Annotated in this window: 58 protein-coding genes and 3 pseudogenes (1 of these 61 only partly in view); 25 read left to right on the top strand and 36 right to left on the bottom strand. The window is 68.6% G+C overall.

What is annotated here, in order from left to right; genetic code table 11:
• The 17 genes and pseudogenes from ACFRMN_RS34965 to ACFRMN_RS34885 all read left to right on the top strand — a co-directional run.
• Positions 1 to 182, top strand: partial view of a hypothetical protein gene (locus ACFRMN_RS34965; protein ID WP_383027601.1) — the end only. Its footprint begins 1267 nt before the window's first position; only the last 182 of its 1449 coding nucleotides appear in the window; its start codon lies off the left edge, out of view; it ends in the stop codon at positions 180 to 182.
• A 117-nt stretch (positions 183 to 299) separates the two neighbouring features.
• Positions 300 to 736, top strand: a pseudogene (locus ACFRMN_RS34960) (hypothetical protein).
• A 158-nt stretch (positions 737 to 894) separates the two neighbouring features.
• Positions 895 to 1620 carry a hypothetical protein gene (locus ACFRMN_RS34955; protein ID WP_383027598.1) on the top strand — a complete coding sequence of 242 codons (726 nt, stop codon included), beginning with the start codon at positions 895 to 897 and terminating at the stop codon, positions 1618 to 1620.
• A 91-nt stretch (positions 1621 to 1711) separates the two neighbouring features.
• Positions 1712 to 2377 (top strand): hypothetical protein, encoded by a 666-nt coding sequence (locus tag ACFRMN_RS34950; protein ID WP_383027597.1) that lies wholly within the window; start codon positions 1712 to 1714, stop codon positions 2375 to 2377.
• 95 nt (positions 2378 to 2472) lie between these two features.
• Positions 2473 to 4261 (top strand): annotated as a pseudogene (locus ACFRMN_RS34945) (type IV secretory system conjugative DNA transfer family protein).
• Positions 4258 to 4488, top strand: coding sequence for a hypothetical protein (locus ACFRMN_RS34940; protein ID WP_383027595.1), 231 nt, complete (start codon positions 4258 to 4260; stop codon positions 4486 to 4488). The pseudogene ACFRMN_RS34945 and the gene ACFRMN_RS34940 overlap by 4 nt, the downstream one beginning before the upstream one ends.
• Positions 4485 to 5657, top strand: a complete 1173-nt coding sequence (locus ACFRMN_RS34935; RefSeq protein WP_383027593.1) for a DnaB-like helicase N-terminal domain-containing protein — start codon at positions 4485 to 4487, stop codon at positions 5655 to 5657. Before ACFRMN_RS34940 ends, ACFRMN_RS34935 begins: the two co-directional genes overlap by 4 nt.
• Before the next feature lie 83 nt (positions 5658 to 5740).
• Positions 5741 to 5920 (top strand): annotated as a pseudogene (locus ACFRMN_RS34930) (DNA methyltransferase); the annotation flags it as partial.
• A 43-nt stretch (positions 5921 to 5963) separates the two neighbouring features.
• On the top strand, positions 5964 to 6938 hold the full coding sequence (locus ACFRMN_RS34925; RefSeq protein WP_383027612.1) for a DNA cytosine methyltransferase: 975 nt from the start codon (positions 5964 to 5966) through the stop codon (positions 6936 to 6938).
• Between the two features lie 93 nt (positions 6939 to 7031).
• Complete coding sequence (locus ACFRMN_RS34920) at positions 7032 to 7631, top strand: DUF4913 domain-containing protein (protein WP_382664806.1); 600 nt, start codon at positions 7032 to 7034, stop codon at positions 7629 to 7631.
• Positions 7628 to 8398, top strand: coding sequence for a glycosyl hydrolase (locus ACFRMN_RS34915; RefSeq protein ID WP_383027590.1), 771 nt, complete (start codon positions 7628 to 7630; stop codon positions 8396 to 8398). The genes ACFRMN_RS34920 and ACFRMN_RS34915 overlap by 4 nt, the downstream gene beginning before the upstream one ends.
• Positions 8395 to 8871, top strand: coding sequence for a hypothetical protein (locus ACFRMN_RS34910; RefSeq protein ID WP_383027588.1), 477 nt, complete (start codon positions 8395 to 8397; stop codon positions 8869 to 8871). Before ACFRMN_RS34915 ends, ACFRMN_RS34910 begins: the two co-directional genes overlap by 4 nt.
• Entirely contained in the window at positions 8868 to 9533 is a 666-nt protein-coding gene (locus tag ACFRMN_RS34905; RefSeq protein ID WP_383027585.1) for a hypothetical protein, read from the top strand. Before ACFRMN_RS34910 ends, ACFRMN_RS34905 begins: the two co-directional genes overlap by 4 nt.
• The gene (locus tag ACFRMN_RS34900) at positions 9530 to 10357 is read left to right on the top strand and encodes a large ATP-binding protein (RefSeq protein WP_383027582.1); all 828 of its coding nucleotides are present in this window, start codon (positions 9530 to 9532) and stop codon (positions 10355 to 10357) included. The genes ACFRMN_RS34905 and ACFRMN_RS34900 overlap by 4 nt, the downstream gene beginning before the upstream one ends.
• 24 nt (positions 10358 to 10381) lie before the next feature.
• Complete coding sequence (locus ACFRMN_RS34895) at positions 10382 to 11221, top strand: winged helix-turn-helix transcriptional regulator (protein ID WP_382664815.1); 840 nt, start codon at positions 10382 to 10384, stop codon at positions 11219 to 11221.
• A gap of 115 nt (positions 11222 to 11336) precedes the next feature.
• Positions 11337 to 12287 (top strand): DUF317 domain-containing protein, encoded by a 951-nt coding sequence (locus ACFRMN_RS34890; RefSeq protein WP_383027579.1) that lies wholly within the window; start codon positions 11337 to 11339, stop codon positions 12285 to 12287.
• Positions 12288 to 12344: 57 nt separating this feature from the next.
• Entirely contained in the window at positions 12345 to 12830 is a 486-nt protein-coding gene (locus ACFRMN_RS34885; RefSeq protein WP_383027576.1) for a hypothetical protein, read from the top strand.
• Positions 12831 to 12834: 4 nt separating this feature from the next.
• On the opposite strand, the gene ACFRMN_RS34880 is transcribed toward ACFRMN_RS34885, so the two are convergent.
• Positions 12835 to 13098 (bottom strand): hypothetical protein, encoded by a 264-nt coding sequence (locus tag ACFRMN_RS34880; protein ID WP_383027574.1) that lies wholly within the window; start codon positions 13096 to 13098, stop codon positions 12835 to 12837.
• 217 nt (positions 13099 to 13315) lie between these two features.
• On the opposite strand from ACFRMN_RS34880, the gene ACFRMN_RS34875 reads away from it, so the two are divergent.
• The 3 genes from ACFRMN_RS34875 to ACFRMN_RS34865 all read left to right on the top strand — a co-directional run bounded on the left by ACFRMN_RS34875 (position 13316) and on the right by ACFRMN_RS34865 (position 14395).
• Complete coding sequence (locus ACFRMN_RS34875) at positions 13316 to 13663, top strand: DUF317 domain-containing protein (protein ID WP_383027571.1); 348 nt, start codon at positions 13316 to 13318, stop codon at positions 13661 to 13663.
• A 100-nt stretch (positions 13664 to 13763) separates the two neighbouring features.
• On the top strand, positions 13764 to 13976 hold the full coding sequence (locus tag ACFRMN_RS34870) for a hypothetical protein (RefSeq protein ID WP_382664824.1): 213 nt from the start codon (positions 13764 to 13766) through the stop codon (positions 13974 to 13976).
• Positions 13977 to 14077: 101 nt separating this feature from the next.
• Positions 14078 to 14395 (top strand): esterase, encoded by a 318-nt coding sequence (locus tag ACFRMN_RS34865; RefSeq protein WP_382664826.1) that lies wholly within the window; start codon positions 14078 to 14080, stop codon positions 14393 to 14395.
• A gap of 379 nt (positions 14396 to 14774) precedes the next feature.
• Here ACFRMN_RS34865 and ACFRMN_RS34860 read toward each other — a convergent pair whose 3' ends face one another.
• The 12 genes from ACFRMN_RS34860 to ACFRMN_RS34805 all read right to left on the bottom strand — a co-directional run bounded on the left by ACFRMN_RS34860 (position 14775) and on the right by ACFRMN_RS34805 (position 25151).
• Positions 14775 to 15314 (bottom strand): hypothetical protein, encoded by a 540-nt coding sequence (locus ACFRMN_RS34860; protein WP_382664827.1) that lies wholly within the window; start codon positions 15312 to 15314, stop codon positions 14775 to 14777.
• A 31-nt stretch (positions 15315 to 15345) separates the two neighbouring features.
• The gene (locus tag ACFRMN_RS34855; RefSeq protein ID WP_383027568.1) at positions 15346 to 16233 is read right to left on the bottom strand and encodes a PIN domain-containing protein; all 888 of its coding nucleotides are present in this window, start codon (positions 16231 to 16233) and stop codon (positions 15346 to 15348) included.
• A 123-nt stretch (positions 16234 to 16356) separates the two neighbouring features.
• Positions 16357 to 17625: a helix-turn-helix domain-containing protein gene (locus ACFRMN_RS34850; protein WP_383027566.1), complete on the bottom strand. Its 1269-nt coding sequence runs from the start codon at positions 17623 to 17625 to the stop codon at positions 16357 to 16359.
• Positions 17626 to 18085: 460 nt separating this feature from the next.
• Positions 18086 to 18490, bottom strand: coding sequence for a hypothetical protein (locus ACFRMN_RS34845; protein WP_383027563.1), 405 nt, complete (start codon positions 18488 to 18490; stop codon positions 18086 to 18088).
• A gap of 106 nt (positions 18491 to 18596) precedes the next feature.
• Complete coding sequence (locus ACFRMN_RS34840; RefSeq protein ID WP_383027609.1) at positions 18597 to 20369, bottom strand: relaxase/mobilization nuclease domain-containing protein; 1773 nt, start codon at positions 20367 to 20369, stop codon at positions 18597 to 18599.
• Positions 20369 to 21034, bottom strand: a complete 666-nt coding sequence (locus tag ACFRMN_RS34835; protein ID WP_383027561.1) for a plasmid mobilization protein — start codon at positions 21032 to 21034, stop codon at positions 20369 to 20371. Before ACFRMN_RS34835 ends, ACFRMN_RS34840 begins: the two co-directional genes overlap by 1 nt.
• Positions 21031 to 21255: a hypothetical protein gene (locus ACFRMN_RS34830; RefSeq protein ID WP_003972986.1), complete on the bottom strand. Its 225-nt coding sequence runs from the start codon at positions 21253 to 21255 to the stop codon at positions 21031 to 21033. The genes ACFRMN_RS34835 and ACFRMN_RS34830 overlap by 4 nt, the downstream gene beginning before the upstream one ends.
• Before the next feature lie 102 nt (positions 21256 to 21357).
• A complete protein-coding gene (locus tag ACFRMN_RS34825; RefSeq protein WP_383027558.1) occupies positions 21358 to 22416 on the bottom strand; it encodes a DUF2637 domain-containing protein in 1059 nt (352 codons plus the stop codon).
• Entirely contained in the window at positions 22413 to 22979 is a 567-nt protein-coding gene (locus ACFRMN_RS34820; RefSeq protein ID WP_383027555.1) for a WhiB family transcriptional regulator, read from the bottom strand. The genes ACFRMN_RS34825 and ACFRMN_RS34820 overlap by 4 nt, the downstream gene beginning before the upstream one ends.
• Before the next feature lie 120 nt (positions 22980 to 23099).
• The gene (locus tag ACFRMN_RS34815; protein ID WP_383027553.1) at positions 23100 to 23804 is read right to left on the bottom strand and encodes an ATP-binding protein; all 705 of its coding nucleotides are present in this window, start codon (positions 23802 to 23804) and stop codon (positions 23100 to 23102) included.
• Positions 23804 to 24823, bottom strand: a complete 1020-nt coding sequence (locus ACFRMN_RS34810) for a hypothetical protein (RefSeq protein WP_383027550.1) — start codon at positions 24821 to 24823, stop codon at positions 23804 to 23806. The genes ACFRMN_RS34815 and ACFRMN_RS34810 overlap by 1 nt, the downstream gene beginning before the upstream one ends.
• Position 24824: 1 nt before the next feature.
• A complete protein-coding gene (locus tag ACFRMN_RS34805; RefSeq protein ID WP_096624711.1) occupies positions 24825 to 25151 on the bottom strand; it encodes a transcriptional regulator in 327 nt (108 codons plus the stop codon).
• Positions 25152 to 25707: 556 nt separating this feature from the next.
• On the opposite strand from ACFRMN_RS34805, the gene ACFRMN_RS34800 reads away from it, so the two are divergent.
• Positions 25708 to 26580, top strand: coding sequence for a helix-turn-helix domain-containing protein (locus tag ACFRMN_RS34800; protein WP_383027546.1), 873 nt, complete (start codon positions 25708 to 25710; stop codon positions 26578 to 26580).
• Positions 26581 to 26779: 199 nt separating this feature from the next.
• Here ACFRMN_RS34800 and ACFRMN_RS34795 read toward each other — a convergent pair whose 3' ends face one another.
• The 21 genes from ACFRMN_RS34795 to ACFRMN_RS34695 all read right to left on the bottom strand — a co-directional run bounded on the left by ACFRMN_RS34795 (position 26780) and on the right by ACFRMN_RS34695 (position 45470).
• The gene (locus ACFRMN_RS34795) at positions 26780 to 27409 is read right to left on the bottom strand and encodes an HAD-IA family hydrolase (protein WP_383027545.1); all 630 of its coding nucleotides are present in this window, start codon (positions 27407 to 27409) and stop codon (positions 26780 to 26782) included.
• A gap of 281 nt (positions 27410 to 27690) precedes the next feature.
• Positions 27691 to 28926: an MAB_1171c family putative transporter gene (locus ACFRMN_RS34790; protein ID WP_383027541.1), complete on the bottom strand. Its 1236-nt coding sequence runs from the start codon at positions 28924 to 28926 to the stop codon at positions 27691 to 27693.
• Positions 28927 to 29020: 94 nt separating this feature from the next.
• Entirely contained in the window at positions 29021 to 29365 is a 345-nt protein-coding gene (locus ACFRMN_RS34785) for a hypothetical protein (protein WP_228487106.1), read from the bottom strand.
• Positions 29366 to 29978: 613 nt separating this feature from the next.
• Entirely contained in the window at positions 29979 to 30743 is a 765-nt protein-coding gene (locus ACFRMN_RS34780) for a 3-deoxy-manno-octulosonate cytidylyltransferase (protein ID WP_383027538.1), read from the bottom strand.
• Between the two features lie 31 nt (positions 30744 to 30774).
• Positions 30775 to 31335: an NUDIX hydrolase gene (locus tag ACFRMN_RS34775; RefSeq protein WP_383027536.1), complete on the bottom strand. Its 561-nt coding sequence runs from the start codon at positions 31333 to 31335 to the stop codon at positions 30775 to 30777.
• On the bottom strand, positions 31332 to 32453 hold the full coding sequence (locus tag ACFRMN_RS34770; RefSeq protein WP_383027534.1) for an adenosylhomocysteinase: 1122 nt from the start codon (positions 32451 to 32453) through the stop codon (positions 31332 to 31334). The genes ACFRMN_RS34775 and ACFRMN_RS34770 overlap by 4 nt, the downstream gene beginning before the upstream one ends.
• 31 nt (positions 32454 to 32484) lie before the next feature.
• Positions 32485 to 33483 carry an NAD-dependent epimerase/dehydratase family protein gene (locus ACFRMN_RS34765; RefSeq protein ID WP_383027531.1) on the bottom strand — a complete coding sequence of 333 codons (999 nt, stop codon included), beginning with the start codon at positions 33481 to 33483 and terminating at the stop codon, positions 32485 to 32487.
• 35 nt (positions 33484 to 33518) lie between these two features.
• Positions 33519 to 34355, bottom strand: coding sequence for an aminoglycoside phosphotransferase (locus tag ACFRMN_RS34760; protein WP_383027528.1), 837 nt, complete (start codon positions 34353 to 34355; stop codon positions 33519 to 33521).
• Positions 34352 to 35008: a histidine phosphatase family protein gene (locus ACFRMN_RS34755; RefSeq protein ID WP_156207599.1), complete on the bottom strand. Its 657-nt coding sequence runs from the start codon at positions 35006 to 35008 to the stop codon at positions 34352 to 34354. Before ACFRMN_RS34755 ends, ACFRMN_RS34760 begins: the two co-directional genes overlap by 4 nt.
• A complete protein-coding gene (locus ACFRMN_RS34750) occupies positions 35005 to 35763 on the bottom strand; it encodes a phosphotransferase (protein WP_383027525.1) in 759 nt (252 codons plus the stop codon). Before ACFRMN_RS34750 ends, ACFRMN_RS34755 begins: the two co-directional genes overlap by 4 nt.
• A complete protein-coding gene (locus tag ACFRMN_RS34745; RefSeq protein ID WP_383027523.1) occupies positions 35760 to 36611 on the bottom strand; it encodes a class I SAM-dependent methyltransferase in 852 nt (283 codons plus the stop codon). The genes ACFRMN_RS34750 and ACFRMN_RS34745 overlap by 4 nt, the downstream gene beginning before the upstream one ends.
• A 31-nt stretch (positions 36612 to 36642) precedes the next feature.
• Positions 36643 to 37152 (bottom strand): topology modulation protein, encoded by a 510-nt coding sequence (locus ACFRMN_RS34740; protein WP_156207602.1) that lies wholly within the window; start codon positions 37150 to 37152, stop codon positions 36643 to 36645.
• A 96-nt stretch (positions 37153 to 37248) separates the two neighbouring features.
• Complete coding sequence (locus ACFRMN_RS34735; RefSeq protein ID WP_383027520.1) at positions 37249 to 38301, bottom strand: hypothetical protein; 1053 nt, start codon at positions 38299 to 38301, stop codon at positions 37249 to 37251.
• On the bottom strand, positions 38298 to 40016 hold the full coding sequence (locus ACFRMN_RS34730) for a carbamoyltransferase (protein WP_383027518.1): 1719 nt from the start codon (positions 40014 to 40016) through the stop codon (positions 38298 to 38300). The genes ACFRMN_RS34735 and ACFRMN_RS34730 overlap by 4 nt, the downstream gene beginning before the upstream one ends.
• A gap of 8 nt (positions 40017 to 40024) precedes the next feature.
• Positions 40025 to 40975 carry a thymidylate synthase gene (locus ACFRMN_RS34725; RefSeq protein ID WP_383027515.1) on the bottom strand — a complete coding sequence of 317 codons (951 nt, stop codon included), beginning with the start codon at positions 40973 to 40975 and terminating at the stop codon, positions 40025 to 40027.
• Positions 40972 to 42819, bottom strand: a complete 1848-nt coding sequence (locus ACFRMN_RS34720) for a hypothetical protein (protein ID WP_383027512.1) — start codon at positions 42817 to 42819, stop codon at positions 40972 to 40974. The genes ACFRMN_RS34725 and ACFRMN_RS34720 overlap by 4 nt, the downstream gene beginning before the upstream one ends.
• Positions 42816 to 43508, bottom strand: coding sequence for an HAD family hydrolase (locus ACFRMN_RS34715; protein ID WP_383027509.1), 693 nt, complete (start codon positions 43506 to 43508; stop codon positions 42816 to 42818). Before ACFRMN_RS34715 ends, ACFRMN_RS34720 begins: the two co-directional genes overlap by 4 nt.
• Positions 43509 to 43539: 31 nt before the next feature.
• Entirely contained in the window at positions 43540 to 44022 is a 483-nt protein-coding gene (locus ACFRMN_RS34710) for a DUF6082 family protein (RefSeq protein ID WP_383027506.1), read from the bottom strand.
• A 95-nt stretch (positions 44023 to 44117) separates the two neighbouring features.
• Positions 44118 to 44372, bottom strand: a complete 255-nt coding sequence (locus ACFRMN_RS34705) for a hypothetical protein (protein WP_383027504.1) — start codon at positions 44370 to 44372, stop codon at positions 44118 to 44120.
• Positions 44373 to 44502: 130 nt separating this feature from the next.
• The gene (locus ACFRMN_RS34700) at positions 44503 to 44934 is read right to left on the bottom strand and encodes a hypothetical protein (RefSeq protein ID WP_383027501.1); all 432 of its coding nucleotides are present in this window, start codon (positions 44932 to 44934) and stop codon (positions 44503 to 44505) included.
• Between the two features lie 134 nt (positions 44935 to 45068).
• Positions 45069 to 45470 (bottom strand): ATP-binding protein, encoded by a 402-nt coding sequence (locus ACFRMN_RS34695; RefSeq protein ID WP_383027607.1) that lies wholly within the window; start codon positions 45468 to 45470, stop codon positions 45069 to 45071.
• Between the two features lie 246 nt (positions 45471 to 45716).
• On the opposite strand from ACFRMN_RS34695, the gene ACFRMN_RS34690 reads away from it, so the two are divergent.
• Complete coding sequence (locus ACFRMN_RS34690) at positions 45717 to 46964, top strand: helix-turn-helix domain-containing protein (protein ID WP_383027499.1); 1248 nt, start codon at positions 45717 to 45719, stop codon at positions 46962 to 46964.
• Positions 46965 to 47015: 51 nt separating this feature from the next.
• Here ACFRMN_RS34690 and cutA read toward each other — a convergent pair whose 3' ends face one another.
• Positions 47016 to 47342 carry a divalent-cation tolerance protein CutA gene (cutA, locus tag ACFRMN_RS34685; RefSeq protein ID WP_383027497.1) on the bottom strand — a complete coding sequence of 109 codons (327 nt, stop codon included), beginning with the start codon at positions 47340 to 47342 and terminating at the stop codon, positions 47016 to 47018.
• A gap of 473 nt (positions 47343 to 47815) precedes the next feature.
• Between cutA and ACFRMN_RS34680 the strand changes: the two genes are divergently transcribed.
• Genes ACFRMN_RS34680 through ACFRMN_RS34670 form a run of 3 tightly spaced genes read left to right on the top strand, consistent with a single transcriptional unit; the run spans position 47816 to position 55124 of the window.
• A complete protein-coding gene (locus tag ACFRMN_RS34680; protein WP_383027495.1) occupies positions 47816 to 48994 on the top strand; it encodes a hypothetical protein in 1179 nt (392 codons plus the stop codon).
• A complete protein-coding gene (locus tag ACFRMN_RS34675; protein ID WP_383027492.1) occupies positions 48995 to 52354 on the top strand; it encodes a hypothetical protein in 3360 nt (1119 codons plus the stop codon). It abuts the gene before it with no gap.
• A gap of 7 nt (positions 52355 to 52361) precedes the next feature.
• Positions 52362 to 55124, top strand: a complete 2763-nt coding sequence (locus tag ACFRMN_RS34670) for an RNaseH domain-containing protein (RefSeq protein WP_383027489.1) — start codon at positions 52362 to 52364, stop codon at positions 55122 to 55124.
• Between the two features lie 413 nt (positions 55125 to 55537).
• Here ACFRMN_RS34670 and ACFRMN_RS34665 read toward each other — a convergent pair whose 3' ends face one another.
• Positions 55538 to 56218, bottom strand: a complete 681-nt coding sequence (locus ACFRMN_RS34665; RefSeq protein WP_383027486.1) for a hypothetical protein — start codon at positions 56216 to 56218, stop codon at positions 55538 to 55540.
• Positions 56219 to 56445: the final 227 nt, after the last annotated feature.

The following is a 56445-nucleotide window of genomic DNA, read 5'->3' as shown; positions in this document are numbered from 1 at the left end:
GGACTGCCCGAGAGGCGGAGAAGGGGATGCTGGCGCGCCTCAAGAGGGCAGGCCATCGGCCGCTGCACGGGCGGGAGTATTACCCGCAGGCTGCCCTTGGACTGATTCTGGACTCGCTGGATGGTGACCTGACCCCTGCTGCTGAAGCCGTGGACAAAGAAATCAAGGCATTGATCGGCTGACCACGCCCAGCAGCGGTAAGGCGGACCTTAAACCAGACGCCGCTTAGCCGGGAATGCTCAGGAGTGAAGACGATCTGGCCTATCGACCACACCTGCGGTCACCATGCTGACCGCGACTTGTCCGACCGCCCGGCCGACCGCCGCGCCGGCTTCGCCGAGTGGCTCGCCAGGCAGGAGTGCACGGACTGCTGGCGCGCCTCGAACGAGGGTGACGAGCAGGACAAGGCCGCCTGGCTCAAGGCGAAGCGCGCCGAGGAGCAGGCGGCGTCCGAAGCCTGGTCCGAGCAGTACCGGATGCCTCCCCTGGAGGGGACCGAGCGGGCCGTTCCCTGGGGCGTGCGCTGTCGTCACCAGATCCTGACCAACGCCTACACCGCACTGGTCACCGAAGGCACGACCAGCGAAGCGGAGTGGGCGGAGATCGAGGAGAGCGCTCGTATGGTGACACGTGCCGGGTGGTGGAAGACCAGAGGTCGTCCGAGCCCGAGGACCTCACCGAACTGCTCCGAGCCGCCACCGGGGCCGACCGGCCGACAGAGAATCCCTTCTTCTGACCGACCGGGTGCCCTGCTGCGGCGGGGCACCCGGCTGACCGCCACCGTGCGGCCTCTACCAGCGATTCTCGGCCTGACCAAAACCCGGATTTGCCGGACGCTCTGCCCACTGGCCCACCTCCAACGGGTCCTTCGCTCCCTCTGCCCCGGAGACTTCCGTGCCTACCTCGATCACCATCACGTCCGAGTTCAGCGGCAGCGTCGTTGCCAAGGGCGCTACTGATGACCTCTCCGCGCAGCTCCTCCGTCACGCCGGTTTCAAGCAGATCGACGACTGGCACGGCCGACGCCATCGCCTTCCCACCACCACTCCGCGCGCCGACCAGGTCGCCATCGCCAGCCATGCGGCCGAGATGCTTCGAGCCGCTCGCTATGACGTCACCCTTCCGCCGTCTCTGGACACGGCCCGGATGAGCCCTCCGGTGCATGTGCTGGGGCCCTACGTCGCCGGAGCCGAACTTCTCTGCATCACGGACCAGATCCGTGCGGCCGAAGACGGAGCCAGCCTTCAGCGGGCAGTTGACCACCTCCTTCACCCCGAGCACGGTGCCCTGGAGCGTGTCCGGGAGGCGCTGGAAGCAGCGGGAGAACAGGTCAACGACCTGGACGACGACGCGTATGCGCTCGCTGACCGGTTCGGCTTCGCCTCGGAGTTCGTCAGCTCGGCCCAGTCCGAACTCGTCGATTCCGAGGCCGAGCTACGCCGCGTCGGCGCTGCTTCGACGAGTTACTCGGCAGCACGGACCGTCCGTGATCACCGTGGTGCCGCTCTGGCCACTTCTCCTGCGGCGAACCAGGCCAAGGTCTCCTCGGCGTCCAGTTCCCAGACGGCGCCGCTCACTACGACGGGTCACCCGCCGCGCGCCGCAACGCCCCGACGGTGACCCCGGCGGCTCTCTTCGCCGTCGGCCACCAGTACGTCCCGCGTCCCCGCTCGACTCACCCGTCAAAGACCACTCACCCGAAGAGGCAGACGTGCCCGAGTACTACTCCAGCATCGGCGAGGCCGTCGGTGCGGCCATGCAGCACAACATCCGGCTCACCCACCGAAGCGCGGCATCGGGCTCCGACAAGCCGCTGCAGGTCAGGCGCCTGCCCAGCGCTTCCGCCGATCCGTACTCGGTCCGCGGAATGATCTCTCGCCTCCACGAGGACGCCTCGCCCGATGAGGTGGCGGGCATCATCGAGGAGGTCAACGGCGCACTGGTCGGGGCTCTGCCCGAGCTGACCGAACTCGTCGCCTCTGCCGCCGACTGGACTCGCGCCCGTCTCGACTTCGACGACCCGCATCACAATCCGACTTTCGAGACGTGGACACGACTGGCAGCCGCGTACGGGATGCTCCAGGACGTCCGTGAGCAGTTGGAAGTCGCCGAGGACGGTCTCGCTGCCTGTCCCGCAGAGCGCACGGACCCCCGGCACCACCAGATGGTCAACGTCTTGCGCAGCCGGGAGTTGCTCGACGATGTCCTCGGTGCCGAGGCTGCTCCTGTGCCGTCCGCTGCCCGGAACGTCGATTCAGACCGGCAGCGGGCGGCCCGCGCCTCCTCGCCGCGCGCCGGAACATCGCCGTCGACCGGCAGTCCGCCGGCCACCGCAGCACCTCCGCCCGCGCCTCGTTCTGCCGGCCGACCCCGCTGAAGTGTTCCGCCTCAGACGTCCAGGAGTACCCCCATGAGCTGCATGAGAGCCGAGCGCACCCCGCCCCCGCCCGCTCGCACACCCAAGGAACCGCCGTGCCTTCCCCGCGCACCAGCGCGCCCTCGACCACCACCGGGTCGGACGCGCTCCTCTACCTCCTGTTCGGCATCCTCGGCGCCGCCATGGCCTTCGGCTCCCTGGCCTGGCTGACCGGAAATCTCACCAATAACTTCGTCGGGAGCGGGACATGGGCCCCCTTCCGCGTCACGGACGCGCTGCTGCACCCGGAGGTGCTGTGGCCGACCTTGAGCACCAGCATGCTGATGGTCGGTGCCCGCGTCGTCCCCGGCTTGTTCACCGTTGCCCTGATGGTCACCGCTGCGGTGATGTGGATGCGCTGGCGTGCCGGGTCCAAGTCCGGCCTCGCCCGCAAGGCGGACCTGGCGCCGCTGCTGGACAAGGAGATCGTCGCCAAGGCGAAGAGCCTCCGCCCGAGCCTGGGCGGCCGGGAGAGTAAAAGAGGTCCTGCCCGCTGACCGCGGCATCCTGCTTGGCACCCTCGATCCCGGTCGTGCGGAGGTCCGCGCGTCCTGGGAGGACGTGATCGTCGCGATCATGGCTCCGCGTTCCGGCAAGACGTCCGGGCTGGCGATCCCCGCGATCCTCTCGGCACCGGGTCCGGCCCTACTCACCAGTAACAAAGCCGCGAACGACGCCTTCACCGCCACGGTGGACGCCCGCGCCGAGGTCGGCACGATCTGGACCCTCGATCCGCAGCAGATCGCCCACCACCCGCGCGAGATGTGGTGGGACATCCTCGCTGACGCCCGCGATCTCGCCGGGGCGAAGAGGCTGGCGGGGCACTTCGTGACGGCGAGCGTGGACGAGTCCAGCGGCTCCGACTTCTGGTCAACCGCCGCGAGCAACACCCTCGGCGCCCTCTTCCTCGCCGCCGCGTCCCACCGGCGGCCGATCACCGACGTCCTGGCCTGGCTCGCCATGCCGGCCGACCGCACCCCGGTGGACCTGCTCACCGACGCCGGCCACCACGCGGTCGCCGCCCAACTCCAGGGCACCGTCTCCGGCGCCACCGAAACGCGTGACGGCATCTATGAGACCGCGAGGCAGTACGCGAGCTGCCTACTCGACGCGGACGTCGCCGCCTGGGTCACCCCGAACGACGACCTTCCCGAGTTCCAGCCGTTCGCCTTCGCCACGTCCCGCGACACCCTGTACCTGCTGAGCAAGGACGGCGGCGGCAGTGCGTCCGCCATCATCACGGCGGCGGCCGACGCCGTCATGCGCGCGGCCGTGATCGTCGCCGAGCGCTCCGGCGGGCGACTCGACCCGCCCGCCCTGTGCGTCCTCGACGAGGCGGCGAATGTCTGCCGCATCTCGGACCTCCCTGATCTCTACAGCCACTTGGGAAGCCGAGGCGTCATCCCGATGACGATCCTGCAGTCATACCGTCAGGGCCAGCGGTGCTGGGGCGAGGCCGGTATGGACGCCCTGTACTCCGCCGCCACCATCAAGATCATCGGATCTGGCATCGACGACGCCGACTTCGCCGACCGGCTCAGCCGACAGGTCGGCGACCACGACGTCCAGACCACCTCGGTGTCGACCAGCGAGGGCGGCAAGTCCACCTCGGTGAGCATGCGCACGGAGCGGATCCTTCCGCCGGACGCCATCCGCGCCCTGCCCAAGGGCAAGGTGCTGCTGCTGGCCACCGGCATCCGGGTCGCCATGCTCAACCTCAAGCCCTGGTACAAGGAGCCCTCCGCCAAGGTGGTCGGCCCGGCTTCCGCTCGCGCCACGAAGGCCATCACCGAGCGCGCCCTCGCGAAGAGCATCGGCCAGGACGATCTTGGACTGTCGGCATGAGCGCGCCCACACCACAGCAGGGGCGGTTGGCCCACGCCCCGGTCGTCCTACGCGGTGGCCGGTGGTGGCTTGACAGCGGGGCCGGCTCGGTCCCCGCCTCCGATCCCGCCTTCACCGCCGCCCTGGACGACTTCGCCCTATCGATGGCCGCTGCCGACCAGGCAGTCGCCAACCTCCTCATCCGGCAGGACGAGGCGTCCTCCGTTGATCCCGGAGGCCGGCGGTGAACCCGCTGATGAGTGCCGAGCAGGCGGTCCTCGGCGCCGCACTCCTCAACCCCGAGCAGCTCACGCACCTGGAGTGGCTCGCTGCGGACCACTTCTATCGGCCCGTCCACCAGGCGCTGTTCGACGCCCTCCGCAAGCTGCGCAACGACGGGCACCCCGCGCTCTCGGCCGATGGTCCGTTGCCGCTGTCGTGGGTGACCGACGCGGTCGAGGAGGCCGGACAGCACGTGCGCGGGCTGACCGCGGCGTACGCCCACACCCTGATCCAGGCGTGTCCCCGAACCGAGCACGCCCCGGTGTACGGCCGCATGGTGCTGGAGGGGGCGATTCACCGCACCGTCGCCCAGCACGCGATCCGTCTCCACCAGGCGGCTCGGGCCGACGCCGTCCAGGGCGAGATCGAGGGAGCGTTGCGCACGGCAGACGTCCTGAGCGGCGTACTCACCGACCTTGCGCGACGCTGGGGAACCGATCCTCGACCGGTCCCACCCACCGCTGGGCCCTCTGCCGCCACGGACATCCCGCCTCCGGCACAGAGCGGCCAGGTCGCCGAGGACGAGCGGTTCCTCCTGGCCGTCCTCGCCGAACAGCCGGGGGCCATGGGCGAGGTGGTGGCCTGGCTGCGGCCGGGAGACTTCGCCGACCCGACCCACGGGCAGCTCTACCGGTGCCTGGGCGCGCTGCACCACCGGGGCGAACCCATCGATCGGATCACCCTGCTCTGGGAGGCCCAGCGACGCGGCCTGCTGGCCGACGGCACAGTGTCGAGCGAGCAGCTGACCGCCGTCTGCGAAGGCATGGTCCCCGGCAGCGCTGACTGGTTCGGACAGCGGGTGATGCGTTCCTCCGTCACCCGCACCGCCGCCGCCTCCGCGCGAGCCATCCGGACCCTGGCCCAGGACGAGGTTCTGGGGCCCGGCCGGCTGATCAACCACGCCCTGCACGCGCTCGGTCCGCTCGACGAGGTTCGTGCCCGCTGGGCCACCGCGACCAGCAGTCCGGCTCCGAAGGCCACGGCATCCGCGCCGCCGACGGCCGAGCCGCCGCCCGACCGAGTGAAGGCCGCCCGCGCCCGCAGCACACCCCGCCCAGGCGCGTCACCTTCAGCCCCGGCCAGCCGTCTCCCCACGCTGTCAGCAGCCCGACCACCCTCGCGCGGCCACTCGTGAAATCCCCTCCCCACCAGCCTCTTCTGCCCCTGGAACTCGCCTTGATCTACTCCATCTCCGCACCCGCGCCGGACCTACGCGCCATGGCCCCGAGCCTCGCCGCCCCGTTGATCGGGTCTCTCTGCTCGGGGTACGGCGGCCTCGACCTGGGCGTGCAGTCCGCGCTCGGCGGCACGCTGGCCTGGCACGCCGAGGTCGACCCGAACGCCTCACGCATCCTGGCCCGCCACTGGCCCGGCGTCCCGAACTTGGGCGATATCACCGCCGTTGACTGGTGCACCGTCTCCCGGGTGTGCGTCCTGACGGCTGGCTTCCCCTGTCAAAGACGTCTCGGTCGCCGGCCGCCGGGCCGGACTCAACGCCCAGACCCGCTCCGGGCTCTGGCTGCACGTCGCCCGTGCGGTCTCAGCCCTCCGACCCTGCCTGGTTGTGATCGAGAATGTGCGCGGCCTCCTCACCTCCCCCGCCGGTTCCCCTGGCGACGTGGAACCCTGCCCGTGGTGTCTGGGAGACACCGCAGGTCAGCCTGCTCTGCGGGCACTCGGTGCCGTACTCGGATCCCTGGCCGACCTCGGGTACGACGCGAAGTGGCTCGTGCTTCGCGCCTCCGACGTCGGGGCCCCGCACCGCCGCGAGCGGACCTTCCTCGCCGCATGGCCCGCCGGGCACCCTGCTGAAGACGCCGACCAGCAACATCGGGAAGAACGGCGGCAGCCAGCATCCATCGAAGCGGAAGAGCGGGGGGCACGGTCCGAACCTGGCCGACGAGGTCGAGTGGCTGCTGCTGCCGACCCCGAAGGCGTCGGACGGGATCAAGGGCTCGCCGAACCAGCGGCACGGCAATGGCGACATGACCCTGCCCAGTGCCGCTGCGTCTCTGTTGCCGACCCCGAGGGCCAGCGACACGGGCACCCCGGGCCGCCGCCCCGGGAAGGGATGGCGGCCTCCCTTGTCGGTGGTGGTCCTGCCTCTCTGGGCGGAGGAGACGCCGGAGGCGGGGGCGCGGACCGGCGATGGGGAGCGTACGGATCCGCCATCACCCGATGGGAGAGCCTCACCCGACCGGCCCCCGCCCCCACGGACGCGGCCGGTCGGCTCCGCGCGGACTTCGTGGAGTGGATGCAGGGCCTCGACGCCGGCTGGGTCACCGCGACTCCGGGGCTCGGCCGTCCAGCGCAGCTCACCGCGCTCGGCAACGGCGTCGTCCCACAACAGGCTGCGCGCGCCTTGCAGTTGCTGACACCACCCTTCCCCCGCTGTCCCCGCTGCGCCGACCGATAGCGCTCCACTACCGCGTTCTTCCGGCCGGACCAAACCGCTGATTCTCCGGATCCTCTCGGGCATGTCGCCGTCTCACAGATGGAGCACACCCCCATGGCCGACACCAGCCCGACCTCCCCCGGCCCCGAGCCGTACCGCGTCCCCGACGCAGATCTCGACGACCTCGCCAGCACCCTCGCCAAGACCATGGCCGAGGTCAGGCAGCACGGCGTCATCCTCGACCGCCTCGGCTCCGAGCCCGAATCCGGCGCCATCCAGCCGCCGGACGGCACTCCAGAAGCCGAGGCGGCTGACGGCAAGAAGCCCGACGGCCCCGCCTCGGTGTTCATCCTCGCCCTGGGCGGCAAGGAATATGCCGTCGAACTCGCTGCCCTCAGCGACTGGGTGAACTACCTCTTCCTGCCGGTGTACGGCCGGGAGATCAGCACGAGCCGTCCCTGGTGCGCGCACTGGCACGAACACCCCGAGGCCGTCGCCCGGCTCCACGCACTCTGGCTCGCCTGGCAGCAGTTCACCGACACGGAGGCCGGCCTGTCCGGCCCCTCGACCTGGCACCGCGACCACCTGGACCAAACCCTGGCGCACCTGCGTGCGCCCGACGGACCGTTCGCGGCCTGCACGACCAGCGCAACTCGCCCCAATCACCGGGTGCTGGCCACCCCGGCGCCCGAGCAGGCGGGGGTGGCGGCGTGAACGACATTCTCGACTTCGGCCTCGACGATCTCTCGCCGGTCGACGACGACTCCGAGGAAGCGATGGAGGCTCTCTGGGCTGGCGACTTGACGGTGCTGTCCCAGCACCACACCACGCCCAACGGTTCGCACAGCTTCGTCCTCGCCCACGACCGATCGGTCACCTGGGGGATACCCGGCGAGCCACAGCTCGTTGCGATCGCGGTCGCTCGGGATCTGCGGCAGTCCACGTTCACGTTCGAGACGAGTCACCACGCCACGGCGTCCTTCGCACAGAACTGGCTGGCAGAACGCGGCTGCCCGCTCGAACGGATCGCGCTGCGCGGTGGCGACTACATCGCGCCCGCCGACGACCTCACCCTCCAGGTGGAACAGCAGATCCAGAAGTCGGGCACCCGCTACGAGGTCCTCGACACCTACACCTCTGACGACAACCCCAGCGAGGCGTGGACACTCGTCAACGACTCCCAGGCCACCCAGGCACCGGTTCGCCTCTTCTACGAGGAGTGGAACCACGATGCCGGCACGTACACGATGCGCGAGGGCGCCTTCCCCGACGTCGGCGTCGCCCAGACCTGGCTGGACGAGCGCAGCGAACCGCTGCCCGAGCCTCCGGAGTACAGCGACCACACCGGTGCTGTCATCCGGGCCCGCATCGCCCTTTCCCGGTCCGCCGGAACCTCTCCGACACCGCAGACCGGGCTCGACGCGCCCCACGCTTCAGCGGCGGTACCGGTCCAGCGCGCGGTCCAGGGGAGGCTGCTGTGAGCCGCGCCCGCTTCGCCTTCGCCGCGCACCCTGACGCCATCGCCGACCTGCGGGAACTCCTGTCTGAGATGCGCGATTTGGCCTTGCTGGAGCTGCAGAACCTGGTCCACGGAAGCGACGACTGCTTGCCGTTGAAGGGCCGTCTCGCCGGCTTCCACAAGGTGTACGTCGACCCGGAGGTCTCTTACCGGCTGGTCATCCAGTTCCGCCAAGCGCCACCGACCTCGACCCACAAGCGCGAGATCTACCTCGTGGCGGCTGGCAGCCGGAAGGACTACGCGGTCTACCGCGCGGCCCACCTGCGGACCGAGCCCCAGCAAGGGGTCGGCCCGGACTCTGCCACGGAGGCCCGCGTGCAGGCCGCCCGGTCTCGCTCGACGCTCACCACCGAACGGCCGACAACGGGCCGCGCGACTGCCCCGTCACCAGCGCCGCCCTCGGCCACTGCTCCTCGAAAGGCCGCCCAGCGATGATCAACGACCGTACTGCGCTGACCCGTTCAGAGCTGGCGGATCTCCTCACCGCGGCCGCTCAGAACGTCGGCGGCATCCCTGCCGCCGAGTACCCGACGGCTGCCGCCCGCTCCTACCTGCATCCCGTCTTGGGTCCGCTGGCCGCTGGGCCCCGCGTGATCACCGAGCTGAACGACCGGTTCGAGGGCTTCGTGGCCACCGAGCCACGCCCCGCTGGTTCGGCGGGCCTGTTCGCTCTGGCCTCCTACGCCTCCGCGCTGGGGTGGCTCACCGAGTCGTTCGCCGAGCTGACCTCCTCGGTCGACGAGATCTGTACCCGTGTGGGCATCCCTACGGAGCCTTGCGCCCCGATCGTCGCCGCGTCCAGTGGTACGGAGCGGGACGACGAGTTCAACTTCGCCTTCAGCGCGCTTGAGTTGGAGGCGGTCCGCAGCGCAGCCGAGGCCGCCGACCTCGCGCCGGACGACTACGTCGAGGTTCTCTCCCAGTCGCTGCTCGCCGCGGCCCGGATCACCGACGCCTGCATGGAGATCTCCAGTGGTCTGCTCGATGACGCTGATCTCCTCCGCGAAGTGAGCGACCGCCCTCGGCTCGGTAACGATCCCGGGAGCCTGCCCGCTCTGGTCCGCTCCCTGCTCGGCCGGATGGAGACGACGGAGTGAACCCGTACAACGCAGACACACACCCTGGGCCTTATCTCGTCGTCGAAGTGCTCGGTGTCGGGGATGCCAGCGTGCACGCCCTCGCACATGGTCCGGAGGAGCCGCTGCACCAGGCCGCTACACGCGTCATCGAAGCCGCAGCGGCTTTGGACGAGCGACACGAGAGCGTGCTCGACGCGGTCCAGCGGGCTCAGCGGCTGCTCGAAGGCACTGGTCGCGGTGAAGTCGGCCGCGCGCAGGTGTCGTACGCGCTGCTGCGGACAGCACTCCCCGAACTCGGAGACGGCCTGGCCCAGCAGGACCGGGCATACAGCCAGCTCGTCGAGTCCCTGTCCGCCTACCGCCGGCTTCTTTCCTCGCCCGAGCCTGCTCAGCGGTCGATTAACAAGAACCACGGGCAGGGCCAGAAGACGAGGCCCCACCGGGACGACGACTGGGCCGTCGCCGGGGAGTGCGGGCTGGTAGCCCTCGAAGCGGTTGCGGCCGGAGGTGTTCGCTTTCGTCGCAACGCGATCGGCGAGGACCCGTACATCTCGCGGGAGAAAGCCCAGCGGCAGGACCCGGCGTTCTTCCCGCAGACCGTGCAGCGGCTGGTCGCCGACGGGCTACTGCATCAGGACACCACCGAGAACGTGTACCGGCCCGGCCAGCTCCTCTCGCTCACTGCGCAGAGTGAAGCCGCCCTGCGTGATGGTCGCGCGACGACCTCACGGGCGTCCGCCGCCCTCGGCCGCACCACCACGCGGACCACGTCAGGCGCGCTCTCCGACTCGGCCGCCGCGCCCGTCGCCAGGACCTCCCTCGCGACCCCCCGCTCACGCTGACCTCATCCCGATAAGGACCCCACCGTGCCTACCCCCGGCCTGCCTCCCAACTTCTCCATCGCTTCCATCGACGCCCAGCGCGTCGAGGAGGCTCTCGCCCGGATCGGGCCCAAGTGGACCACCTGGACCGCGATGACCCTGGCCCAGGTGAACGGCCCCGTGCGCGTCCGCGACGTTGCTGCGCAGCTCCCCTTCGTCAGTGAGCAGTTCGTCGGCAAACGGCTGGCCACGATGCACGCTGACGGACTGGTGATCCGCGATGACGACCGGCGGGGCGCGCCGTACCGACTCAGCGCGCTGGGCACATCTCTGGCCCCCGTCCTCCGCACGGTCTCGGACTGGTCCCGCACCCACCTGACACAGGAACCGATGGCCGAAGCCGAGCGTGTCGAAGACGCGCTGCGCCGCTTGCATCTACGGCATTCGACTGCCGTGATTCAGGCCCTCGACTCGGCTGACGGCCAGATGCGGTTCGTTCACATCGCCGAGGCGGCCGGTCTCGACAACGGCCTCGCACGGCAGCGACTTGTCCGGCTTCAGGCCGATGGCCTGGTCACGCGGACGGGCTCCCGGCACGGAGACCCGTACGTGCTCACCGATGCTGGCCAGGCGTTGGGGGCCGTCTACGCGAGTGTCGAGCACTGGAGCCAACCCTTCGCGCTGCGCAGTGGAACAGCGCCAGTGGCAGCAACGCGCACCCACGTTGGTATTCCGCTGGGGGCGGGAGCCGACAGCGCCCGGACCGCGGCGGCCCTACGACGGAGCGCCGCCGCGTCGAACGTCATGTTCAGCCACGCGCCTCAGCCGGAACCGCGGGTGCCGGCGGCCGTGACCGCTCAGTCGGCACCGGGCCGGGGCCGGTGACGGGGGTGAGAACTAGAGGCCACTCGCCACCACTACGGCATCCGCGTGCGCTCCGGCGGCTCCCGCCGCTGCATACGCGGGTCCGTTCTCCTCCTTCGCTTCCGGAGACTCGACCATGTACGCCCCTGATGACCCGACCCGGTACCAAGAGGTACTGGTCAGCCCCATGTATCTGGCTGGTTCCAACGGGACCGGCGAGGCTGGCTTCGCGCCCGTCGCCCACTGGCCCCATCAGTACCTCGATGAGGGCCCCTGCCAGCTCCTCGTGACCTCTCCCGACCAACGGATTCGGATCGGCTGGTTCGGCGACGACTTCGAACTGTGGAAGATCAGCGCAGCCGAGGACGCCTTCTCGGCGCCTCGCTGGACGGCGACGTTCAACCACGTCACCCCGGCCGAGATGGTCGCCGGCCTCACCGCCGCACTGGTCCAGGACTACGACGAAGCCATCGCCTCCGACACCCCCGGCCGCTTCTTGACAGGGCCAACCGTCCCCTGGAGGGACACCGTCCGGCCGCTGACCGATGCCGGCTGGAACCTTGACGGAGCTGCTGAACTCGGCACCGTCGAGATCATCGCTCCTGACGACCAAGCGGGCATCCTTATCGATCGGCGCGGCTACGGCTCCGACCGCACGACCGTCGAGCTGTGGGCTGGCCCGCCGGGCTGGGGCACTCGTGCCGAAGCGACTTTCACGGCCCGCACCCCATCGCATTTGATCGCCGCAACCGCCGCTGTGATGGCGAAGTCGACCCCGGTGGTCCGTGAACGCCACCAAGTCGACCGGCGGATGCAGCACCTTGTCACGATGACCCCTGTCGCTTCGGCCACGCCGATCGCCGAGGCTCAGGTTTCGCGCGCTCCGACTCCGCTGGACGTACGCCGCACCGCGGTCACCCAGGCCGTACACCGTGCCGCGCGGGCACCACGCACAGCAGCCGACCTCCGGGTGATGGCCGCGCAGAGCCGCTCCACGGGGGCGGCGCAGAAACGGACGGGACACCCCCCGCCCGCGACCTCTGCCCGGCTGCCGGCCAGCTCGCCGACGCCCCGGCGCGGACGCTGACTTCCACCCCAGGCCGCACTCCACCCGCGACCGTCCCCGCCCAACAGGAGTTCCACCATGCCCACCACCATGCTCGACCAGGCCACGGCCATGATCGAGAACGCCTGGGGCCAGCCCATCGAAGCTCTTGAGGTCCTAGGGGTCCGCCGCTCCAGCGAGGACCCGCTCCTGCGCTGCGCCATGCACACCCGCGCGGCCCTGGCCATCACGGACAGCGCGGTAACCGCTCACCAGGACCGTCTTCACACCCTGTCCCGGCATGGGTACGTGCCTGACTTCTACGAACTCGACCGGATCACCGAAACGGCGGTCAGCCTCCGCGTCGCCCACGCGGAGAGCCGTGCGTACCTCCAGGCGATCCGGCGCGTGGTGGAGGCTCGGGAGGTCGCCGCACCCGAGGTTGAACCACCGGCGGTTCGGCTGGCTCAGGCCGCTGTCGCCCGCTCCGGGCAGACGCAGCACGCCCCGGGGGCCGTGCCCGAGCCGTCCTCTCCGGCGGCTGTCGTCGGGCCGTCGGCGCCCACAACGGGGCCCCGGCGTTGAACGCTTAGCTCCGATTCTCGTCGCGGTGGCCCTCTTCGGCCCGGGGGCCCACCGCGCGGGCCAGCTCCTCCATCGTCAGCTCCACGCGCCGGCCTTCCGCGACCCGGCGCTCCACCGTCTCCTCGTCCGGCCACCGGTCGGGCTGTGCGCCGACTCCCCACTGGCCGTCGGCGACCATCGCGATGTCGCCCACGGTCCACGGCCGCCCGGCCGCCCGGATCTTGCGCTCCAGCCCGGCGCCGTCCCAGTGTCTGCTCGCCTCGGCCATCGTTGTCCCCCTTCTCTCGCCTGCGGCCCGTCACCGCAACCCATGTAGGACAACCGCGGTGGCCTGTCCATTCCCCGGTCTCCCGTCACCTGCCGACGACCCCGCGTTCGCCCGCGGCAGACGTCCTTGCCGGGAAACGACTACGCACTTCGGCATGCTGCATGCCAACGTACGGGTGTCGGGAAAACCGCAGGTCAACGAAGGGATCCATCTAACCGTGAGCACCTCTTCCACCCTCCTTCCGGCCGTTGTCCGCCCCACGGCGGATACTCTCCACTGGCTCTCCGCCGACCACGATGCGGGGCCGGTGCTCGATCTCCTGGACGCACTCGGGTGGGCGATCGGCGACACCCCCGAGGCCAACGTCCACGCGACCAGCCCCGACGGCTGTGTCTACGTCGGCTGGCTCCCCGAGGACCCGTCGGCCTGGCAGCGCAACATCGTCTGGCACGTCCGGGTGCAGCCCGCCGATGGCGACGCATGGGTCCAAGAGTTCGGTCTCCACACCCCCACCGAGGCCGTTGCCGGATTCCTCGCCGCCCTGGTCACCAACTCCTCGTGCTGACTGCCGATCAGGCTCCGCTCATACATCCACCGACGGCGCGACGACTCCCCCTCGTCGAGCCGACCAGCCCCCTCAATGTCCACCGTTCACGGAGACTCCCTTGCCCCAGTACCTGACCGTCGGCCACCTGCTCCGCCAGCTCCAGGAACTCGACCCCAACCTGCCGGTCCGTCTCGCCGTCAACCCCGACTTCCCCTTCGCTCACTTCGTAGGGGTCGAGGTCGTCGTCGGCGACGGCAAGGCGTACATCGCCGACGACGGCCAGGAGGACTACCTCCCGGTGGGGGCGCGCGACGCCCTCACCTGGGCCTGATCGCTTCCCTACCATCACGGAGGCTTCCCATCTCGTCACTCTCGCGCCCCGCACCCCGCCTCGCACTGCACACTGTCGCGGCGCGCCCCATGCCGCACGGCGTGCACAGCGCGCTTCTCCTGCGCATCTCCACCCGCCCCGACGGCCCCCTCGACATCACCTGGCTCGCCGCCGAGACTTCCAGACTCCCCCTCGGGCGCATTCGACTGCGCTGGGAGCCCGCATCGCTCAGCGGCTGGGACGTCACGACGTACCTGGGGCTGACCACTGCCGAGGTGCTCCTCGGTTCCTGGCCCGCCGCCCCGGACGACTGGCCGCGCCTAGTCCGTCCAACCCTGTACGAGGTGACCGGCCTGTGCGCCGCCCTCTCCTTCGCGACCGACGCCCTCGACCTCTCCAACCGGCTCTCCGGAGTCTGACCGAGGACCGCCGAAGGCCGCCCCGCGACGCTTAGGCAGGGGCGGCCTCGTCATGCGTCCCCCCGTTCGTTGCGTACGCTCGACCCGACGAAGGCCGACGTTGTCTTATGGGGTCGGTGCGGATGTCGATCCGCACCATCCATTTCGCAGCACTTCGCCCGCCGGCCAAACGATCGACGGGGCGAAGTAGGCAAGCACCGGATTAACCAACGGCATCCGCAGATGCCCGGGGCCTCTTGCTGTCTCGCCACGGCGAGCGAGGTGTGGTGGGGCGGGTCAGCGCCGTTCCATGGCCTGTCCCCTGTTCTCCGCTCTGTTGCGCGCGGGCTCGCCTTCGTTCCTCTTCTCCGTGCCCACAAGAGCCGGATTATTCAGGGAGTCAGTGAGGCTGGGCGGGGGCGGTGGAGGAGGTGGGGGCGGGTTCCCCTGGTTCTGTGCGTTTGTCATGCCCGTCAGTGTGCAGTACGAGACTGACAGTCGAGAGGAAGATTCCTGCGGCGACAGCGGCCAGAGTGACCGTCCAACGTCTTGTCTTCCGCTGGTGCAGGGCGTCGTTCTTCTCGAACATGCCCACCCTCGTTCCGGCAAGAGCCCCCAGCGCCGCGCCCTTCGCCGATCGCCCATAGGTGTCCAGGACATCCCGCGGCTTGATGTCCTCGTACGCGGCGAGGTTGAACACCGAGATACCGAAGCCAATGGCAACCGCATACGCCACGAAGGCCGCAGTGCCGGTAAACGGCTCGAAGCCCCGGGAGGCCAGGAACTGGGCGGCTGTGGCAGCGAACCCCACCAGGAAGATGGCCTTGGTGTCCACCTTCGCCCCCGACTCCGACTGTCGCGCCAGCCGCGCCGCAAGTTCGCTGTTGATCAGCTCCAAGGTCTCCTTCTGATCCTCGAACTCCTGCGGCGTCATCGTCATGTCCTGAGCGTACGAAACGCCCGGGGTCCGGTCATGGTGCCTGGATAAATGGCAGTCCGACGGCGGCGAGCTTCGTCTGGAGGTTGATGTCGTCGCTCGCAACGTAGACGGAAGATCCCGGATGCCGGGACTGCAGTAGGAGGGTGGAGGCCACCAGGCGGTCATCAGGCACGGTCAGGTCCAGCCAGTTCGGCAGCCCGTCGCCCTTGGGTTCAATGTGCTCGAAGACGGCGTGCACCTCACCCGCGACACGGACGCCGCGCCGCATGTCGCCGTTGGTCCGCAACCCCTTCAGACGACGGTCGGCTTTCTGCGCCGCGTCCCGGATATCGGGGTTACGTCCGGCGCGCTTGTGGTCGTCCAGTTCCCGCAGCACAGCGGGCATCAGATGGACCATGTACCGCTTCCCCAGCAGCGGTGTGTAGATCGCTACGTCGGGGTCGTCCAGCAAGACGTTCGTGTCGACCACCAAACGTACTGCCCAGGGGTCAGGGGGCAGCAGCTCGCCCAATTGCCGGAGGGTGGTCACGGCGTGACGCACGTAGTCGGTGGCCTTGTCGGTGGTGGAAGGCACCGTCGTATCACGAGGGCGCTCAAGCCAGCGCATCAACAGGCCGAGGCTCTGCTCAAGACGCTTGGTGACCTCTGGCGTCGGATGCGGGAACAGGAGCCGGAACAAGGGCTCCCATTCCCTTACGCGGCCCAGCAGCTCCATGCGACGCGCCTCGAGTTCTGGGCTGCTGGGCACCCAGCCCCACTTCGGAGCACCAATGTGCATCACGTAGCCGCGTCCGCGGTTGGGGTCGGTATTCCGGATCTGCGAGTCCGCCAGGATCTGCACGAAGCCTGCTTCGATCAGGTCCAGGTCCGACCGCAGCCGATCCAGGTAGGTCGGCGGGGGCGCTTGCTTGGAGGCCATCTCCTGATAATGCCGTGTGCCTGTGACAGTCCTCCGTGCCGGGCGGGGGCACTCATCGATCGATCAGCGGAGAGCCGGCCAGGCAGTGCCGAGAATGGCACAGCCGATGGCCTCCGGTCTGGACTACAGCCCGAATTGGTTCATCAGATCCATGCACAGTTCGTCGGCACTGCCGCGTCCCTCCTCCTCTGCCGACACCGGGGAGAGTGATGTGTGCGCGGGTTGGATGTAGTGGGGGCGGCGGGCGTAAGGGGGCGTGCTTTCCCGCCCTTGGAGATCACCCCATTGCGAGGTGAGCGGTGCCAAAGCTCTGGGCTTGTCCGGTGAGATGATCACCGCTGTGAGTTGCAGCGCGCTGTCCAGGCGCAGCTTCCTCTGCTGCTCCTGCGCGGTGGCGACGAAGTCGTAACAGCATGCCGTCACCAGGCGCTCGGATACGAGGAGGTCATCGTCCTGGCCGGGAGGCTCCTCGCTCTCCCGGATAAAGGACAGGTTGGCCGCCATCACCACGGTGCCGTCGTAGTGCAGCTCGGTGATGATCTCCCGGTTGATGGGCGACTCCAGATTGCTGCACACCCAGCGGCGCAGGCCGGAGCGCGGGTTGAGCAGCGTGTCCGGCCCCATACCGACCAGAGGCCCTGGCACCAACGGTTTCCCGTGCAGAGCGCGGGCTCGCCTCTCGGCGGACTTGAGGACCTCCCGCGCCTCTCCCCGGCTCATCGTGTAGGCACCGCGCGGCAGGGGCCGCTGCGGTCGGGAGACCGCGATGAACCATGCCGAAGGCGCGGAAGCATGCGCGGTGATGGTCCTGGTCGTGAAGTCGATGTGGCGCTGAAGTTGTTCCTCTGCCAGACCGACACGGGCGAAGCGGTCGCGGTAGGCGCGCTCGACCTGATGCTCCGCCATCCAGGCGGTATGGTCGTTGTCCCGATAGGGGACAACCGCGGCCTGCTGATCCTTGTCCTTGGCGGCGGTGCCGTACACCAGGTGCGGTGCCATCTCGCTGGCCGGCACATCGACGACCAAGACGGACTTCGTTCCATCGGTCAGCTCGAACATGTCCAGGTCCGGCAGGTATGGGTGGACGTGGTTGCGGATCCACTGCGCGTACTGCTGCAGGTTGGCTTCCTGGGGGTCTATGCCCAACAAGCGGGTCGTCTTGTCCTCTACGCCGTAGATGATCAGACCACCACGGGTGTTCGCCATGGCCGCGACGTCCTTGGCGAACTCATTCCAACGGCCATCCCTGGGCGGTTGAGGGAGCGGCTCCTTCCAGTCCAGGTCGTCGAACTCGTCCAGGTTGTCGTCCGTGGCCCGGCGGACCATGTCGAAGGTGAGAGGCCCGGGTGGGCATCCGAGATGCTCGTGAATTCTTGTCCATGTGCGTGCCATGAGGGCAGCGTAGAACGGCTGACTACCGACGCGACCCGAGGCTGAGCATGGATTAGGGCGAGGCCGCCCCGGCGCCCGCCGCTGTGCCGCTGACGTCACCGGCACAGCGGAACCACCACGACGTATTCAACAAGGCCTCCTACACGGGCGGGACGTACACCTGTGACCTCATCGAGGAGTACGGGCCGCACTCCGAACGAGCCGACTACTAACCACCACCGCACGGGCCGGGCATCTGCGAATGCCGTTGGTTAATCCGGTGCTTGCCTACTTCGCCCCGTCGATCGTTTGGTCGGCGGGGCAAAGCGCTGCTCAGTGGATGGTGCGGATCGCCCCATACGACATTGTCGGCCTTCAAGACCACAACTGGGTCTTTAAGGTCGACGTCACGCAGAGCCCCGATAGACCAACAGTGTGCGATATGCCGGTGGCGCCCCTCGGCGTTCGGTCTGGTGCTCGCCTACTCCAGGTAGATGCCGGCGAATACGCCGTCGAACCCGAGCGCGGCCAGACCCGCCTCAACACTCGGGTACGTCGTCCCGTGCGGGCCGCCGACCAGGGCGTCGAAGTCGGCGCGGCCGATCTCGGGCTCGAGCCACTGGTTGCCGCACCGGCAGCGGACCCAGACGTTGCGCCCGTGGTTGATGAGCAGCCAGTCGCGTCGGGCACGGCAGGCGGAGCACATCACGGGGATACCCCCGAGAGCGAGTTCGCGTGAGTGGCCGACGCAGCGAATCGCCCCCGGCCCGTCGGCCCGCCGCGTCTCGGCCTGGAGCTGCAGCAGGGGGTCGGTACCAGTGGGGAGGACGGGCAGCGCGGGTGCCGGCTCCGTGGTGCGGGTGGTGGTTCTGAGCACGAGCGTCATCTCCCGGTTGTCGGTCCTGTCTTCATCCGTGACAGCCGGTGGAACCGGCTGTCCATACATTTTGCAGCGCCCGCTCGGCAGGTGGTCGACTACCGGTTCGACCTAGTCAACGACGTGGCGAGCGGCGGTTGGGGTCTTGAGTAGTCCCGAGCGGTACGGCTGCCGTCGCGTTTCGTTCACTGGTGCGGCTGCTCGGCGTGGTGGCCTGGCGGGTGGCGGCCTGCGGACGACGGGCACCGTCACCCGGGTGTGCCGGGAGCTGGGCGATGCGACGCAGACGCCAGACCAGGACGTCGCTCACGTCATCAGCGCTTTCGAGTTCGCGCATGTCGATGGCCTGGCGCAGGAGGGCTTCGGAGTCGTGGCCCGCCTGCTCGGCCTGGGCGAGGGTGGCGACCAAGGCGTCGGTCCTCGCTTCCATGCCCCCTGCCCGTACGACCTTCTCCGGCAAAGCGGCACGAAGGGTGGCTTCGTGCGCGCGGCGCTGGGCTTCTGGAAGAGCCCGACCTTGGTCGTGCAGCACTCGCATCGGGGTGGCAGCGGCCTGCCGGTAGGCGGTGCGCAGGTGCGCGGCGGCTTGTCGGGAGGCGTGGGCCTGCTGGGCGTGTCCGCGGGCGGAGTGCCAGCGGGCGGCGGCGAGGGTGACGAGGACGAGGGTGGAGACGAGCATGGCGGTGGTGCCGCCGTCCTCGCCTCGGCCGAGCGCCCCGCCGGCCTGGACAATGCCTCGGGCGGCTGAGCGGAGGGCCCGGGTGTCGGCGCGTTCGGCGCGGACATGACTGCGGGTTGCCCGTTCGAAGGCGCGGGCTGCGGCGGCCAGCTCGGTGCGGGTGGTGGCCGGTGAGGTCTGGGCCACTGCGTCGAGGAGTTCTCCGACGCCGACGAGCTGGGGGGCGGCCTCGCCGTCCTCGTCGCGTTCCAGGAGCGTGGCCGAGCGCTCTGCGATGACGGTGGCGTTGCGTCGTTGACGGGCGGGCGGTGACCAGTTCGTCCGGTCAGCGCCGACCGCGGGCGCGCTCGGCTCGGCGGCCCCGTCGGTGAGGCGTAGACGGATCTTCGGAAGGGAGAGGTCGGGGGCCAGTTTGGAGCCGGGGTACCAGACCGGGTCTCCGTCGCGGTTGCGGTCGCCGGGCAGGGCCACGTTGTAGCCGAGCGCGTCACCGGACGGTGCGTGCCGCAGCTTCACCCGTACCCCCGCCTCTCGGAGCCGCGTGAAGAACTCCTCTTCCGAATCCGCTCCCGCCACGGCTCGACGAACGGCCTCGCGGAGCGTCTCGCGCGAGGTCCCCGGGCGGCCGGTGCGCTCGGCCTTGAACTTCTCGGCGCTGCTGGGATTCTTCGCTGCGGTTCCGTCACCGGCGTTCAGGCGCCGCAGGCCCATCTCCTTCTCGATGCGTCGGCATTCGGCCTGGGCCTTGTTGAAGTCGTAGTTCAGGCGCGGGTTGCGCAGGTCGCCGCGTACGAGGGTGGCGACGATGTGGATGTGGTCTTCCGCGTGGCGGACGGCGATCCACCGGCAGCCGTCGGAGTCTCCAGCCGGGGCGATGCCGGTGGCGTGGACGATGCGCTGGGCGACGGCGTTCCACTCCTCGTCGTCCAGCCGCCGGTCCCCGGGGGCGGTGCGGACCGAGCAGTGCCAGACGTGCTTGGCGGGTGCGCGGTCGCCGGCCTGCTTGACCCGCAGGTCCAGGGCGGCGGTGAGCCGGGCGAGGGTGACCTTCGGGTCGGGGTCGAGGCCGGTGTCGCGGCCGGGGTCGGGGGCGAAGCCGTCCCAGGAGCCGACGAGGTGTGCGTCGGTGTGCTCCTCGCGCCGTCCGGGGCCGTACAGGTAGACGAGGAGGCCGTGGGTGCGGGAGCCGCGTCCGATGTCGGGAACCATCACAGCCGCCGGGTCACCAGGTCGTTCGCCGCGTCATCGACGCGGGCGAGAAGTCCGGTCAGCGCGCCCAGCGCGTGTTCGAGTTCACCGGCGCACGGCTGGCCACCGCTGTTGAGGGCGAAGGCGATCTGGTTGATGTTGTTGCCGATCCGGGCCAGCGCGGTGCGCAGAGCGGCGAGTTCGTCGATGGCGGTGTCGAGCTGGTCGTTGCTGTGCACGGGGGCGCATCCGCGGGCGGCGCTCAGGCCGGAGACGGCGAGGAAGCGGGCGACGGTGACGCCGCGCTTGGTGGCGGCCTCGGCGATCTCGGTCTTCTCGGTGTCGGAGAGGCGGGTGGTCGTCTTGCGGGTGCGCTCGCTGGGGTTGCGGGTGCGGCGGCGCGGTTTGCGGTCGGGGTAGGCGGGCGTGCTCGGGCTCGGCTGCTCGCGGTGGTCGTCGCGGTCGGCTTCTCCCCCGGTGACCGGCGCCCCCTGGTGCCGGTTGCCCGGCTGGTCCCCGTGCGCCCTCGCTCGGGGACCAGCCGGGCTTCCCCCGCCCTCCTGGGCGGGGGCAAGTGCGTACGTCGGGCCGTAGGACCGTCGTACGCGATAGCTTGCTCCGCCAGGAGCCGTGGTGGGGTCACGCTGCTGTCCAGCGGAGGTGGCCACCGGGTCGTTGGTGTTCACCGGCTCGTCTCCGGGTCCTGCTGCTGGATTTCGCGGACGAGTTCCTCGATCCAGTCCATGGCCAGGACGGGGTGGTGCAGGGTCCAGGGCCGGTCGTGCTGCTCGCGTTGCACGATCCAGGTGGTGTCGGGGCCGGACTGGGCGCGGTGAAGGTGTCCGTGCTGGTGCAGGACGGTCAGCCAGGAGTCGACTTCGGCGGGCGTGGCCGGGTGAGTGCGCATCGGGTGCTCTCCGCTTCTGCTGTGGCGGGGTGTGTCGGTGACATGCGGAGTGGGTGACCGGCCGGGGTGACCGGCTCGGCCACCCACTCCGTGCAGGTTCGGTCAGGGCCGGGAGGAAGTGACCGGCTGGCGGTGCTGCTCGCGCAGCTGGGCCATCAGCGCGGTCAGGGTGTCGCTGGACAGCGGGATCTGCTGACCTCGGATCGCCTGGGCGACCACCTTGCGGGTCAGTTTGTCCTCGGCCCTGACCGCCGACCGGGCGATCGCCAGCAGCTCCTCGGTGTCCGGGTCAGGACGCCGGTCACCAGTCGGCCGAGCGGCCCGGTCAGTGACCGGCGGCGAGGTGACCGGCGGGGCACTGACCGCCGCCGGGCTGCCCTGGTCATCACCAACCTGGGCCGCACTGCCGGGGCGGTCAGTGACCGTCCGACCCTTGTCCGCCTGTCCCGGCAGGTCAGGGGCACCGTGGTGGTGGTCGGTGACCGACTGGCCGCTGGTCGCCGGGGTCGAGTCTCCGGTCACTGACCGGGCGGCGGTGTCCTCGTCGGTCGGGGACAGCGGCAGCCGGTCGGTCAGAGCGGTGACCGACTGACCGGACTTGACCTGACCGGCCGCTGACCACTGCTGACCGGCTCGGTCGGTCCGGGTGACCTCGATAGCGTCGCCCCGGTCGGTCTCACCGAGGTGACCGAGCTGACCGAGGTTCTGCTGGCCAGAGTCCTCGACCGGGCCCCGGGCAATGAGGATGTAGAGGTGGACCGCTCCGGCCAGTGCGAGCGGGGCGATGGTGGAGAGCACCGCGACCACCGCGTCACCGAGCTGGAGGCCGGTGCCCGCGACCGTGTCCTGGTTGATGCGCACCGCGTGGAGTGCGTTGGCCCAGATGCTGGCGGCGGTGGCCGTGCCGAAGAGCGTCCAGACGTAGAGCCGGGCGCGCAGGGGTGCGTTGCGCAGGACCAGGAGGGCTCGGATGCCGTAGGCGATGAACCCGTCGATCACCAGGGGGAACAGGTAGGTAAGGAAGCCTCGGATGTGGATGGCCACGGCCATCTGCTGCAGGGCGTCGTACGACAGCGCGCACCCCGCGCCCCCGAGCGCCACGACAGCCGCGCGGTCCCACCCGGATATGTGCGCCGTCTTCGACGCGCTTGCGATGTTCATGCCGCCGTCCCGAAGTCGTCGCGGATCAGGCGCTCGCCGCTGGTCTCGGGGGGTGTGGTGTTCGTGGTGGGCTGGTTCAGGGTTCGGTTGCGCTCGGCCCGGCGGATCTCGCGGTACCGCTTCTTGGCGTGCTCCTCGGTGACCTTCAGAAGCCAGGCCAGGCGCTGCTCGCTCACCCCGTGGCGGTAGGCCGCGTACTCGACCGCGCGGCGCTCCGTATGGGTGAGGTGCACGTCGCGTCCGGCGATGGTGGCATTGACGCGGCTGTAGTCGAGGCGGCTGGCGAGCTTGTCGTGCAGCGGCCCGCGCTCCTCTTCCGTCAGGCCGCCACGGATCCCGTCGGTGTCACCCCCTTCGAGAGCGGCGTCCAGGCAGGTGCGGCGGACCGGGCACTGGCCGCACAGGGCCTTGGCCGTGGCGATCTTGGCGGTCTCGTCGGGTTCGGGGAAGAAGACTTCGGGGTCCACCGGGTTGTACTCGGTGCTCTGGCAGACGGCGTCGGCCTGCCAGGTCTGGTCGCCGAGCTGACGGTGGTGGGCGGGGCCGTTCATCGTGCTGGTCATGCAGGGTGCTCCGATCGCTCTCCGCGCGCAGGGGCGTCGGCGGAGAGGTGCGCTGGCGGTAGGTGCCCCGGGGGGGACGGCGCTGCGAGGGCGCGGTCCGGCGGGGTGGCCTGTGGAGGGTCAGGCGGCGGCGCTGTGGCGTCTGCGGTCGACGGCCTCGAACTCGACTCGGGTGGTCATCTGCGCGAGCCTGCTGGCGACTCGGTCCCCGAGGTAGGAACGCAGGTCCTTGATCGCCAGGTTGGTCGTGATCAGCGTGGGGAGTTCGTAGTTGTACCGCCGGTTGATCAGCCGATACGTGATCTCCTCGACCCATTCGCTCGCCTTGGCCGCGCCGAGGTCGTCGATGATCAGCAGCGGGCACCGACTGACGGCCGCCAGCTCCCGCTCACTGTCCACCCCGGGCCGGGGGCGGAGATCGGCGTAGAGGTCGGCGGCGGTGGTTGCCCGCCAGCGCGCGCCGATCCCGCTCTGCACCAGCGCTCGGACCGCGCCATACGCCTGGTGCGTCTTGCCCGCGCCGACGACCCCAGCCATCAGCAAGCTAGGTCCGGTGGTGACCTGTCGTCGGGCTCCACAGCTGGGGGCGGCGGCCGCGTCGGTGACCTTCCGCACCCACTCCAGGACCGTGGGGTGGTCGGCGACAGCCGCTTGATAGCGCGGGGGCATCCCGGCGAGCAGAGCGTCCAGCGGCGAGAAGGGCTCGGCGTCGTCCGGCAGCGCGGCGTCGGCCGGGTCGATGTTGCGGGCGGCCAGGATCCGGGCCATGCGCTCCAGCGTGGCTTCGTTGCCGAGGAGCTGCGGTTCGCGGTGACGGGTGTGCATCACAGCTCCTCGGCGTAGGCGGCAGAAGCGTTGGCCGGGTTGGTCCACGCCTGGTGGGCGGGCACGTTAGGCCGGATTCCCGGCCGCGCCAAACCGCCGGGGCGAGCATTCATCGCCTCGTTGACCATGCTGGTCAGCACGCTCGGGTGCTTGGGGTTGGCCGTGAAGTTCGCCAGCCCGGCTCGGATGTGCCCCGGTGCGATGCCCTCGTCCAGGAGCTTCTTGATGATCCGTCCGAGGTGCCCGATCACGTCGCTCGGGGGGCGCTGGTCGCACCCGGCGACGTACTCCCCGACGAGGTCCTTGGCGGAGATGCCGGCTGCGGGCGCTGTGCGCCCCGTAGGGACAAGAGATCCAGGATCCAAGATCCTAGATCCAGGCGCCGAGCCTTCGGGGAGGCTTCGGGGAAGGTTCGGGGAGCCGCCGGAGGCAACCCTCTGACCTGCACTTTTAACTCCGTTCCGCCCGGGTGCGCTGCTGGCTCCATCGGCGGCCTCCTGCCGGTCGGCGGCTGGCCCGTCTGCCTGTTCCGACACCGTCGAGGAGGGTGCGGCAGGCAGATCGAGGGCTCGGGGTGCCCTCGCCGAGGTCTCAGCGAGTCCTCGGGGAGTGGTGGGCGAGCCCTTCCCCCTCCGGGAGCAGGAGCCCTTGCAGGGGGCGCACCGGTCGGCAGCCTGGTGCTGCGGGCACGAGGGCAGGCGCGACTGGCTCGGCTTGTCGATCTTCTGGTGCTCGGACCAGGTCACGATGTGGAGGTAGAGGCGGCCGTCGCATCCGGTGTATCGGCAGATCAGTCCGGCGTTCGCGAGCTGGTGGAGGTCGTCTTCGACGTGGACCGAGGTGTGCTCGGCGCGCAGGGGCCAGAGGAGCCCCGCGATGATCGCGGCGTTGTCCCGGTGGCGACCATGGTCGTCGGCCTGGGTGAGCAGGCCGAAGAAGGTCCGCTCGGCCGCCACGGTCACTTCGGCGAGCGACTCGGACGTGAACGCCTCCGGCTTGACGGTTCGGATCCGGGCCATCTCAGCGGCCCCGCTCAGCGGCGACCAGGTCGCTGCGGGTCAGGGTGGCGTCGGCAAGGCAGAAGGTGTGGGGGCGCATCCAGTCCACCTCCGGCCAGACCCGCAGGATCCAGCGTGCCGCGACCCTGGCGGTCGGGCGGCCCAGCTCAAGGGTCCTTCCGGCCTCGTCCTTGACGACGGCGTGCAGATGAGGCCACGTCTGTGTCGGGTCGGTGAGGCTGACCCGGATCGTGGCCGCCCCCGGGATCATGTCGGCGAGCTGTGCGGCGAGGCGGCGCGGACGGCCGTCGTCTGCGCAGGCCGGGCTTCCGCTCGGCGTGGCGAGCATGCGATACTCCGTTGTTCGAAGGAGCGCGGTGCGGCGGTCTCGTGCAAGAAGTTCTGCCGCCCGCGTGATGTGTAATTGGCGCCCCTCGGGGTGCCAGCCCGGCGCTTGGGAGTTGGTAGCTCCTCGGCGCCGGTTTCAGTTTCGGGGTCAGATCACGGGTCGTATGCCGGCATCCGTCCCGCCTCCTTTTCGCTGGTCATCGGCCCCTTTCCGGAGCGCCGCCCGGCGTGGGACGACGAACATACGTAGAGCCCGCGGACAAGTCCATCCCGTTGTCCGAAAGATCGTTTGCGGTCGCCTTACTCCGTGTCGGCCGCTCTCAGGAGCGTGATGCCGACGTAGATCCGCGCCGCCCGGCAAGCGCTGCAAGCGCTTGTCGCGTGAGCGGTTATGGCATACGAATATGCACAGAGGTCCCCCAGGGCTCGGCACCGTAGAATCGGGCCTGATCAACAGGTGCGATACGGAAACGTACGTCAGTTTCGAAAATGCATCAACCCTGGCTTACAGTTGACCCCGACACCGAGCCCATCGCCACCTCGCACCAGGAGTCCCAGTGCCCCCTCGTCAGTTCGACGGCAGCCTCGTGCGTGCTGTCCGCCGACGCAGGGACATGCACCAGAGGCAGCTGGGCGAACTGGTGGGCGTCAGCGGCGCCACCGTCGCACGATGGGAATCCGGGAAGGATTTCCCCAAGGGCGAGAAGCTGCCAGCGATCGCCACGGCGCTCAACGAACCACTGGACGAACTGTTCCCTCACGAGGGACCGCCGGACCTACAGCTCCTGCGATGTGACGCCGGTCTCAGCGTGGCGGAGGCCACCGAGATCATCGGGGCAAGCCGGGGACCGGTGGGCAACGCCGAGTCCGGGCGGCGCAGGCTCAACGCCAGCTATGTGAAGCCGCTGGCGGCGGCGTACGGGGTGGCCGAGGAGGAGCTGCTCGCGGCGCAGGATCGCTCGTTCGGCATTCGCACCACCGCCCCACATGGCGATCAAGAGGCCGCGCCTCGCACGATCGGAGAAAAGATCAACTTTCTCCTGCAGTACGGTTCCACCGGCGAGGAGGCGCTCTCCGATGCGGAGATCGCGCGACTCGTCAACGAGCATGCGCCGACCGCAGCCGTCACCGCCGAGGGCATCGGCGAGCTGCGCGACGGAACCGAAACCGCGGCATCGGATGAAGTGCGCGCCGGCCTGGCGCACGCCTTCCAGGTCCCCTCCTGGCTGTTCGGCGATGACGCCGAACTGAGCCCCATGGTCCAGGAGTTCCTGGAGGCTGTTCGCTTCATCGGCTCGATTCACCAAGGGCACATCCTCGGCCTGGCCGCACGCGGCAGCGAGATCCTCTCCCGGAGATCGATGGCCGACATCAACAGGCTCGTAGGAGAGCTGCGGCACGCTCTGTCCGAGGTTCAGGACAAGGAGTAGCCCCGCTAGTAGCGGGCGGGTGTAGATCAGTTGCGGTACCGCCGCCTTGCGGGCGCGTCCGAGGACCCCTGACCGCCTATCGCTCCTCGGCTCTGGCCGGGCCAGCCCATTTCTCGGACCGGATGCACGAAGGGACTACGGCTCGGCCTCCGGGGAGGCCGAGCCGTAGTCCCTTCATACGGACGGAATCGACGCCGATCTATGAAGCGGCCAGGTCGACGTCGAGCAGCTCGGACAGGGCTGCGACCGTCTGCTTCGGGTCCTGGTTGTGCACTCCCGCGAGGCCGAGCTGCTCCGCCGCCTGGACGTACGCCTCGGTGTCATCGACGAAGACGCACTCTTCGGCAGGCAGGCCCATGAGCTTCAGCGTGGTCTCGAAGAGCTGGACGTCGGGCTTGCGCATCATGTGGTGCTCGCTGATGACGACGACGTCGTACAGCTTCTCCAGCTCGTAGCCGGCATACAGGTCCCACGGCGCCAGGCCCACGGAATTGGACAGGATGCCGACCGTGATCCCGGCCCGGCGTGCTGCGGCGGCTGCGTCGATCAGCAGCGGCTCAGGACGGAGGTCGCCGAAGATCCTCCCCATCAGCCCGTCCGCCGACACATTCAGCATCCTGCCGGCGAACTCGTTCCACTCGCGCTGGGACACCACTCCGCGTTCCAGATCGCTGGTGATCCGGACGCCCTCCGGGTCCTTGTACAGGGCAGTGAGGCAGGCCCCCTGGGGAAGCCCTTCACGCTGCTCGAACGCCAACACAGCGGGCAGCAGGGGGGTGGTGAGAACGCCTCCGAAATCAAGAATGAGGCCGGTACGGCGGTTGGACATGCGGGGAACTCCATTGCTGAGATTTCGGACGCCTATCCAGACCGGACAGCGTCGCGGACCCGGCGCACATGGCGGTCGCAGAAGCTGCGCATCGCAGGCCAGGAAGTGCACTTGCAGGGCGGGGCAAAACCTCTTTGTCCGCCTTGCCCACGGTACCAGTCGCGACCGCACGCCCGATGGTGCCGAATCTCACGCAGCCCTACAAGATCGCATCTCTGAGTGACAGGGCGTATACGCCGAAAACACGGATAAGGCAACCCGACGCACACTGTGCTCCAGAACTACTGCCGAGATTCCGATTCCAACTTCTCGGAGTCATGAAGAACTTCTCGCGCTTGGTCACCGGTGATCTGCGTGTAGACCGTGCTGACTCGCACGTACCACGCAGCTTCACTTTCGGTGTCCACGAACGGCTTGTCTCTCATCAGGGTGGCCGACGACGGCCTGACGGATTCTGCGTTAGCGGCAAGAAGGCCAGCCTTTATCCAGTAAGCCTCCGCAGCAGGCTCGGGATCGGAGTGCGGGGACGCCTTGTCCTCCGCAGCAAAAATCAAGTCGCACGGCACGTAGTAGCGCAGTTTCTCGCAGGCGTCGGAGATATCTTGCGTCCATCGGTCCAAGCGAACATCGATGGGGACGCGAAACTGCAAGAGTTCCGTGATCCGTCGGCCGGGCGGGTACAGGCTTGTTCCGGGAAAAGCCTCGACTAGATCGAACCAGAGCGGATAGATCAAGTTCAGGGTTCGGAACGTCTTCCATCGCGCAGCAGCCGCGCGGGTCGTCGGAATGCTTGCCCCTACTGCGACGATGACGAAAAGGAGATTCATCCAGATCGCTGTGGCATCGACCAGGAATCGCACCGTCGATTGACCGAGAGGGAATATTACGGCACTCCACAATATGGCAATTCTGGCTATCGTGTGAACGAGCCCCATCCACATCGCGAAACCCATCAAACCGAGCCCGATGCGCATGCTCGTGCTCTCAGCTCGGCGTGCCGCCCTCGTCCACTGATAGCCGCATACGGCGGTGGTGACTAGCGGAAAGAAGTAGAACATGGTCATGTAGACCGCGACGCCCCATTCTCCCGCATGGTCAACGAGGAAGTCCTCGCTCGGCCGATCTCGTTGGACAACGGTGAAGAAGAGGATCGCGAGCAGCACCACGCCGACGGCTCCGGCCTTGTACGACGCTCGGGCGATCCACCGCGAGAACTCCACATGCCTGGGCACGACCGCCTCAGCGGTCTTGCCGTAGCTGGTGGCGACGTAGGTCAGGGCCGCCATGATCGCCGCCGTGCTGGCAAAGTGCCGGAGCAGGGCGCTGAGATCGACCACCGGAATGCGATCGACCGCGTCCATTGCTGCTGGGGTGTATAGACACAGGGCCACCGCAAATCCGGCGTAGCCGCCCCAGAGCGCCCTACGATGCGCATCGCCATATCTGACAGCCGGGAAACGCCAGATGGAGATCAGCGTCATAACTGCCGCAGTGAAGTATTTGAAGAAGTTGAACACGGAATCAGTCGATCTATAGGTGCCACACCTGTCGCCGCTCACGGGCCCTGCAGAGTGCAGACTTGGTCAGTGCGAGATTGCGGATCGTGCGGAGCTACCGCCGACGCCGCGGCGGGGCAACCGGATGCGCCAACGAATACTCCAACAGGCTGATCACATCGTCTCCGGTAGCGGACTGGCGACGTGCCAGGCGCTTGATCAATGACGCTGAAAGCTCAGCCTGCTTCTCCTCGTGGCTGTCGAAATCGACGCGCGCTTGAATGAGGGCTGATGGGTAGCGCCGAAGCACTTCTTGCCGGATGCGCTCAGGGACGTAGCGCTCGATTTCGACGGCCGTCAGAGAGGTGCCGTGGTCCATCCACTCGTGTGCGATCTCATGGAGGATTATGTGTTCTGTTTGATTTCTGCTTGAGCGGCGACGATAGAGAATGATGGTCACCTCGGGAGTTTTCACCCGAAGGCCGCACGCTGTCCCCAGGCCCCCGTCGGGGTCGTCCAGTGGGACCAACTGGATCTGACGCCCCAGCGCGCTTTCCATATTGCTCACCAGCGCCTCGACACTGAAGGGGGTTGGTATAGGGAGATCAGCGAGTTTCCTCTCGCATTCCCTCACAAGGGCGCGACGTGAAGGATCCCTACGCCAACGCATAGTCGCTCCATTCTCACTGCAGACCCCATACCTCAACGCGCGTACGCGAGGCGCTGGCAGGCTGGAGCCCGTATTCGATGCGCACGGCGCTAGACCGGCACGCACTGTCCGCACCTAAGCGTACAAGGGGGATTAAGTGATCATGAGAGAAGAACGTGTTGCAAAGGTCACCCGGGTGTGACGGATCACTAGAGCAAGGCAAGATCAAAAGCAGCCGGTAGACTCTCCTATTGATCTTGAAATGCCTTTGGAGTGCGCTCTCGGGAGGCACTCTGTTTCTCACCAAGTACCGTTGCCAAGAAAGTCCGAGAACCTTCGCTAACCCGTCGCCTAAATAACCTAGTTGACGGCCGAGAAATGCAACGAGTCGTCCAACAGGAAGGGTTGCGTTCGTGCGGATGCCTCAGTGACGCTGGTCGAGGAGGCGTTCGGCTCGCGCCAGATCCTCGGGGGTGTCTACTGCCACCCCGTCGTCCAGGACGGGCACCATCCGCACGGCGTGGCCGTGTTCGACGAAGCGCAGCATCTCCACTCCCTCGGCACGCTCCAAGGGCCCCTGCTGGAGCCACCGGAAGTGCTGGAGAGCCTCGCCGGTGAAGCCGTAGAGGCCCAGTTGGCGCAGGTACTTCGGCCGGTCGCCCCTGGGGTACGGGATGGGCTGGCGGGAGAACATGAGGGCCTCGCTGCGGGCCGTGACCACGACCTTGACGACGTTGTGGTCCAGGACGGCGCCGACGTCGACCAGCTCGGTGTAGGCGTTCACGGCGAAGGTGCCGGGCGGAGTAAATTCCAGGGCCTCGGAGACGTCGTTGATGGCGGTCGGCGAGATGAACGGCTCGTCGCCCTGGACGTTGATGTACCCGTCGGCTGGCAGGCGTTCTGCGACCTCCGCGACGCGGTCGGTTCCGGTGAGGTGCTCCCCGGTACGGATGCTGTCGATGCCGAGTTCACGGCACGCTGCTTCGATGCGTTCGTCGTCTGTCGCGACGATGGCTCCGTCGAGGCGTTTGGCCTCCAGGCAGCGCTGGTGGACGTGCCAGAGCAGCGGCTTGTCGCCGAGGAGGGCCAGTGGTTTGCCGGGGAAGCGGGAGGCACCCCAGCGGCACGGTATGACGGCGATGTGCCGGCGCCGTTCGGCGTCGGTCTGTCGGGCTGTGGTGGCGGCCACGGCGTCCTCCTGGTGGTCGGGTTCGGGGGCTTCAACTGAGCTGGGCGAGCTTGGCGCGGACGGTGGGTGAGGAAGTGGTCGCGAACGGCCGCCACTGGTAGCCGTCGGCCTCCTCCTCTTGCAGCATCACCGCGTGATCGGTCGCGAGGTGGAAGGCCCAGCGGAAGTCCACGTGGTGGTGGGCCGGCTCGTTCTTCGACGGGTTCGCGTCGATCGCGTGCACGTCGATGTCGAGGGGGATGTCCTCGTGGCCGGCGAGGGGAACGACGGCGCTCGGCGGGATGCCGGCCTCCTCGTGCAGTTCGCGCAGGGCGGCGTCGCGCAGGCGCTGGTCGGACGGTTCGTTGTGCCCACCGGGCACCAGAAGTTTCCCGGACGCCTTGTGCAGGATGTGGAGCACGTGCCGTTCACCGTTGATGACGATGGCGCTGCAGGTCACGTGGGCGGGGAAGGTCTTGCGGCTGGTGGGATCGCCCGCGCCCGCGAGTACGTCGAACAGCATCGTCAGGGAGGCGCGCTCGTCCGGGTGGCGGGCTAGGTACGCCTCGGTGACGGCGCGGACGTGTCCGGTGGAGGGTGGCAACGAAGTCACCTTTCGAAGTGGCGGAGCCAGGTTCTGGCGATGGTGTCGCGGTCGGCCGCCGGCATCTCGTGCAGTCCGGGCTGGAATCGCGCGTGGCTGAGTGCGGCGGTGGCCGCGAGTATCTCGGCCTGGACGAGGTGGATGTAGGTGCCGACAGCGGCGCCGTGCACGAAGTTGACTGCACCGCCGTCGGCGAGCACGTAGAAGTAGTGGCCGGTGACCTCGTACCGGGTCAACTGGGGTCCGACGAGCTGGCGTTCGTAGAGGTCATCGAGGCTGCTGAGTTCGAGTTCGTCCTCGGAGGAGGTCACCGATCCGAGGTATGCCCCGTTGCGCAGGGCGGCGAAATCCTCGTGCCGTAGGGCGAGATTGCCAGTGGCGCAGAGGACGAGTTCCGCGTCGTGGACGGCCTCGGTAGTGGACGAGCTGGTGCGGAAGCCGAGAGCGTGTGCCTGTACCCGCTTGACCGCGTCGTTGTCGTACACGGTGACGCGCAGGTCCTGGGCGCGCAGGGTCTGCGCAATCGAGCGGCCGATCTTTCCGAAGCCGATGACACAGGCGCTGCGGCTCGTGAGGATGTCCCCTCGGGCGCGGACGAGGGCGTCGGTGGAGAACACGATGGACCGGCCGACGAGGTGGTCCTCGCAGTCCTTGAGCGGGGAGCGGGCCACGGACACGACCGGGCACGGCAGCGAGCCGAGTGCTGCGTACCGCTGGTGTCCGTTCTCGGTGTCCTCGACGACGCCGAGGATGCGGCCGGAGAACTTGTTCACGAGGGTGTCGAGGCTGGGCGCGAAGTACCCGCCGATGTCGACCAAGACGACGTCTTGGCCGCCGGCCGTGTCCTCCAGATAGTGCAGGGCCTGGGTCTCGTCGGTGAACCGCTCCCGGGTCAGGTCGTGAACCGGCAGGGTGTGGCGGACAGTGTCGAGGGTCTGCTGGTGGATCGACCGGGGCTTGGGTAGTACGGCGCCGATCGTGGACACCGCGGTCATAGCGCGCAAGAACGCGGGGCGCTCCGGGAGCAGGTGGGTGATGACCAACGTCGTGATCGCCTGCCCGGCGGGGAACTGCGCGGTGATCCTCCGGAAGAAGGCGTCCAGCCGTGCTCGCTCGGGGGTCTCCATGGGCACTCCTCTCGGGTTCCCAGGCGCAGGGCTACGCGGCCCGGCTGTAGTCCGGTACTGGGGCGGCCAAAGCCTGCATGTGGGCGCGCAGCCCGCTGTGGAGGTCGACGCGCGGCTGCCAGCCGAGGACCTCTCCCGCGCGGCCGGGGTCGGCACGCGTGAGGAGGACGTCCCCGCTGCGCGCGTGGTCCTGGTGGAGCTGGATCTCGCGGCCGGTGAGGCTGTTGGCGATGTTGATCACGTCCAGCAGGGACGCGTTCGAGCCGCCGCCGACGTTGATGGTGCCGTGCGCGTTCGGGACGGTACCGGCGGCGATCGTGGCGGCGACCACGTCGTCGATGTAGGTGAAGTCGCGACGCTGGTGGCCGTCTCCGTAAAGGCGCAGGGGTTGTCCGGTCAGGGCGGCGTACAGGGCGCGGTGGGTGAACATGTCGGCGCGCTGCCGGGGGCCGTAGACGGTGAAATACCGCAGGGCGACCACGCTGGGGCCGACGGGGCGCTCGGCGTAGGCGAGGCAGAGCTGCTCCTCGGCCAGCTTGGTCACGGCGTACGGGGAGGCGGGGTTGGGGCAGTCGGTCTCGCGGCTCGCGTCGCCGTCGGTCGGGCCGTAGACGCTGGAGGAGGAGGCTACGACCAATCGGGATACGCCGATCCGGGTGGAGGCTTCGAGGACGCGGTGGGTGGCCAGCACGTTGGACGCGAGGTAGTCACCGAACTGCGGTCCCCAGGAGGGCCGTACACCGGGGATGCCGGCGAGGTGGAAGACCACGTCGGCGTCGATCACGAGCGGGTCGATCGCGCAGTGGAGGAGATCGGCAGTGACGTGGTGGTATCCCGGGCGGCCCCGCAGCGCGGCAAGGTTGGCAGCGGCCGTCGGGTCGGTGGACGGGTCTCGGCGGTCCACGCCAATCACGGTGGTGCCGGCCTGGACGAGGGCGTGGGCGAGGTGGAAGCCGATGAATCCGGCGGAGCCGGTCACCACGGCCCGTCGGGGGGAAGCGTTGGTCGGGGGCTGCTCGTGCTGTGGCACGGAGATCTCCAGAGTGGTGTCGTCTAAGGGGCTGGTCAGGTGAGCCGGGACAGGACGGTTCTGCCGTGCGCGCTGAGGGCGGCGTCGTTCTCCTGGTGGCCCTTGACCAGGGCTGTGGCCGCCTCGATGGCGCCGAAGGACTCCAGGAGGCGTCGTTCGAGGTCGTTGGGTGAGCGTCCGTAGCCGTCGAAGAAGGCGGTGCGGAGGTGGGGGGCGGCCTGCCAGCGTCGGAATTCGAGCCGGGCAAAGTCGCGGACCCGGGCGTCGCGTCGCATGTGCTCGAAGTCGTAGATGCCGAAGGTGTCGCCGAGCAGCCAGTTGCGCGGCTGATAGTCGAGGTGGCAGATCGCGCTGTCCATGTGGCTGGTGCCCAGGATCACCGCGTGGTGCTTCAGCAGGTTCTCCTCGGCCGCGTCGAGCAGGTCGGCGTGGACGGCCCGGTCGATCCACCCCTGGAACCGCTCGGCGAGCGAGGCGCCGACGGCACCGCCCTGGGGCATGGCCGTGGCTCGGTGCAGCTTGCCCAGCACGTGCCCGGCCTCGTGGTGGGCCAGCTCCTCCTCGGGCGAGCCCGGAGCGAAGGTGTCCGCGCGGTCGCCTGCGAGTGCGGTGAGCAGCAGGGTGTGGGTGGCATCATCCCGGCCGACCAACACCGGTGCATGGCCGGTCAGATGGGTGACCCACGCCCCGTAGGCGTGGAGTTCTCCGGCGTACCGGTCTCGCTCCGCGTGCTGCTTCGCGATGAACTGACGCCCGTCGCCAGCCACCAGGCGTACGACGCGGGGCGGGAGCGCGGGGTCCGCTGCGATGTCGACTGTGCCGAGGAGGAGGTGCGCCAGTTGTATCCGGGGGTCGCGCGAGGTCGCGATCACGGGGTCGGCTCCGGCGTGAGGAGGCTGAGGTGCTCGGTGTCGTTGTGCCGGTCGAGCATCCAGCGGGTCTGGCCCAGGCGGTTGCGGTGGTGCTGCCAGCGGGTGATGGAGGCGTGGTTGTGGGTGAATCCGGCGGGCGAGCCGATCGGGATGCCCAGCAGCAGGGTGTGTGCGGTGATCACCGTCTCCCCGTGGGCGGCGAAGACGACGCGCTTGCCGTGGTTCTCCTTGATGAGCTGGCTCAGGTTCCTGCTGGCGCGCTCCAGGAACCCGTTCCAGGTGTCGGAGCCCTTGGCCCAGGGCGTGTCGGGGTGGGCGTGCGGGCCGCCGTCGGCGGCCGTCTTCACCGCGTCCCAGGGCCGGCCGTCGGCGTCGCCGTGGACCGGTCCGTCGAGTCGCTCGTCGTGGTGCACGGGGATCTGGAGCGTCTGGGCGATGATCTCGCCGGTCTGGACAAGTCGGATCCGCGGGCCGGTGTAGATGACGTCGAAGGGCTTCTTCAGGTGCTCGGTGGCCAGGCGGCGTGCGGCTTGTTCGGCTTGGGCGTAACCGAGGTTGGTCAGGCCGGTGCAGGTGCGCGGGCCCCCGACGAGGCCGTCGGCGTTGCACTGGGCCTGGCCGTGCCGGACGAAGACGAGTTCGGTGGTGATCATGAGGCTCCTCGGTGCGTGAAACGGAGGGGCAGGGTGTAGTGGTAGCCGTTGCGGCCGACGTACGGGGCGGTGAGCACGGCGTGCAGGCCCAGGAAGCTGTCGAGCTGGCCCCGGTCCGTCGTGCCCAGCCGGGCGTCGTAGCGTCGGGCTGCCGCGTTGTACGCGAGCAGGGCGGTAGTGACGGCTTGGTCCGTGAGCGGCCCGTAGGTCAGGTGGAGCGTTGCGACGAGCTTGGCGAGGTCGTAGCCCAGCGGGGCGAGAGACAGGTCGTCGGTGTCGACGGCGACGATGTCTTGCGCGGTGATGATGAAGTTCCGCGGGTTGCTGTCCTTGTAGAAGGCGCACGGGCCCTCGGCGGTCGCCTGCAGCAGGCCGAGCATCGCGTGCAGGGCCGTCTTGTTGGGCAGGTAGCCCTGCTCGTGGCGTCGCCGTAGAGCGACCTTCCGGGGACCGAGGTAGTCGTCAAACAGCGTGCCGTCCTCGAAGTGGTGCGGGGTGTCCAGCGACGCGGAGTGCAGGTCGCTGGCCCAGGCGGCACCGTGGGCGTGGCCGAGCAGTTCCGCCACGCGCGGGAGGTCCTCGGGACGTACGGGGCGGCCCTCGATCCGTTCGAACGTCAGGAACCGCGGTCCGGCAGTGTGGAGGGCCGGCTGCCGCAGCGGCTTGGCGTGCGCGGTGAGCCACCGGTAGTGGCGCACCGCCCCCGCCGCGCGCTCCGGTTCCGCGTAGTGCTTGGTGAACGAGGCGTGGCTCATGCCGGCTCTCCTCCTTCCTTCGGCTGGGCAACGACGAAGGTGATCCGGGACCGGGTGGTCAGCGGCTGGTCGGGAAGGAACTCGTGCAGGGTCGCCGCCAGGGCACCGGGGTTGCCGTACAGGCCGGGCGCCAGGTCGTACTTGGGGTTGGTGGCCAGGTACTGCGCCGTGTGGTCGTGGCCGTCGAAGGTGAAGACGTGCTCCTCGTCCAGGACGGCGATCACGTCGAGCGAGGAGGCGGCCACGTCGGCGAGGTTGCCGCTGTGGGCTGCGGTGTAGAGGCTCTCGTGCTGGGCGGCATGCGGATCGAGGCCGGCGGCGGCGACCAGCTGGTCCATCTCCCGGTAGCTGTCGAGGCCCTTGGTGACGAGCACGGCCACACCACCGGGGGCGAGGACCCTGGCGATCTGTCCGACGACGTCCTGGGGGCGCGGCGAGTGGTAGAGGCAGAACGCCGCGACGACGATGTCGCTCGACCCGTCGGGCAGAGGGAGGTCGTGGAAGTCGCCTTCGACGAAGTCCACCGTGCTGTCGGGCAGGTCCTTGGCGCGCTCGCGGGCCTGGGCGAGCAGGGAGGGGGCGGCGTCCAGACCCACGAGGCGCTCGGGCCGGAGCTGCTCGGCGATGACGCGACTGCTCGTGCCACGACCGCAGCCGATGTCGAGCACCACGCCGAGCCGGTCGGGCCGGGCGTGATGGGTCTGCACCAGGCTGACGATCGTCTCGGGCACCGGGTGGCCGGCGGTCTTGGCGCGCATCAGGGCGCTGGTGCGCCCGGCCAGCCGAGAGGCGTGTCCGTACAGCTCCGACTGTCGGGCGGGGTCCAGGAACGGGTTGGGCTCGTTCATGCCGCACCCCCTGGCCGGGGGCGCGGGCCGGTCAGGACTGCTCGGCGGCGACCTTCCGCAGCCAGCGGCGCGTCTGACGCCGGTTGGCCAGCAGCACCACGTCGGTGCCGGAGCCGAACTCCTCGATCTTCGCCATCACGCGGGGCCGCATCTTGCGCCGGTACGTGGCGACGTACTTGATCACGCCCCAGTGGATGCGGTTGTGCACCCCGTTGCCCTTGTGCCCGGCCCCGTGCCGGATCTGCCGGGAGAAGATCCCGTACAGCGCCGCCACGGTCGACACGTCCATCAGGACCACCGTGTCGCAGGCTTCGAGTCGTACCTGCAGCGTCGAGTTGTAGTTGCCGTCGATCACCCACCGCGGCTGCGCGACCAGCTCGCGCTGGACGTCGGTGAACTTGTCCATGGGCAACGCGTTCCACTCGTCGTCGTAGAACGCGGCGTCCAGGTGCGTCACCGGGGCGTCGAGGATCCTGCCCAGTTCGCGGGCCACGTGGGATTTGCCGCTGCCTCCGCAGCCGACGATGGCGACCTTTTTCATGGTGCTCCAGCGTAGAGAGGTTCGGGTGTCCGGCGGACCCATCCTCCGGGACGCGCCCGGAGGATCCGCGCGCCATGGTCGATCGAGCGGTCTGCATCAGGCAGCTCCCCGCTCGGTCGCCGTGGTCTGGAGGAGGCCGTGCAGGACGGACTCCAGGGTGTTGACCTGCTTGCACAGGCCGAACAGGCGCAGGCGGTCCACACATGCGGCGATCAGGGCGGCGTGCTGCTCAGTGCCGGCGATTTCGCTCAGGTAGGAGAGGCGTTCGAGGACGTCGTCGCCGGAGCGCACGACCAGTTCCTTCGGGACGAACCGGTCGGCGAAGCGGATGTCCGCCGGGGCCAGCGGCAGGCAGCCGGCGAGCACGGCCTCGAAGATGCGCTGGGTCATCTGCCCGACGGCGGCGTACCGCTCGGGCAGCATGAGCACCGTGGCCAGGGACCGGCCGTAGACGCCAGCGGCGTCCTCGAACGGGATCCGGCCCGCGAACCGGACGTGCGGCCAGCGGCCGGTCTTGGTCCACTTCCCGGCGACCAGGTGCTCGACGCGAGCGGCTGCCGGGGCGAAGAAGCGGTCGAAGGACTCGTCGCGGTCGTACTGATTGCCCACGTAGCCGAGCCCGAGATCCCGGGGCCGCGCCGCCAGGGTGAGGGGATCAGCCTGGGCGAGGAGGTCCTCGGCGACGGGGAAGAGCAGCGAGTGCGCGCCGAGCGTCGGGGCGAGCGCGGCCTCGCAGACGCGGGTGTGGTCCGTACGGCGCCACACGCTCTCGGCGCGCAGGGTGCGGTCCTTGTCCCAGATGACGGTGGGCGTCCGGTGCCGGGCCGTGTAGTGGTTGATGAGCTGGGCCTGCCGGTGGAGGTCGCAGGTGTGCCCCTCGCTGCCACACACAGTGGTGTTGCGGCCGGGGATCGCCCAGCGCCACTCCAGGAACAGAGCGTCGATGCCGGGCAGGCCGTCGTCGAAGGTGTACGCGCCGCCGAGGTCGTCATCGGCTTCGAGGCGGTCACGGTCGGGCTGGAGGAAGACGATCTCGTGACCGCGGGCAAGGAGGGCGTCGATGAAGGGGCGGCGGTGGCTGCGGCCTCCGTCGGGGGTGTCGGTGACGCCGTTGCCGAGGAAGCCCCAGAAGCTGTATCCGATCTTCATTTGGTGATCCACCGCCCTTCGAGGAGCAGGGCGTCGAGGCCGGAGTTGGCCAGGCAGTCCAGGGCCATCTCGGGTGTCCCGCAGATCGGCTTGCCCTTGACGTTGAGGGAGGTGTTGATCAGCACGGGGATGCCGGTTCGGCGGCCGAAGGCGGTCAGCACCGCGTGCATGAACGGGTTCTGCGACCGGGTGACGGTCTGCAGGCGGGAGGTGCCGTTGGCGTGCACGATGGCCGGCACCCGCTCGTGCGTCAGGTCCGTCACCCCGGAGGCCATGGACATGTACGGGGCCTGCTGGCCGAGGGTGAAGAACTCGGCGGCGCGCTCGGCCGGGACCATGGGGGCGAAGGGCCGGAACGGCTCACGGAACTTCACGGTGGCGTTGAGCCGCTCGACGACGCCGGGCTCCAGCGGGGAGGCGAGGATCGAGCGGTTACCCAGGGCACGCGGCCCGGCTTCAACCCCTCCCTGGAAGAGTCCGGCGATCATGCCGTGGGCGAGCTGGTCGGCGAGGAACTCAGCGGTCTCGATGCCGAGGGTCTTCTGGCGGAGGCCGGGCCAGGGGGTCAGGTCGAGGGACTGGTCCTCGTAGGAGGGGCCGAGGTAACAGTGGCGGGCGATGCCGGCGACAGGGCGAGGCGTGCGCGCGTCGACGTGCACGGCGAGGGCGGCCCCGATCGCAGTTCCGGCGTCCCCCGGTGCCGGCGGGACGAACACCTCGTCGAAGATGCCGGCTTCGATGATCTTCCCGATGCTCACGCAGTTCGTGGCGACGCCGCCGCCCACGCACAGGCGCCGGGAGCCGGTGAGCACTCTGGCGCGGCGGGCCAGGTGGACCATCACCTGCTCGGTCCGCTCCTGGAGGGCAGCCGCCAGGTCTCGGTGGACGTCAGTGAGCGGTTCGCTCGGGTGCCGCTCAGGGCAGGTCTCGGCGACGAACCGCCGGGATGTCCTCGGGTACCCCGAGGTGAGGGTGCGCGCCGGGAAGTAGCCGGGGTGGATGCGGAAGCCCGTGGCCGTCGTGCGGACGGCCGTGCTGAACAGGTGGCGGAAGCGGGCGGGGGCACCGAGGGCGGCCAGCGCCATGACGGTGCCTTCTTCGTCGCCCCGGCGCCAGCCCAGGTGCTCGGTGACGGCGCCGTACACGTAACCGAGGGAGGCCGGGTCGTTGATCGCTTCCAGGGTCTGGACGCGGGGGTGCTGAACGCCATGGCCGTGGGCGATCGTGGTGGTCTGCCGCTCGCCTAGGCTGTCGACGACGAGTACGGCCGCTTCGTCCCAGCCGGAGGCGGCGTAGGCCGTGAGCTGGTGGGCGCGGTGGTGCAGGACCGGTGTGACGCGGGCCGAGGGGAACTGGCTGCCGAGGACGCGTAGCCGCCGCCGGGTGCGCAGGGCGACCTTGGCGAACCCGTGGGCGCGGGCCAGGCTCCGGTCGCGTGTCATTGGCGAGAGCGCCATGCGCAGGGCGGCGGGCGACTCGGCGAGGTAGCGAGTGGGCTGGAAGTTGTAGGCGACGGCGTCCACGTCGGTGGCGCTCAGCTTGGCCTGGTCGAGGAGCCATCCCACGGCGCGGGCCGGGTAGAGCTTGGTGTGCTTCTGCTCGGAGAGGCGTTCCTCCTCGACGAAGCCGACGAGTTCACCGTCCACGAGAAGGGCGGCCGACGAGTCGTGGGTGTACGAGCACAGGCCGAGGATCACGGAGAGGGTGCGCTTCATGGCGGCGGTCACCTTGCCCCGGCCGTCGCGGCGCGATTGGTCGAGCGCCGCTCCAGCTCTCCGTACCAGGCGGTGAGGGCTTGGCCGAGGGGCCCGTCGATCGTGTCGGCCGCCCGCCACGCCTGCTCTCGCTTGCCGTCCTTCCACAGCCGGTAGCTGCGCAGCGTCTCGGCCATCGCGTCCCAGCCGGGGTGGCCGGTCACGTCACGGGCCTCGACCTGGTCGAGCAGGCCGCCGAAGCCGTTCCAGGGTGTTCGCAGGTCGGACATGATCTCGCTCGCCGGGAGCGAGGTGAGCATGTCGGCCTGCTCGATGTGCTCGTCGTAGATGTGCAGCGAGCCGATGTGCAGGTGAAACTCGCCGAGTTCCGCATCGAGCCATCCGGCGACCAGCTCGTGCAACACGGTGTAGAAGAACACGTCGTACGGCATGCCGATCCATACGTCCTGGCCGCGCATCATGGTCGCCATGTGCAGGCGGCCGGCGCGCAGGTGGAACCGGAACCCAAGGGTGCACGGCACGTCCTTGTGCCCTGCGGCGTCCTGGGCCGGGTCGTAGAGCTGGATCAGGGCTCGCCGGGAGTCGGGGTCGGCTTGGAGGATCTCGACGACGCGGGCGAGCTGGTCGACCTTGCCGGCCCAGTTCCGCATCCTGGGGCCGTACGCCCCCAGGAGGACGCCTTCGTCGGCGAACTGCCGCAGCCGGTTGTTGTAGTCGAAGATCCACGGGGCGTCGGAGCCGGACAGGTGCCAGACCGTCTCGGCCACGGCGAAGGCCGGATTCACGATGCGGGCGGGCGGGGCGTAGAGCAGGCGGGCACGCGGCTGGGTGAGCAGCAGGTGCACATCGCGGACTTCGTGGGTGGCCATGCCCCGGGGGCTGATCTTCTCGCCGGACTTGGCCAGCGTGACGGCGCCGGAGAACAGCTCGGCGATGCTGTCGGCTGTGAGGGATGTCATCGGACGGATGCTCCTTCGTCCTTGGGCGACGCAGCGGCGCCCGGGTGATGGTGGGTGGAGTCGTCGGCCCTCGGGCCGGAGGGGGCGCGGTCGGTGATGAGCCGGGCGATCCGAGCGGCGCTGTCGCCGCGCCACCGGCAGACCGCGTCCAAGGCCGCCCGCGGGATCGGCGCAGGGCCCGCGCGCAAGCCGGAGAGTGCTTCGGCGACCTCACCGGCGGCCTCGCACCGGGTCGCCAGTCCGTGACTGGTCAGGCCCAGGGTGCGTTCGCCCGGCGGGCCGATTTCGAGGACCGGGATGCCGAGCAGCGCGGCTTCGATCCCGCACGTCGAGTACGCGCTCGCCAGGACGTCCGCGCCAGCGAGGCAGCCTCGGGCTCCGACTCGGGGATCGGCCACCGCGATGGGCGGCCCGGCGTCCCGCTTCACCAGAGCGGTGAAGGCGTCAGCTCCCTGCGCCGGGTGTGGAGCGATGACGAGCCCCCAGTCGCCGTCCGCCTCGGCGAGCCCGTCCAGGAGGAGGTCCGCGTGGGACTTGAGGTGATCGGGGTTGAAGGGCTGGCAGGCCCACACCGCGATCCGGGTCGGCGCGCGTCGGCCCCCCGGAGCGAGCAGGTTCTCCAGGTACCGCCGTTGTGCCTGGCGGCTCAGGCTGTTGAGGACGTCGAAGCGGGGCTGCCCGAGGACGTGCACCTCGGCCTCGGGGTGGCGCGCCCACCCTCGGCCCAGGGCAAGGTCCCGCTCGCCCATGACGATGATGTCGCGGCTGTGCAGGGCCGGCCAGGCGACCGATTCCGGCGTCCACGCCCCGTGCTGGACGTGCACCGAGTTCGCTCCGTGCCGCTCGGCGGCGTGCGCGGCCAGCACGCCCAGTGGGCTGGTGTCGTTGCTCAGCAGGACGGTGTGCGGCCGGGTGGTCGACAGGATGTCGTCGAGCCAGCTCTCCGCCCGCACCACCGTCCGCCACGACGGTTGGGTGCAGCCCCCGCTGGTCTCCAAGAGAACGGACAAGAGCCTTACGAGCCGGGCAAGTTGGATGCCGTGGCCTTCCACTTGGACGACGTGCTCGTCGTCGGGGCGGTGGAGGCCCTCGGCGGTGCCGGAGACGGTGAAGAGGTCGCTCGGAGCCGCGCGCAGCTCGAAACCCATTGCCGGTCCCGCGCTGCATCGTTCGGCGGCATCAGTGGCGAGATCGAGCAGGAGGCTCCTCTGCCCGCCTCGCGCCAGCTCGGCGAGAACGGGGGTCAGCGTGGCGGCATGGCGGGAGGTCCACGACAGCGCCAGAACGTCCTGCCGTCCGAGATCCGAGGGGAAGGGACTCGGCTCCGTGTTCGCCGTACTCGTCCGGGCGCGGTTCCGGAGCTGGGCGGAGTGGGTCGGGTTGTGCGGTGCCGCAGCACCGAGCACGTACGCGACGCCGGACCATGTCACGGTGTAGGCCAGGTACTCCCGCGAGCTGCTCGAACGCAGTCCCACGAGACCTTCGTAGGGGGCCAGGATCAGGGGCCCTGGGGCGGAGGCGAACGGTGCCCAGGAGTTCAGGGCCAGGAGCTTGCGCACGATCTCGGCGACGAAGCGTCGCACGGGGACGTGCTGAACGTAGAGCCAGTCGGCTCCGCCCGGGGTGGCGGCCCACTTGGCGCTGTAGCGGTCGACGGCCTCCATGACGTCTTCGACGCCGGAGCGCAGTAACTGCTTGTCGACGGCCGTCGCATCAAGGTCCGTCGTGTGGATGTGGTCGGTTCGCGCGTGCGCCAGGGCGCCGGTTCTGACGAGAGTCCACGTCGGCTTCCCGACGTTGGAGGAGCGGACCAGGCCGAGGCCACCAGTGGTGCGGGGGCTCACACCGTGCTCCCCTCGACGAGCTGCTTGGCGGGGAGGAGGCTCAGCATTTCCCTGGGGGACGAGACCGTCTCCGGGGCGGGAGCCGTCGGCTGCCCGTAGCCCCACCCAGCGTGCACATAAGGGACGCCGGCGCGTGCGGCCGACTCCTGGTCGACCGCCATGTCACCCACGTAGACGGCGGAGGCGGGGTCGACTCCCAGGTCGACCAGCGCCAGGAGGAGCGGGTCCGGGGCCGGCTTCGTCCGGCCCGCGCCGGCGGGCGTGCGGATGGTCGCGAAGGGACACCCGAGGCGCGCGAGGAGCGGGGCCGCCCGGTCGACGTGCTTGGACGTCACGACGCCCAGCCGCCAGTCGGCGGCCACGAAGGCGTGGAGCGTCTCGACGATGCCGGCGAACTCCTCCGCGAGGTGCGCGGTGGCCACGGACTCCGCCTCGTACGTCCGGCGAACCGCCTCGGCATCGGTCACACCCAGCCGCTGCATGATGTCGCCGAACTCCCGGCCCAGGTGGCGCTCGTAGTCACGGAAGGGGAGCGCGACGCCATGGATCTCCTGGACCCTCTGCCACGCCTTCCGCATCACGGGACGCGTATCGAGCAGGACCCCGTCGAGGTCGAGGAGAAGAGCGCGCGACCTCTGGTCGTTCGGCGCGGCCGGAGCCGGTGGCAAGTCGTGAGCGGGAACGGTCATGATCATCCTCTCGTCAGGGTGTCGTCGTGCCTCAGAGGGCCGAGGCCGGGGCAAGTTCCAACTCGGGGTACTGGGACGGACCGCCGGCCTCCTCGAACGCCGCGTCGAGCAACGCCACGTGCATGCGGTCCCACCGCCCCCGGGACTGCAGAGCACGCCCATGGCGGGTCAGGGCCCACGCCTTGAGAGCCGTCGGGTCCTGCATGAAGTTCCGCGCGTTCTGCCACAGGACGGCGGGGGTGAACACCCTGAGATTGAGGCCGGTGCGCCAGAACTCAAGCCGCCACTGACACATCAGGAGCGGACCCGATTCGTCGTCCTTGACGTGATCGGGATGGTTGCGCACCCAGATCGGGGCCAAGTCCGGGTGCGTTGTGGCGACTTCGAGCATGCGGCCGTGGGCCTGGTGCACCGCCAACTCCATGGACTGGCGGTGCTGCAGGTGACGCTGGGCGATGTGTACCGCGGACGCGAGGGCGATGGTGGTGGCCAGAGTGAGAACGGGACGGTTCATCTGCGACCTTTACTCGAGGATGGATGGGACGGTGTAGGCAACCGGTGACGGCATCCGGGGCAGCGGTGGGCGCCGTCGTGCTCGCTTGAGGAAAGTCAAGCCGCGTCCGGCGGGCCGTCAGCCGAAGGCGAGACCGATCCGTTCGGCGCGGCCGGCAGGCGCGAGAGCCGGTGAAAGCGCGAGAGGTTGAAGCCACGCCCCTGAACCTCACCGGCGGGCACGGCGAAGAGGTCGATGCCCTCTTCGCTGGGTGCCGACGGGGCGGCCTCCCTGATGGCGAGGAGCGCTTCGCCCTGCTCGCGATGCGGCAGGAGGCGCGGTGCACGATCGGTGTGTCCCTCGAAAGTCATGGTCAGCCCTCGATCAGGTGTATTTGAAGGTGAAGGCGAGCACGACGCTCACGGTGGCGATCAGGGCGATCTGGGCGCTGATCTGCCGCCAGCCCCAGCCCTTCCTGTCCATCCAGCGCACTGGACGCCTTCAAGTCGGCGCGACGGGCTCCTCGGAGATCACGAGGTGGAGAAACGCCCGGCAGTGCTCGCCCAGGTGTTTGATCACGGCGTGGTACTCGTCGTCATCGGAGCTGATGGTGTGCCGGTCGAGGACGAGCACGCCGTCGGCCAAGCCCGCTCGGAGCTGCCGCTGGGCTTCCCGCCAACCAGGACGATCCCAAGGCGGCGTGTAGACGCCCTGGCTCGCACTGGATGCCGGGAAGTACGTCGTGGTCACCGGGACCGCCACATCGTGGAGCCGGGCGGCGATCGCGTAACCGAGCTGGTCGGCCTCAGCCTGCAGCGTCCCCCAGTCCTCGTCAGGTCGGGCCCTCGGACTCGGTACCAAGCTGTACGCCAGCACGCGCAGCGGCTGATCGGCCTGCGCGTCGACGACCTGTCGGTAGAAGTGCTCACGCAAGCCTCGGAGTTGGCCAGCTCGGGACTGACGCTTCACTCGGGGAGAGGTGCGAGCCCATCTCGGGCGGTCATGGCCAGCAGTCGGCGCCCCACCGCCCGTGTGCTTCTCTCGCCCCCGGTCAAAGGCAACGAGGCTCAACACGTCGGCTCCGTGCTTGACTGCGTTGTGCGGCGACATGGGGGTGCCTCCGTGAGAGTGGGGATGACCGCGTATGTCGTTCGGCCGCCGTCCGCGACACCCCACCGAAGCGACAGGCAGGCGACGAGGTGCAGCCCTCGACCACCGAGGCTGGCGGCACTTGCACGTCGTCGCCTCGCCGGTGCGGTGCTGTCGTCGGTGACTCGGATTCGAAGCTCGTGGTCGTCGTGTCGCAGTCGCAATCGGACATCCCCGGAACCGTGGATGATCGCGTTGGACACCAACTCCGAGACGACGAGCCGGGCGTCCTCTGCCGGCGTCTCCGGCAACGACCAGTGCCTCAGCACGGTGGCCGTGGTTCTTCGTGCTTGAGCGACGTGCACATCTACCGGCTCCATGGCCATCTCGAAGACTTGAGAGGCCAGCGGACACCGAGCGGTCGCGGCGCCGACGACGTGGGCGCCACCGTCGTCGCCCCCAGGTCGGGGTGGCGTTGCTGTCCGGTGCGTGGTCATGCCCATATCGCACCGTGGCTGCGCGATTCGGAACAGGGGAAACCGGAGGGGGGAAATCTTTGTCAAGGGGGAAAATCAGGGGGGAGTTGAAGGAGTATTGGCTTTCTCCCACGGATAGGGGTCAGACTCATGGCAGTGGATCCATTTGCCGAGCTGCTCCGTCACCTGCGGCGTAACGCGAATCGGACGCAGGACGAGCAGGCCGGTGCGATCAACGCCGCTTCCGGCCGGGCAACGATGACCCGCCGAGAGGTGAACCGGTACGAGAACGGTGCCAACGTTCCGACGGACCACACCCTGGGGAACATCGCTTTGGCCTGTGGCGTCCCGCTGGAGCCGCTGCTGCGCGAGGCGAAAGCCGCCCGCGCCAGGCGGCAAGAGAAGAACAAGGCCGAGGCGGAGGACCTGGACGACGTGAAACGCCGAACGCTGTTGGGAGGCGCAGTCATCGGTGCGGCTGCGGCGGCCGAGCCGTGGGGCCGGCTGGCCTACGCACTCAGCAAGGGTTCCAAGATCGACCCTGAGTCCGCGGGGGTGCTTATCGATCATGCGGCCCGGTTGCACGTGGACGAGCTGAACGAGAGCGCGCTCAGCCTGCAGTCTCGGGTCGAGGCGCACTTGGACGCGATCACCGCAGCCCTTCCCCGCGCCGGATCCCACGAGCGAGCCCTGACCATCGCGGCGGGGGAGACCGCTGCTCTTGCTGGATGGGTTGCCTGGGACCTCGGCGAGCACGACAAGGCCACTTCCTATTACGAAGTGACCTCGGAGTGCGCGAAGAAGGCTGGACACCCCCCGCTGCGCGCCCTCGCTCTGGGCTACGCGAGCTACGGTGCCCCCAGCCCTGCGAAGGCGCTGGAGATGCTTTCGCAGGCAGCTCAAGACGTACGCGGACGTGGCAATGCAACCGCCGCAGCGTGGGCCCTGGGCCGGTACGCAGAGGAGGCCGCTCAATCAGGCGATGACGCCGGCGCCCTTCGTGCTCTCGACCAGGCCAAGTTCGCCTATGACTTCGCCGACCATACGAGCGAGCAGGCGTGGGTCCGCTTCGTGACGCCGTACCGCATGGACTCGTTAACCCTCTCGGTCTACGGCGAACTCAAGCGTCAGGAGCTGACCGCCACGGCCGACTCCGCAGTCGAGCGCCTCGGCGGTGAACTACCCGAGTCCGGTGTGGTCGTCCTGGGTGACCTGGCGTCCGCCCTTCTGCGCGGCGGTGACGTAGATCGCGGGGCCTACGTAGCGCACCAGTTCGCCGCAGCGGCGGAGTCGAAGCCCAACACCATGGGCCGGCAGCGGGCTCAGGCCATCGCTGCCGGGCTCCCCGACACTGACCATGACCTGGCCAGCCACCTGCTGACGTTCGCGACGCTGTGAAGCGTCGAAGCGCACAGGCTCGGTGAGAGCGAGGCGCCGTAGTGAGGGCCTTTACCCTGGGCGCGTCTCGTCGACGACCCAGGACAGGTACGCCTCCGACCCTCCGGTTACAGGCAGCGTGACCCACTGGGGGACGTCGTACGGGTGCCTCTCGTGCAGCCATGCCTCTAGCGCGGGGAGGCGATCCGACGACGTCATGTAGGAGATCCGCCACTCCTGAGCCGCCTCGACCTTCCCCTGCCACCAGTAGAAGGCGGTGATGGGCGCATCAATGTGGACGCCCGCCGCCAGTTTGCTCTCAACAGCGCCTCTGGCGAGGGTCTTCGCCTGCTCCTCGTCGTCACTCGTCGTCTGCGCGATCACGATCTCGGCGTCCATGCGGCTACCTCTCCAGCTCGGGTACCGCGACCCTACCCAGATGTCCGACGCAGCTCGCGGGTTGGCTTCGCTCATGAGTGGTTCTGCTCCCCCTGCAGGTAGCAGTACGTGGACGGCGGCTCGGGGGCATGGCGAGCCCGTTGGTAGCTGAGGCCTCGGGAGTCCGACTACCACTCCGGACTCGCCGACGCAGGAAGTCCACGGAGCTCATGATGACGCGCTGCTGTGTGGCGTAGTCACGAATGTGCTACGTCAACGTCGGCAATCGGCTGAGCGCACCGTTCGGGTGATGAGCGAAGGCTAGTCGTGACATTCACGTGGGGCACGGGAGTGCTCGCCCATGGGGGGGGGTTCGGCACTGCGAACCGGGGAGGAGTTCGTCCTCCACGTGGTCGGAGGTGTCGATCACAGTGGCTACTATCCGTCGCGACAAAAGGTCACCGAGGGGACAGATCATGCCTGTTAGGAGCGTAGTGACGGACGTGTCGCGTGCGGCGCGCTTGACGCAGGTGTCGGCTGATCTGCCGGACGACTACATGACGGTGCAGCTGCTCGCAGCTGGACTCGCGCGAATTCAGACGGACCAGCTCGGCGCGATGTGGAGTACGCCGTCACTGAGCACTCAGTCTGTGGGGCTTCCTGTGGCGTGGAATGCCGGGGTGAAACGGCTGTGGTGGCGCGCGCTGGAGAGCGGCATGGCTCAACCAATCACCCATATGGAGGTGTTCGCCTGGTGCACGCGACCGCTCGGGCAGTGGCCACTCGCTCTCGACATCACCGAAAGCGATAGAGGCCTCCTGCTGGTGGACGACGGCAGGCCCTCCGCCTTCGCGGACGAGGCCGCCCGGTTGGCCATGTCCAAGGACCCCGAGGCCGAACTGGTCGAGAACCGCTCCTTCGACCTGCTCATGACCACAGCGGACCGCAACGCCAATTGCGAAGAGCAGGTCCAGAAGAACTATGTCGAGCTGCGCGGCTTCCTGATCGACAAGCCGATTGCGTCCGACCTCGACCTGGCCTCCCTCATCCGGCGCTTCCCCGCCAAGAACACTCATGGTCAGCCGTGGGTGAAGGAGTGGTTCCTGCACGGCTATCAACATCGCCCCGCGTCAGGGCCGACAGTGCTGGATGTGTGCGACAAGTGCGGTAACCCGCTGCCCAGCAGGCGAGGGCGTTGCGGCACTCCGGGGTGCAGGGGATCGGCCACGCAGTGGACCGTCGAGGCGATGTCCGAGCTGTATGTCCAGCGGCAGGCCGTACGCCGCTTCTTCCATGACCCAGGCTTGGCGGAACGCCGGGTCCTCGACGCAACAGGGTCCGCGCTGGGGCAGCGCATGCACCCGTGGTGGGGCATGGACGCCGTGGACGTGGCCTACGACTTCGATGGCACGGACCACATGGGCACGGGAGAGTGGTGGGCCGCTGACGTGAAGGATCACGCGAGCGCCACGCTGCTGGGAAGGTATTTCCGCTGGGATCCGCGTGCTGACGCGCGTCGCCGGTTCCTGGTGATCGCCCAGCACCGGTTCGAGACACGGGGCTACGTCGATGACCTGAGAGATGCCATGGACGGACGTGTTCGTGGTGTCGAGGTCGTCGGCGAGGACAACTTCATCGCTGCGGTACTTCGGCACGCGTCGGAGCGTGACTGAATGGCTCGTGACATCACGGCGTGGAACGACCCGCTGGTGAAGGAGGCCGACGACACGGGGCTGACCCCGTTGATGCAGCCGCTTACAGCCCTTGAGTTCTTCCGTGTGGAATTGGGCCTGCACTTCCTGACCAAGTACATGCCCGGCCAGTCGGCAACGGTGTTGCGCAAGGTCCTGGACGGCTATCTCAGCGCGGGCCCAGACACCGCCCCGCTCGTGCGCAACCTCCGCCGCCGAATGGGACCCACAGCTCGGGGCGGCGAGTGGAAGGTGCGCCTGAACGACTACTGCAAACTGCCCGCTCACTTGCGGAAGTTCGAGCTGGATAACCCGGACTCGCGCCGAGTAGTACACGGCAGCGCCTTCCGCCCACGCGGCAGCGCCGTGCTGCCCGGCAGGGTCAAGGCATATCAGGACGCACTGCATGATCCCGTGCCGTACGAGATGCGGCCAGCGCGTGAGCCGGCTCGGGCCGGCTCGGCCCTTTGGTTCAAGCGTCACAACGACAAGAAGGAGCGCCTGCGGGTACCCGACTGGGTGGCCGTAGCGACAAAGCCGCCGCTCTTGCAGCCCAAGGAGCGACGTACCCGGACCCCCTTCCTTCCGGTGACCGACGATGACATGAAGCAGGCGGCCAAGGAGATGGACCGCCTGCTGGAAGACGATCCGCGCTATCGAGGCGAGAACTTCTCCGGTCGCCTGGAGAACATGGTCTTCGCGAGTACGGATCCGGAGGCTGGTGAACTCCGCGACGGGCTCGGGGTGTTCGGAATCGACGGCGTTGCACATGTCGTCGGCCTAATGAACTCCGGCAAGACCACCTTCAACGACATCCTCGTGAAGATCTCCGTCGACCGGGGCCTGAAAGTGGGCTACCTCGTCTCATCGGTCGGCGACGCGCTGGCAAAGGTGCGCTTCTTCCGCGCCCTCGGGATCCGGGCGGTCCCGCTCATCGGCAGCTCCACACGCGATGAACACCTGGCGCGTTACTGGGATGACGTGCTGTACGTCAGCGAGGGAGGAGACGTCGCCCCATTGCCGTCGCAGACGGACGCTACCTCGCCGTTCACCACGGACCTGTGCCCCCTGGAGATGCTTCTGGAGTCCTCCGGTCCTGTTGCCGAACCGCTGGCACTGGAAGACCGGCCGTGCCGGAACTCGCTGCGTGTCGTCGGCGCGACGAAGCGAAAGGAGCGAGTGGACTGCCCGCTGCTGTCGGTGTGTCCCTCGCAGATCGCTTCGTGCGAAGTGCCCGACGCCCAGGTGTGGGTCACCACGCCCGCCGCCCTGCTGGCCAGCGGAGCGGAGCCCTCGGCGTATGCCGCCCGCTGGATCACTGCGGCTCAGCACGAACTCGACCTTCTGGTGGTTGACGAGGCCGACCGGGTCATGACGCAGTTCGACAAAAAGTTCCTGCATCACGAACCGCTGACTCAGCCGGACGGATGGAGCAGTCGCATCGCCGTGGCCTGGCACGAGGGGCTCGCCACCACCTGGTACAGGCCCATGGCACACAAGCATGGGCAGCGGTTTCAGCAATACGCGACCTATCACTCTCAAGCCCTTGCGGGCCTGCTGCCCTTGCTGATGCTGCCCGCCGGGGACACGCCGGAGGCCAAAAGGGCTGCTGAGGAGGCCCTGGCTCAGACCGTCGACGACGGTCCGTTCAGCGGACACACTCTGCTGACCCGACTGGCCCGCCTCCTGCACGGCATCGCGGACCGTGCCGAGCGCGAGGAGGACGCCGACAGGTGGGAAGCCGCCGAGCAGTACTTCGACAAGTACTTCGTCGCGCTGACCGCAGGACCGTTCGACGCCCCACCCAGCCATATCGCTGAACTGATCGACACCATGACGGCCGGGTACGCCGCCGAGCGGACAGCCCAGGAAGTTGCCGAAGAGTGGCTCACACGGCACGCACCGCCTCCGATTCCCGACAGACCATCTTCCTGCCGAACCGAACTGGCGCACCTGCTCATCGCCGGCATCTGGGCCGCGCGCGTGACCACCTCGTATTTCGAGCTCTCCGCCATGCAGGAAACCTTGCGAGAGGTGATGCCACTCGCCATGGGCGGAAGTGCCCTGACGCATCAGCCACACGCCGAACTACGCGCCCTTGTGCCAGAGTTGCCGATGGGCAACATGATGGCGTTGCAGTGGACCCCCAGCCGCAAAGGCAGCGGCGGCTCCCTGGACGTACTGTGGCTGCGCGGTGTGGGCCGCTGGCTGCTATACCACCTGCACGACATGCTCGCCTGCGAAGGAGTCGAAGGCCCCCATGTCCTGCTCACGTCCGCGACCAGCTATGACCCGTACTCGGCGCGCTATCACATCGACATCCTCCCCTCACTGATCCTGCGCGAGCCCGAGCAGTGCGCAGAGGCACTGAGAACCAGCCGACTGCTGTATCGGCCGCGCCGGCGTCCCGGCCACGAAAGAGGCGTGCGCGTCTCGGGAGCAGGGGGGCGCGAAGCTCGGCAGAACGCGGTGCGGACGATGACCGACGCAGTCTGCACCCCGGACCCCGGTGCCACCCTTTCGCTTCTTGAGCAGGCGCTCCAGAGTGCTGATGAAGACCGACGCAAGGCGCTGTTCGTGGTCCTCAGCACGCAGGACGCCGAAACCAGCGCCCACTACATGAACACCCGCACCAGCGTGACCGCCTGCCATGTGGTCCCGGACAGCCGTGCACCGGGCCCCTACGGCCTCGCCCACCGACGCATCGCCGAATTCCCCACCCTCCAGGCCACCGTGATGGCGGCGGCCGAAGGCTCCGTGGGCCGTGCACACAACATGCTCAACGCCCGCGGCGTCGCTGCCGTCTCCGTCATCTTCTACCTCGCCCGCCTGCACCCGCCGCCAGACGACCTGTCCTTCCCCCTGGCCGTGCTCAATTCCCAGGCTATGGCCCGTCTGCTCGACCCCATCTGCTGCGACGTACCCGGCACCGACCCGACCCAGGAAGTCCGCACGCTCACCCGCCGGGCCTACGCGACCTGGGGCGGAATGATGGGCCGCCCTCTGACCTTCCGCACCATGCCCACCGAAGAACTGCGCCAGGCCTTCGTCGCGGACCAGTTCCACTCCTTCTACCAGACCACCGGCCGCGGCATCCGCGGCAACGTACCCGTCCGCGTTTACCTGCTGGACGCCGCTTTCGCACCCCGCGCTGCTGACCCCCGCGACTCGGCCCTCGATACCGACCGCACCAGCATCCTGATCGCAGGCCGGGCATTGGTACGCGAGCTTCTCGCTGACCCGGGCCCCAGGGCGGACGCCCAGACCCGCGTCAAGCACGCGATCCACACCACCGTGTGGGGGCTGCTCGGAAACCTCCTTGAGAACATCGACTGGGGATGAAAAACCTGTGACCAGCACCGGCAACGAGTCCAAGAAGCCGTCACCACCACCCCGCTACAACAACACCATTCCTCCGGTCTTCTCGGCCCTCCCCGGGCAGAAGCTCGCACTCGACTTCTACACGGCCGCCTTCCCCCGCGAAATCCTCCCCCGCCTCCAGCGCGCCTGGGACAGTAACCCCAAGTCTCGCTCGCGCTACCTTCCGACGCGTGGGTTGCGTGAACTCGTGGAGTGCGTCGGCGCGGGCATCCTCGCAGTCGGCGACGACCTGAGCGCTGACGCCTGGCTCTACGCCCTGTGTCCGCCCCAGAACCAACTGGCTCTGCAAATCGCCCTGGAGACCTGGATCACCACCGAGGTCGCACCCCACCAAAGCGACGTCGACTGGCCCTCCTGCATCAAAGCGGCCTTCCCTCTGGAATGGTCCCCCACGACACTCGACCTGCTGGGACACGGCAAAGCACCCAACGACACAGCGCGGCCCCGCCCCCATGTCTACCGACTCCTCGCGTCCTACCTGGCCACCCGATGGATCGAGAAGAAGTGGGTGCTCCCCGGGCACAAGCAGAACGAGACCACCGTCCTTGGCACCATCGGAGACCGCGGTCAACGCAGTGTCTACCTCTGGCCACCCCGCGAACTGACCGATGACGGTGCGTTCGGCCTGTGGACCCACCAGACCACGTTCCGCGTCACAACGATGCCGCACGACGACCGGCTCCTCATCCGGGCAACCCCGCACATCACCCGCTTCGGCGGCACCATGCCCGTCTACCTACCGCGACGCAGTCCCGACAAACCACCCACCGCCACCGTGCTGCTCCACGTACCCGGTGGCGTACTCAGCGGCCTGGAGTACCCCCAATTCCTCCGGGCACCTGTCGTGGCCACCGGCCGCGCAGATGAGATGACATGGCGCTGGACCCCCGGGATCGCCCGGATGCTGCCCTCCCTCCCCACCTCCCACCTCTACCCGGACCCGAACGCCGTCCGAGAAGACCCGCGGGCCTACAACGGCCTCGGCCGCGATGACAGGACGAAGAGGGATCCCGTCGCCCTTCTCCTGCACACCACGGGCTACACCTATCTTCTGGACGAACCGGACGGCGAAACCGGACGTAAGTCCGCCGGCCACCCCGCCGAGACGGGCCTCCAGCCGATCGACCACCTCCTCCTGTTCGAACAACTGAAGGAAACCCTGCCCGGACTGCACCTTGAACCGGTCGATTCCATCGGTAAGATCCCGCAGCGCCGTGCACCTCGGCTCGAACCCGCCGCCCCCGGCGCCGTGTACCGCCTGGAGCTGGGACACACCGCCCCCGGTACGTACGAAGCCGTACATCTGGCCCTGACCGGCCTGCTCGGCTACACCCATGCTGACCACCGGAGTGAGACCGGACGCGACGTTCACGTCTATCGCGGTGCCACCGAAGTCCATCTGCGCCTGTACAACCCTGACACTCTGGTATCCGGAACACCCTGGCCGACCGAAAAATCGTCGGAAGAACGCAGCGAGGCCCGGCGTCAGCACCGCGCGGAAAGGATTCGCGCACTGCGCGAGGCACTCCCCGACGAGGCACAACTGATCGGTGCGCTCATGGAGATCGGTAAACCGGCCTCGTTCTCAGCGGCACACCAAGACGACCCCAAGCCTCTGCTCAAGAAGGTCCTTCCAACGCTTGGCCGGCACGTCCAATGTCTGCACCCCGTCACCCGGACGGCCAACCCGGACGCGAAGAAGGACGGGGGCAAGCCCTTCCAGAACTCCCAGATCCGCCGTGACGACGTCGAGCGCGCCGCCTCCGCCGTGCGCGACATCCTCCGGTCCGTCGGACACTTGCCGCAACTACCTCGCCCACGAGGCGTCACCGGCTCCTTCGAACTCACCGCCGTGCACCTGGCCCGATCACGCGGAGGCCTCGTACCCCTCCTGCTCCGCGCAAACACAGACGGCATGGTTACCGCCCAACTGGTTCCCACCATCAGCCATCTGAACGAAGCCCCCATGCCACTGGTCGACTTGCCCAAGGCCTTGGTCGAGGGACGAGGCCGCGTCCGCGCTCGGGACCGAGCCCAACTGGCTGATTTCCTCACCCAAGCCCTCGCGCTCGACAGCACCGCGGACCGACTCCTGATTGCACGCGCTCAGACCCTGCGCAACAGAGAGATCTGGTCGTGGCTGCAGAACGACCACATCGCCCCGGATGCCCTCGTCCTCCCGGGTATCGACTGCAGCTCGGCAGAATCAGTCAGTCGGCGCACGCCGACGGATCTGCCAGGCTTGCGCATTGTCCGCATCAACGACGACTCCGATGAGATCCCTCTCATCTTCGGAATGAATCCGTTGGAGAATTCGGATGCCGAGAGCGCTGACGCCCCCGCTCAAGGCGCTGTCGTCTCCGGCGAGAACCCGCCGGACCAGCCTGAGACGCCGAGCCCGGACAACGTGCTCCCATATGAATGGGGCCGATACTCCGGATTGATCCCCTGGAACGATCGCACCTATCTCGCCGTCAACCCCCGCCCGGACACCCACCAGCTGTCCAAATCCGTCTCCAAATACCTCGGAGACGACCGCGACGTCACCCGCCACGGAGCCAACCCAAGGTCGTTGGAAATCCATATCTCCTTCCAGCAGCCCACCGACAACACCGCCGACCTGGCCGCCTACGTGAACGGGCTGCGCCGTTGCCACCTGCACACCGCAACACCAACCCGGCTGCCCTACCTGCTGCACTTGGCGCGGCTCATGGAGGAGTACATCGAGTGACCGCGTAGAGCTTCGAGGCCGCTCGGGGCCTCCAGAATGTTGCGGAGTAACCCCGGGGGGTGTCGCTCTCCACATCGACCTCTAGGTCAGCAGTCAGAACGGCGTGCTTAAGGCGAACGACGGGGCTCAAATCCTGGTTGAGAAGGGGGCGCCGTCGACCAGGACGGCGTAGGGGTAGATGCGAGTGATGCGCCTCTTTCGGCGGAATCGGCCCACAGCGTTTGGGCCGCCATATCGCGAAAACGCCGAGCGCGCGAACCTATTCCAGATTTGTGGGATTCAGCGCCCCTGACGGACGTCCCCTCAAGAGCTGTCGAAGTGCCGCCGCCTGTGGCGGCCACACTGAGCCCAGTTGGTGCCGAGCGAGGGGACCCCTCCACCCGAGCAAGAGCGAGCGCTATGCGCCCGCGCCTTCACTCTTCGTACAAGTCCTCCCAGCGAAGCTCTTCTGAGCCAGCGGCCTCCGCCTCGGCCATCTGGTCGGCGACTTCCCTGCGGATCGCCAACGTGTCCGCAAGCGACCAGGCCGAGCCGCTTCCAAAGGGCAGCACCCGGTCGTGGGGCTGGTGCAATTCCTCGCCTTCCAAGCTACGGCGACAAGCTCGGCACTGCCAGGGGCGGCGCAGAGTGATCCACTGTCTGAGCCCGCACCAGGGGCACAACGCGAAGTACGCGCTGGGCCCGTGCGCGGCGGCCCAACTGGCGTAGCCCGACCGGCTGCGTGCCACGTTGATGTCGCCGTGGGTGCGCTCCGAGACCCAGCCGAGAAGGACCATCTCGCCACCGGGCCACGCGCAGACGCAGGGACCGTCGCACCGGCAGGCGCGCGCCTTGCCCAGTTCGACAGCCTTTTCCCTGCGGGGAGTGGCCGGCCCCTTGACCTCAAGCCATGTGCCGATCTCGGGCAGCCAGAAATCCGGCAGGTAATGCACCCCTGACGGCAAGGTGATTTGCTCGGGTTCGTACTGCCAGAGGATGCTTTGGGCGTCGAGGGTGTGGGCCCAGTCGGCTTCGAGACGAGAACGGAAGGTAGTACCGCTGTACACCGTCGGTACGGCTTCGATGGGCTGGCCCTCTTCAGGGAGGTCCGTCACGGCGTCTCCGTTCTGGGTCAGTTCTGCGCTGCCCCGCAGTTTGACCGCTAACCTAGCGCTTTCATGAAGCGAGCTGACCACGGGTGGCCACGTAGGCGAGATATGCCTCCGAACAGCAAGAATATGGCTTCTCTAGTGTCTTGTGATTCTGTTTGTGGAACCTGAGGCGTCCGTGGTCGTTGAGTCGGGTATGGATCTTTCCTCTGAACAGATGGCTGAGCTGCGGG

The sequence above is a fragment of the Streptomyces sp. NPDC056835 genome, assembly GCF_042789485.1.
GTDB lineage: Bacteria > Actinomycetota > Actinomycetes > Streptomycetales > Streptomycetaceae > Streptomyces.
Note: the sequence above shows the minus strand (reverse complement) of the source record. Positions and strands in the feature narration are given on the sequence as shown.

Coding starts and splice junctions, on each gene's coding strand:
- ACFRMN_RS34940 (WP_383027595.1), top strand. CDS start 4,258: ATGAGCGCGCCCACACCACAGCAGGGGCGGTTGGCCCACGCCCCGGTC.
- ACFRMN_RS34920 (WP_382664806.1), top strand. CDS start 7,032: ATGGCCGACACCAGCCCGACCTCCCCCGGCCCCGAGCCGTACCGCGTC.
- ACFRMN_RS34905 (WP_383027585.1), top strand. CDS start 8,868: ATGATCAACGACCGTACTGCGCTGACCCGTTCAGAGCTGGCGGATCTC.
- ACFRMN_RS34890 (WP_383027579.1), top strand. CDS start 11,337: ATGTACGCCCCTGATGACCCGACCCGGTACCAAGAGGTACTGGTCAGC.
- ACFRMN_RS34885 (WP_383027576.1), top strand. CDS start 12,345: ATGCCCACCACCATGCTCGACCAGGCCACGGCCATGATCGAGAACGCC.
- ACFRMN_RS34880 (WP_383027574.1), bottom strand. CDS start 13,098: ATGGCCGAGGCGAGCAGACACTGGGACGGCGCCGGGCTGGAGCGCAAG.
- ACFRMN_RS34860 (WP_382664827.1), bottom strand. CDS start 15,314: ATGACGATGACGCCGCAGGAGTTCGAGGATCAGAAGGAGACCTTGGAG.
- ACFRMN_RS34855 (WP_383027568.1), bottom strand. CDS start 16,233: ATGGCCTCCAAGCAAGCGCCCCCGCCGACCTACCTGGATCGGCTGCGG.
- ACFRMN_RS34850 (WP_383027566.1), bottom strand. CDS start 17,625: ATGGCACGCACATGGACAAGAATTCACGAGCATCTCGGATGCCCACCC.
- ACFRMN_RS34845 (WP_383027563.1), bottom strand. CDS start 18,490: ATGACGCTCGTGCTCAGAACCACCACCCGCACCACGGAGCCGGCACCC.
- ACFRMN_RS34840 (WP_383027609.1), bottom strand. CDS start 20,369: ATGGTTCCCGACATCGGACGCGGCTCCCGCACCCACGGCCTCCTCGTC.
- ACFRMN_RS34830 (WP_003972986.1), bottom strand. CDS start 21,255: ATGCGCACTCACCCGGCCACGCCCGCCGAAGTCGACTCCTGGCTGACC.
- ACFRMN_RS34825 (WP_383027558.1), bottom strand. CDS start 22,416: ATGAACATCGCAAGCGCGTCGAAGACGGCGCACATATCCGGGTGGGAC.
- ACFRMN_RS34820 (WP_383027555.1), bottom strand. CDS start 22,979: ATGACCAGCACGATGAACGGCCCCGCCCACCACCGTCAGCTCGGCGAC.
- ACFRMN_RS34815 (WP_383027553.1), bottom strand. CDS start 23,804: ATGCACACCCGTCACCGCGAACCGCAGCTCCTCGGCAACGAAGCCACG.
- ACFRMN_RS34810 (WP_383027550.1), bottom strand. CDS start 24,823: ATGGCCCGGATCCGAACCGTCAAGCCGGAGGCGTTCACGTCCGAGTCG.
- ACFRMN_RS34805 (WP_096624711.1), bottom strand. CDS start 25,151: ATGCTCGCCACGCCGAGCGGAAGCCCGGCCTGCGCAGACGACGGCCGT.
- ACFRMN_RS34795 (WP_383027545.1), bottom strand. CDS start 27,409: ATGTCCAACCGCCGTACCGGCCTCATTCTTGATTTCGGAGGCGTTCTC.
- ACFRMN_RS34770 (WP_383027534.1), bottom strand. CDS start 32,453: ATGGAGACCCCCGAGCGAGCACGGCTGGACGCCTTCTTCCGGAGGATC.
- ACFRMN_RS34755 (WP_156207599.1), bottom strand. CDS start 35,008: ATGATCACCACCGAACTCGTCTTCGTCCGGCACGGCCAGGCCCAGTGC.
- ACFRMN_RS34750 (WP_383027525.1), bottom strand. CDS start 35,763: ATGAGCCACGCCTCGTTCACCAAGCACTACGCGGAACCGGAGCGCGCG.
- ACFRMN_RS34745 (WP_383027523.1), bottom strand. CDS start 36,611: ATGAACGAGCCCAACCCGTTCCTGGACCCCGCCCGACAGTCGGAGCTG.
- ACFRMN_RS34740 (WP_156207602.1), bottom strand. CDS start 37,152: ATGAAAAAGGTCGCCATCGTCGGCTGCGGAGGCAGCGGCAAATCCCAC.
- ACFRMN_RS34735 (WP_383027520.1), bottom strand. CDS start 38,301: ATGAAGATCGGATACAGCTTCTGGGGCTTCCTCGGCAACGGCGTCACC.
- ACFRMN_RS34730 (WP_383027518.1), bottom strand. CDS start 40,016: ATGAAGCGCACCCTCTCCGTGATCCTCGGCCTGTGCTCGTACACCCAC.
- ACFRMN_RS34725 (WP_383027515.1), bottom strand. CDS start 40,975: ATGACATCCCTCACAGCCGACAGCATCGCCGAGCTGTTCTCCGGCGCC.
- ACFRMN_RS34715 (WP_383027509.1), bottom strand. CDS start 43,508: ATGACCGTTCCCGCTCACGACTTGCCACCGGCTCCGGCCGCGCCGAAC.
- ACFRMN_RS34710 (WP_383027506.1), bottom strand. CDS start 44,022: ATGAACCGTCCCGTTCTCACTCTGGCCACCACCATCGCCCTCGCGTCC.
- ACFRMN_RS34705 (WP_383027504.1), bottom strand. CDS start 44,372: ATGACTTTCGAGGGACACACCGATCGTGCACCGCGCCTCCTGCCGCAT.
- ACFRMN_RS34695 (WP_383027607.1), bottom strand. CDS start 45,470: ATGGAGCCGGTAGATGTGCACGTCGCTCAAGCACGAAGAACCACGGCC.
- ACFRMN_RS34690 (WP_383027499.1), top strand. CDS start 45,717: ATGGCAGTGGATCCATTTGCCGAGCTGCTCCGTCACCTGCGGCGTAAC.
- cutA (WP_383027497.1), bottom strand. CDS start 47,342: ATGGACGCCGAGATCGTGATCGCGCAGACGACGAGTGACGACGAGGAG.
- ACFRMN_RS34675 (WP_383027492.1), top strand. CDS start 48,995: ATGGCTCGTGACATCACGGCGTGGAACGACCCGCTGGTGAAGGAGGCC.